This is a genomic window from Bacillus sp. FSL K6-1005 (assembly GCF_038000225.1).
GTDB lineage: Bacteria > Bacillota > Bacilli > Bacillales > Bacillaceae > Bacillus > Bacillus mojavensis.
In genome coordinates, this window is record NZ_JBBOBP010000001.1 from 1,326,446 (window position 1) to 1,381,942 (window position 55,497).

At 42.6% G+C, this 55,497-nt stretch carries 71 protein-coding genes, 1 pseudogene and 1 riboswitch (2 of these 73 only partly in view); of the genes and pseudogenes, 55 read left to right on the top strand and 17 right to left on the bottom strand.

Features of this window, described 5'->3' with window-relative positions; translation table 11 throughout:
* From eda to NST16_RS07005, 12 genes are all read left to right on the top strand, one after another.
* Positions 1-61 carry the final stretch of a bifunctional 4-hydroxy-2-oxoglutarate aldolase/2-dehydro-3-deoxy-phosphogluconate aldolase gene (gene eda / locus NST16_RS06950; RefSeq protein WP_340885132.1) on the top strand. The gene continues 530 nt to the left of window position 1, outside the view, so 61 of the gene's 591 nt are visible here — the last part of the coding sequence; its start codon lies beyond the left edge, outside the window; it ends in the stop codon at positions 59-61.
* A 49-nt stretch (positions 62-110) separates the two neighbouring features.
* Positions 111-1,103, top strand: a complete 993-nt coding sequence (gene kdgT / locus NST16_RS06955; protein WP_010334680.1) for a 2-keto-3-deoxygluconate transporter — start codon at positions 111-113, stop codon at positions 1,101-1,103.
* Positions 1,104-1,215: 112 nt separating this feature from the next.
* On the top strand, positions 1,216-2,721 hold the full coding sequence (gene ypwA / locus NST16_RS06960) for a carboxypeptidase (RefSeq protein WP_340885135.1): 1,506 nt from the start codon (positions 1,216-1,218) through the stop codon (positions 2,719-2,721).
* Positions 2,722-2,865: 144 nt separating this feature from the next.
* Positions 2,866-2,965, top strand: a riboswitch (purine riboswitch).
* A 92-nt stretch (positions 2,966-3,057) separates the two neighbouring features.
* On the top strand, positions 3,058-3,642 hold the full coding sequence (xpt, locus tag NST16_RS06965; protein ID WP_010334678.1) for a xanthine phosphoribosyltransferase: 585 nt from the start codon (positions 3,058-3,060) through the stop codon (positions 3,640-3,642).
* Positions 3,639-4,955 (top strand): xanthine permease PbuX, encoded by a 1,317-nt coding sequence (pbuX, locus tag NST16_RS06970; protein WP_340885139.1) that lies wholly within the window; start codon positions 3,639-3,641, stop codon positions 4,953-4,955. Before xpt ends, pbuX begins: the two co-directional genes overlap by 4 nt.
* A 72-nt stretch (positions 4,956-5,027) precedes the next feature.
* The gene (locus tag NST16_RS06975; protein ID WP_340885142.1) at positions 5,028-6,125 is read left to right on the top strand and encodes a type III polyketide synthase; all 1,098 of its coding nucleotides are present in this window, start codon (positions 5,028-5,030) and stop codon (positions 6,123-6,125) included.
* Positions 6,126-6,128: 3 nt separating this feature from the next.
* The gene (locus NST16_RS06980; protein ID WP_010334675.1) at positions 6,129-6,635 is read left to right on the top strand and encodes an isoprenylcysteine carboxyl methyltransferase family protein; all 507 of its coding nucleotides are present in this window, start codon (positions 6,129-6,131) and stop codon (positions 6,633-6,635) included.
* A gap of 70 nt (positions 6,636-6,705) precedes the next feature.
* Positions 6,706-6,795, top strand: coding sequence for a Fur-regulated basic protein FbpC (gene fbpC, locus NST16_RS06985; protein ID WP_100069434.1), 90 nt, complete (start codon positions 6,706-6,708; stop codon positions 6,793-6,795).
* A 177-nt stretch (positions 6,796-6,972) separates the two neighbouring features.
* Positions 6,973-10,554 (top strand): dynamin family protein, encoded by a 3,582-nt coding sequence (locus NST16_RS06990; protein ID WP_340885146.1) that lies wholly within the window; start codon positions 6,973-6,975, stop codon positions 10,552-10,554.
* A gap of 64 nt (positions 10,555-10,618) precedes the next feature.
* Positions 10,619-10,876, top strand: a complete 258-nt coding sequence (locus NST16_RS06995; protein ID WP_010334673.1) for a YpbS family protein — start codon at positions 10,619-10,621, stop codon at positions 10,874-10,876.
* A gap of 74 nt (positions 10,877-10,950) precedes the next feature.
* The gene (locus NST16_RS07000) at positions 10,951-11,097 is read left to right on the top strand and encodes a hypothetical protein (protein WP_003230761.1); all 147 of its coding nucleotides are present in this window, start codon (positions 10,951-10,953) and stop codon (positions 11,095-11,097) included.
* A 102-nt stretch (positions 11,098-11,199) separates the two neighbouring features.
* Positions 11,200-12,087 (top strand): 5'-3' exonuclease, encoded by an 888-nt coding sequence (locus NST16_RS07005; protein ID WP_168748092.1) that lies wholly within the window; start codon positions 11,200-11,202, stop codon positions 12,085-12,087.
* Positions 12,088-12,095: 8 nt separating this feature from the next.
* Here NST16_RS07005 and sspL read toward each other — a convergent pair whose 3' ends face one another.
* Genes sspL through NST16_RS07020 form a run of 3 tightly spaced genes read right to left on the bottom strand, consistent with a single transcriptional unit; the run spans position 12,096 to position 13,353 of the window.
* Complete coding sequence (sspL, locus tag NST16_RS07010) at positions 12,096-12,224, bottom strand: small, acid-soluble spore protein L (RefSeq protein ID WP_010334670.1); 129 nt, start codon at positions 12,222-12,224, stop codon at positions 12,096-12,098.
* A gap of 41 nt (positions 12,225-12,265) precedes the next feature.
* Positions 12,266-12,664 carry a reverse transcriptase-like protein gene (locus NST16_RS07015; RefSeq protein WP_010334669.1) on the bottom strand — a complete coding sequence of 133 codons (399 nt, stop codon included), beginning with the start codon at positions 12,662-12,664 and terminating at the stop codon, positions 12,266-12,268.
* Positions 12,664-13,353, bottom strand: a complete 690-nt coding sequence (locus NST16_RS07020; RefSeq protein ID WP_268446017.1) for a queuosine precursor transporter — start codon at positions 13,351-13,353, stop codon at positions 12,664-12,666. The genes NST16_RS07015 and NST16_RS07020 overlap by 1 nt, the downstream gene beginning before the upstream one ends.
* An 82-nt stretch (positions 13,354-13,435) precedes the next feature.
* Here NST16_RS07020 and NST16_RS07025 point away from each other — a divergent pair, with 82 nt between their 5' ends.
* Positions 13,436-14,116 (top strand): ribonuclease H family protein, encoded by a 681-nt coding sequence (locus NST16_RS07025; protein ID WP_268450805.1) that lies wholly within the window; start codon positions 13,436-13,438, stop codon positions 14,114-14,116.
* Complete coding sequence (locus NST16_RS07030) at positions 14,109-14,291, top strand: zinc-finger domain-containing protein (RefSeq protein ID WP_024121802.1); 183 nt, start codon at positions 14,109-14,111, stop codon at positions 14,289-14,291. Before NST16_RS07025 ends, NST16_RS07030 begins: the two co-directional genes overlap by 8 nt.
* Before the next feature lie 26 nt (positions 14,292-14,317).
* Here NST16_RS07030 and NST16_RS07035 read toward each other — a convergent pair whose 3' ends face one another.
* The gene (locus NST16_RS07035; protein WP_010334664.1) at positions 14,318-14,587 is read right to left on the bottom strand and encodes a DUF2564 family protein; all 270 of its coding nucleotides are present in this window, start codon (positions 14,585-14,587) and stop codon (positions 14,318-14,320) included.
* 157 nt (positions 14,588-14,744) lie between these two features.
* Here NST16_RS07035 and degR point away from each other — a divergent pair, with 157 nt between their 5' ends.
* Positions 14,745-14,927, top strand: coding sequence for a transcriptional regulator DegR (gene degR, locus NST16_RS07040; protein ID WP_010334663.1), 183 nt, complete (start codon positions 14,745-14,747; stop codon positions 14,925-14,927).
* Positions 14,928-14,970: 43 nt separating this feature from the next.
* Here the strand turns inward: degR and cspD are convergent, their stop codons facing one another.
* The 4 genes from cspD to metA all read right to left on the bottom strand — a co-directional run bounded on the left by cspD (position 14,971) and on the right by metA (position 17,702).
* Entirely contained in the window at positions 14,971-15,171 is a 201-nt protein-coding gene (gene cspD, locus NST16_RS07045) for a cold-shock protein CspD (RefSeq protein WP_003153604.1), read from the bottom strand.
* Between the two features lie 15 nt (positions 15,172-15,186).
* Entirely contained in the window at positions 15,187-15,315 is a 129-nt protein-coding gene (locus NST16_RS07050) for a hypothetical protein (RefSeq protein ID WP_128568482.1), read from the bottom strand.
* Between the two features lie 102 nt (positions 15,316-15,417).
* The gene (locus tag NST16_RS07055) at positions 15,418-16,566 is read right to left on the bottom strand and encodes a diglucosyl diacylglycerol synthase (protein WP_268450807.1); all 1,149 of its coding nucleotides are present in this window, start codon (positions 16,564-16,566) and stop codon (positions 15,418-15,420) included.
* A 230-nt stretch (positions 16,567-16,796) separates the two neighbouring features.
* A complete protein-coding gene (metA, locus tag NST16_RS07060; RefSeq protein ID WP_010334661.1) occupies positions 16,797-17,702 on the bottom strand; it encodes a homoserine O-acetyltransferase MetA in 906 nt (301 codons plus the stop codon).
* Between the two features lie 382 nt (positions 17,703-18,084).
* Here metA and NST16_RS07065 point away from each other — a divergent pair, with 382 nt between their 5' ends.
* From NST16_RS07065 to NST16_RS07115, 11 genes are all read left to right on the top strand, one after another.
* Positions 18,085-18,567 carry a glutathione peroxidase gene (locus NST16_RS07065; RefSeq protein ID WP_010334659.1) on the top strand — a complete coding sequence of 161 codons (483 nt, stop codon included), beginning with the start codon at positions 18,085-18,087 and terminating at the stop codon, positions 18,565-18,567.
* 31 nt (positions 18,568-18,598) lie between these two features.
* Positions 18,599-19,204 carry an HD domain-containing protein gene (locus NST16_RS07070; RefSeq protein ID WP_268450828.1) on the top strand — a complete coding sequence of 202 codons (606 nt, stop codon included), beginning with the start codon at positions 18,599-18,601 and terminating at the stop codon, positions 19,202-19,204.
* 59 nt (positions 19,205-19,263) lie between these two features.
* A complete protein-coding gene (locus NST16_RS07075; RefSeq protein WP_268450810.1) occupies positions 19,264-20,394 on the top strand; it encodes a conserved virulence factor C family protein in 1,131 nt (376 codons plus the stop codon).
* A 291-nt stretch (positions 20,395-20,685) separates the two neighbouring features.
* Positions 20,686-22,362: a dihydroxy-acid dehydratase gene (ilvD, locus tag NST16_RS07080; protein ID WP_268450813.1), complete on the top strand. Its 1,677-nt coding sequence runs from the start codon at positions 20,686-20,688 to the stop codon at positions 22,360-22,362.
* Between the two features lie 105 nt (positions 22,363-22,467).
* Entirely contained in the window at positions 22,468-22,902 is a 435-nt protein-coding gene (brxA, locus tag NST16_RS07085; RefSeq protein WP_268446019.1) for a bacilliredoxin BrxA, read from the top strand.
* A gap of 39 nt (positions 22,903-22,941) precedes the next feature.
* The gene (locus NST16_RS07090; RefSeq protein WP_340885176.1) at positions 22,942-23,727 is read left to right on the top strand and encodes a class I SAM-dependent methyltransferase; all 786 of its coding nucleotides are present in this window, start codon (positions 22,942-22,944) and stop codon (positions 23,725-23,727) included.
* A 259-nt stretch (positions 23,728-23,986) separates the two neighbouring features.
* Positions 23,987-24,601, top strand: coding sequence for a YpjP family protein (locus tag NST16_RS07095; RefSeq protein ID WP_010334651.1), 615 nt, complete (start codon positions 23,987-23,989; stop codon positions 24,599-24,601).
* Positions 24,602-24,618: 17 nt separating this feature from the next.
* Positions 24,619-25,152 (top strand): phosphatidylglycerophosphatase A family protein, encoded by a 534-nt coding sequence (locus NST16_RS07100; RefSeq protein WP_003230797.1) that lies wholly within the window; start codon positions 24,619-24,621, stop codon positions 25,150-25,152.
* Positions 25,153-25,235: 83 nt separating this feature from the next.
* A complete protein-coding gene (locus NST16_RS07105; protein ID WP_010334650.1) occupies positions 25,236-26,030 on the top strand; it encodes a thymidylate synthase in 795 nt (264 codons plus the stop codon).
* Positions 26,027-26,536, top strand: a complete 510-nt coding sequence (gene dfrA / locus NST16_RS07110) for a dihydrofolate reductase DfrA (protein ID WP_010334649.1) — start codon at positions 26,027-26,029, stop codon at positions 26,534-26,536. Before NST16_RS07105 ends, dfrA begins: the two co-directional genes overlap by 4 nt.
* Positions 26,537-27,157: a 1-acyl-sn-glycerol-3-phosphate acyltransferase gene (locus NST16_RS07115; protein ID WP_340885182.1), complete on the top strand. Its 621-nt coding sequence runs from the start codon at positions 26,537-26,539 to the stop codon at positions 27,155-27,157.
* A gap of 32 nt (positions 27,158-27,189) precedes the next feature.
* Here the strand turns inward: NST16_RS07115 and trhA are convergent, their stop codons facing one another.
* Entirely contained in the window at positions 27,190-27,831 is a 642-nt protein-coding gene (gene trhA / locus NST16_RS07120; protein WP_010334646.1) for a PAQR family membrane homeostasis protein TrhA, read from the bottom strand.
* A gap of 23 nt (positions 27,832-27,854) precedes the next feature.
* Entirely contained in the window at positions 27,855-28,859 is a 1,005-nt protein-coding gene (locus NST16_RS07125) for a sigma 54-interacting transcriptional regulator (RefSeq protein ID WP_340885185.1), read from the bottom strand.
* Positions 28,860-29,082: 223 nt separating this feature from the next.
* Here NST16_RS07125 and ilvA point away from each other — a divergent pair, with 223 nt between their 5' ends.
* From ilvA to NST16_RS07160, 7 genes are all read left to right on the top strand, one after another.
* Positions 29,083-30,351, top strand: coding sequence for a threonine ammonia-lyase IlvA (ilvA, locus tag NST16_RS07130; protein ID WP_010334644.1), 1,269 nt, complete (start codon positions 29,083-29,085; stop codon positions 30,349-30,351).
* Positions 30,352-30,441: 90 nt separating this feature from the next.
* Complete coding sequence (locus NST16_RS07135) at positions 30,442-30,693, top strand: DUF2535 family protein (RefSeq protein ID WP_010334643.1); 252 nt, start codon at positions 30,442-30,444, stop codon at positions 30,691-30,693.
* A gap of 156 nt (positions 30,694-30,849) precedes the next feature.
* Positions 30,850-31,431, top strand: a complete 582-nt coding sequence (locus tag NST16_RS07140) for an SCO family protein (RefSeq protein ID WP_340885191.1) — start codon at positions 30,850-30,852, stop codon at positions 31,429-31,431.
* Positions 31,432-31,508: 77 nt separating this feature from the next.
* The gene (locus NST16_RS07145; protein WP_326217904.1) at positions 31,509-32,276 is read left to right on the top strand and encodes an SGNH/GDSL hydrolase family protein; all 768 of its coding nucleotides are present in this window, start codon (positions 31,509-31,511) and stop codon (positions 32,274-32,276) included.
* Positions 32,277-32,285: 9 nt separating this feature from the next.
* Positions 32,286-32,849, top strand: a complete 564-nt coding sequence (locus tag NST16_RS07150; RefSeq protein ID WP_340885198.1) for a YpmS family protein — start codon at positions 32,286-32,288, stop codon at positions 32,847-32,849.
* Between the two features lie 11 nt (positions 32,850-32,860).
* A complete protein-coding gene (gene ypmT, locus NST16_RS07155; protein WP_010334639.1) occupies positions 32,861-33,055 on the top strand; it encodes a protein YpmT in 195 nt (64 codons plus the stop codon).
* A gap of 71 nt (positions 33,056-33,126) precedes the next feature.
* On the top strand, positions 33,127-34,464 hold the full coding sequence (locus tag NST16_RS07160) for an MATE family efflux transporter (RefSeq protein WP_168748082.1): 1,338 nt from the start codon (positions 33,127-33,129) through the stop codon (positions 34,462-34,464).
* 49 nt (positions 34,465-34,513) lie between these two features.
* On the opposite strand, the gene NST16_RS07165 is transcribed toward NST16_RS07160, so the two are convergent.
* The gene (locus NST16_RS07165) at positions 34,514-34,939 is read right to left on the bottom strand and encodes a MarR family transcriptional regulator (protein WP_024121778.1); all 426 of its coding nucleotides are present in this window, start codon (positions 34,937-34,939) and stop codon (positions 34,514-34,516) included.
* Positions 34,940-35,072: 133 nt separating this feature from the next.
* Between NST16_RS07165 and msrA the strand changes: the two genes are divergently transcribed.
* The 3 genes from msrA to NST16_RS07185 all read left to right on the top strand — a co-directional run bounded on the left by msrA (position 35,073) and on the right by NST16_RS07185 (position 37,789).
* Positions 35,073-35,606, top strand: a complete 534-nt coding sequence (gene msrA, locus NST16_RS07170) for a peptide-methionine (S)-S-oxide reductase MsrA (RefSeq protein ID WP_010334636.1) — start codon at positions 35,073-35,075, stop codon at positions 35,604-35,606.
* Complete coding sequence (gene msrB / locus NST16_RS07175) at positions 35,607-36,041, top strand: peptide-methionine (R)-S-oxide reductase MsrB (RefSeq protein WP_029441326.1); 435 nt, start codon at positions 35,607-35,609, stop codon at positions 36,039-36,041.
* 599 nt (positions 36,042-36,640) lie between these two features.
* Positions 36,641-37,789: a phytase gene (locus tag NST16_RS07185; protein ID WP_326334035.1), complete on the top strand. Its 1,149-nt coding sequence runs from the start codon at positions 36,641-36,643 to the stop codon at positions 37,787-37,789.
* A 69-nt stretch (positions 37,790-37,858) separates the two neighbouring features.
* Here NST16_RS07185 and NST16_RS07190 read toward each other — a convergent pair whose 3' ends face one another.
* Both NST16_RS07190 and cgeA read right to left on the bottom strand, forming a co-directional pair.
* The gene (locus NST16_RS07190) at positions 37,859-38,812 is read right to left on the bottom strand and encodes a CgeB family protein (RefSeq protein WP_340885211.1); all 954 of its coding nucleotides are present in this window, start codon (positions 38,810-38,812) and stop codon (positions 37,859-37,861) included.
* Between the two features lie 6 nt (positions 38,813-38,818).
* Positions 38,819-39,220, bottom strand: coding sequence for a spore crust protein CgeA (gene cgeA / locus NST16_RS07195; RefSeq protein ID WP_268450826.1), 402 nt, complete (start codon positions 39,218-39,220; stop codon positions 38,819-38,821).
* A gap of 208 nt (positions 39,221-39,428) precedes the next feature.
* On the opposite strand from cgeA, the pseudogene cgeC reads away from it, so the two are divergent.
* The 13 genes and pseudogenes from cgeC to NST16_RS07260 form a co-directional block, all read left to right on the top strand.
* Positions 39,429-39,709: pseudogene (gene cgeC / locus NST16_RS07200) on the top strand (spore maturation protein CgeC); the annotation flags it as partial.
* A 72-nt stretch (positions 39,710-39,781) separates the two neighbouring features.
* The gene (locus NST16_RS07205; RefSeq protein ID WP_340888308.1) at positions 39,782-41,062 is read left to right on the top strand and encodes a glycosyltransferase family 2 protein; all 1,281 of its coding nucleotides are present in this window, start codon (positions 39,782-39,784) and stop codon (positions 41,060-41,062) included.
* Positions 41,063-41,090: 28 nt separating this feature from the next.
* Positions 41,091-41,870: a GNAT family N-acetyltransferase gene (locus NST16_RS07210; RefSeq protein WP_340885215.1), complete on the top strand. Its 780-nt coding sequence runs from the start codon at positions 41,091-41,093 to the stop codon at positions 41,868-41,870.
* Positions 41,871-41,949: 79 nt separating this feature from the next.
* Positions 41,950-42,066: a YjcZ family sporulation protein gene (locus NST16_RS07215; RefSeq protein WP_010334627.1), complete on the top strand. Its 117-nt coding sequence runs from the start codon at positions 41,950-41,952 to the stop codon at positions 42,064-42,066.
* A gap of 133 nt (positions 42,067-42,199) precedes the next feature.
* On the top strand, positions 42,200-43,522 hold the full coding sequence (locus NST16_RS07220) for an aspartate aminotransferase family protein (RefSeq protein ID WP_340885220.1): 1,323 nt from the start codon (positions 42,200-42,202) through the stop codon (positions 43,520-43,522).
* An 18-nt stretch (positions 43,523-43,540) separates the two neighbouring features.
* A complete protein-coding gene (locus NST16_RS07225; RefSeq protein ID WP_286058408.1) occupies positions 43,541-44,230 on the top strand; it encodes a CoA transferase subunit A in 690 nt (229 codons plus the stop codon).
* On the top strand, positions 44,215-44,868 hold the full coding sequence (locus NST16_RS07230) for a 3-oxoacid CoA-transferase subunit B (RefSeq protein ID WP_340885225.1): 654 nt from the start codon (positions 44,215-44,217) through the stop codon (positions 44,866-44,868). Before NST16_RS07225 ends, NST16_RS07230 begins: the two co-directional genes overlap by 16 nt.
* Before the next feature lie 9 nt (positions 44,869-44,877).
* Positions 44,878-46,188, top strand: coding sequence for a peptidase (locus NST16_RS07235; RefSeq protein ID WP_168748073.1), 1,311 nt, complete (start codon positions 44,878-44,880; stop codon positions 46,186-46,188).
* Entirely contained in the window at positions 46,166-46,993 is an 828-nt protein-coding gene (gene ablB / locus NST16_RS07240) for a putative beta-lysine N-acetyltransferase (RefSeq protein ID WP_340885228.1), read from the top strand. Before NST16_RS07235 ends, ablB begins: the two co-directional genes overlap by 23 nt.
* A gap of 32 nt (positions 46,994-47,025) precedes the next feature.
* Complete coding sequence (gene ablA / locus NST16_RS07245; RefSeq protein WP_229147201.1) at positions 47,026-48,441, top strand: lysine 2,3-aminomutase; 1,416 nt, start codon at positions 47,026-47,028, stop codon at positions 48,439-48,441.
* Complete coding sequence (locus NST16_RS07250) at positions 48,438-48,716, top strand: YokU family protein (RefSeq protein WP_268448818.1); 279 nt, start codon at positions 48,438-48,440, stop codon at positions 48,714-48,716. The genes ablA and NST16_RS07250 overlap by 4 nt, the downstream gene beginning before the upstream one ends.
* A gap of 86 nt (positions 48,717-48,802) precedes the next feature.
* Complete coding sequence (locus NST16_RS07255; protein ID WP_168748069.1) at positions 48,803-49,024, top strand: YozE family protein; 222 nt, start codon at positions 48,803-48,805, stop codon at positions 49,022-49,024.
* 141 nt (positions 49,025-49,165) lie between these two features.
* A complete protein-coding gene (locus tag NST16_RS07260) occupies positions 49,166-49,846 on the top strand; it encodes a hypothetical protein (protein WP_010334614.1) in 681 nt (226 codons plus the stop codon).
* On the opposite strand, the gene NST16_RS07265 is transcribed toward NST16_RS07260, so the two are convergent.
* Positions 49,843-49,986, bottom strand: coding sequence for a hypothetical protein (locus NST16_RS07265; RefSeq protein WP_340885238.1), 144 nt, complete (start codon positions 49,984-49,986; stop codon positions 49,843-49,845). The two genes, NST16_RS07260 and NST16_RS07265, sit on opposite strands and share 4 nt — an antisense overlap.
* 120 nt (positions 49,987-50,106) lie before the next feature.
* Between NST16_RS07265 and NST16_RS07270 the strand changes: the two genes are divergently transcribed.
* From NST16_RS07270 to yodL, 3 genes are all read left to right on the top strand, one after another.
* A complete protein-coding gene (locus tag NST16_RS07270; protein WP_010334612.1) occupies positions 50,107-50,283 on the top strand; it encodes a YozD family protein in 177 nt (58 codons plus the stop codon).
* Positions 50,284-50,359: 76 nt separating this feature from the next.
* Positions 50,360-50,971 carry a phosphatase PAP2 family protein gene (locus NST16_RS07275; RefSeq protein WP_229147206.1) on the top strand — a complete coding sequence of 204 codons (612 nt, stop codon included), beginning with the start codon at positions 50,360-50,362 and terminating at the stop codon, positions 50,969-50,971.
* Positions 50,972-51,030: 59 nt separating this feature from the next.
* Positions 51,031-51,345: a shape determination protein YodL gene (gene yodL / locus NST16_RS07280; RefSeq protein ID WP_010334611.1), complete on the top strand. Its 315-nt coding sequence runs from the start codon at positions 51,031-51,033 to the stop codon at positions 51,343-51,345.
* Between the two features lie 37 nt (positions 51,346-51,382).
* Here yodL and NST16_RS07285 read toward each other — a convergent pair whose 3' ends face one another.
* A complete protein-coding gene (locus NST16_RS07285; RefSeq protein ID WP_003241588.1) occupies positions 51,383-51,508 on the bottom strand; it encodes a hypothetical protein in 126 nt (41 codons plus the stop codon).
* Between the two features lie 202 nt (positions 51,509-51,710).
* Between NST16_RS07285 and deoD the strand changes: the two genes are divergently transcribed.
* Together deoD and NST16_RS07295 are read left to right on the top strand one after the other, a co-directional pair.
* Positions 51,711-52,412, top strand: a complete 702-nt coding sequence (deoD, locus tag NST16_RS07290; RefSeq protein WP_010334610.1) for a purine-nucleoside phosphorylase — start codon at positions 51,711-51,713, stop codon at positions 52,410-52,412.
* A gap of 83 nt (positions 52,413-52,495) precedes the next feature.
* Complete coding sequence (locus tag NST16_RS07295; protein WP_168749449.1) at positions 52,496-53,317, top strand: M15 family metallopeptidase; 822 nt, start codon at positions 52,496-52,498, stop codon at positions 53,315-53,317.
* 41 nt (positions 53,318-53,358) lie between these two features.
* On the opposite strand, the gene NST16_RS07300 is transcribed toward NST16_RS07295, so the two are convergent.
* Both NST16_RS07300 and NST16_RS07305 read right to left on the bottom strand, forming a co-directional pair.
* Positions 53,359-53,619 (bottom strand): hypothetical protein, encoded by a 261-nt coding sequence (locus NST16_RS07300; protein ID WP_010334608.1) that lies wholly within the window; start codon positions 53,617-53,619, stop codon positions 53,359-53,361.
* Positions 53,620-53,705: 86 nt separating this feature from the next.
* Positions 53,706-54,407 (bottom strand): class I SAM-dependent methyltransferase, encoded by a 702-nt coding sequence (locus NST16_RS07305; protein WP_340885248.1) that lies wholly within the window; start codon positions 54,405-54,407, stop codon positions 53,706-53,708.
* Between the two features lie 153 nt (positions 54,408-54,560).
* Between NST16_RS07305 and ctpA the strand changes: the two genes are divergently transcribed.
* Positions 54,561-55,497 carry the 5' portion of a carboxy-terminal processing protease CtpA gene (ctpA, locus tag NST16_RS07310; protein ID WP_340885252.1) on the top strand. Its footprint extends 464 nt past the window's final position, so only the first 937 of its 1,401 coding nucleotides appear in the window; the start codon lies at positions 54,561-54,563; its stop codon lies beyond the right edge, outside the window.

Genomic DNA, 55,497 nt, shown 5'->3' on the forward strand with positions numbered 1-55,497 from the left:
AGTCGGAAGCCAGCTGGAAAGCTGTTCAAAAGAGGATTTACAGGCTGTTTTCCAAGTGTAGCCACATAAGGGGTATTGTTTTTCCATAACCGGAGGATGGGAGAATATAAATGAAAATCAAAGCGACAATTGAACGGGTACCTGGCGGAATGATGATTATTCCGCTGTTTCTGGGAGCAGCGCTCAATACGTTTGCGCCTGGAACAGCAGAGTTCTTTGGAGGGTTTACCGGCGCGCTTATTACAGGAACCCTTCCTATACTAGGCGTTTTTATCTTTTGCGTTGGAGCGACGATTGATTTCCGTTCCTCAGGCTATATTGCAAGAAAAGGGATTACCTTATTATTGGGAAAGATTGGGTTTGCGGCACTGCTTGGTGTGATTGCGGCTCAATTTATACCCGATGAAGGCATACAATCCGGGTTTTTTGCAGGTCTTTCTGTTCTAGCCATTGTTGCAGTGATGAATGAAACCAACGGCGGCCTCTATTTGGCGCTCATGAATCATATGGGCAGAAAAGAAGATGCCGGCGCATTCGCATTTATCAGTACAGAATCTGGGCCTTTTATGACCATGGTTACGTTCGGTGTCACGGGACTGGCTGCTTTTCCTTGGGAAACGCTGGCAGCAACAGTCATTCCGTTTTTGCTCGGCTGCATTCTTGGAAATCTTGATCATGATCTCAGAGATTTATTCAGCAAGGTTGTGCCGGCAATCATTCCGTTTTTTGCATTTTCACTTGGCAACACTTTAAATTTTGGAATGCTGATTCAGTCAGGGCTATTAGGCATTTTGATCGGTGTATCTGTTGTCATCTTATCCGGCGGTTCCTTGTTTTTGCTTGATCGTTTCATTGCCCGGGGAGACGGTGTCGCGGGAGTGGCAGCTTCATCAACAGCGGGAGCGGCTGTCGCTGTGCCATACGCATTAGCGGAAGCGAATTCTGCGTTTGCCCCTGTAGCTGAATCTGCAACTGCAATCATTGCGACAAGCGTCATTGTCACCTCTTTGTTAACACCTCTGGCTACAGTTTGGGTGGATAAAAAAATCAATGCGAAAAAACGAAAAACACCGCCGCCCAAAAATCAAATGACAATAAATTGAGTGATGAAGGCTGCCGTCAACTAGACCGGCAGCCTTTTATACAAACAATTTGACTTTCAAACACCCTTCCAGTAGCCTGTAATGGAACGGCTAGAATAGGGAGGGAATGGATATGGAGATACATACATACGAAAAGGAATTTTTTGATCTTTTAAAGAGAATCTCACATTATAGTGAAGCGGTTGCCTTAATGCATTGGGACTCCAGAACAGGCGCCCCGAAAAATGGCTCAGAGGACCGTGCTGAAAGCATCGGTCAGCTTTCAACAGATATATTCAATATTCAGACATCAGATCGAATGAAGGAGCTTATTGATGTGCTTTATGAACGGTTTGATGATTTGTCTGAAGATACGAAAAAGGCTGTAGAGCTGGCGAAAAAAGAGTATGAAGAAAACAAAAAAATCCCTGAAGCAGAATATAGGGAATATGTTATTCTTTGTTCTAAGGCTGAGACGGCGTGGGAGGAAGCGAAAGGAAAATCTGATTTCAGTTTGTTTGCCCCTTATTTGGAGGAACTGATCGAATACAATAAACGATTTATTGAATATTGGGGTTATGAAGAGCATCCTTATAATGCATTGCTTGATTTGTTTGAACCGGGTGTGACGGTCAAGGTGCTTGATCAGCTGTTTTCTGAACTGAAAGAAGCGATCATACCTCTTATTAAACAAGTGTCAGCCTCAGGGAATAAACCGGATACAAGCTTTATCAATGAAGTGTTCCCTAAGGAAAGACAAAAAGAACTCAGCCTTTATTTCCTTCAAGAGCTCGGCTACGATTTTGACGGCGGAAGGCTCGATGAAACCGTTCATCCATTTGCGACGACAATGAACCGCGGGGATGTTCGGGTGACGACGAGATACGATGAAAAAGATTTCCGGACGGCTATTTTTGGCACAATTCATGAATGCGGTCACGCGATCTACGAGCAAAATATTGACGAAGCGCTGAGCGGGACGAATTTATCAGATGGTGCTTCAATGGGAATTCATGAATCTCAATCACTATTTTACGAGAATTTTATTGGACGCAACAAGCATTTCTGGACACCATACTATAAGAAAATACAAGAAGCGTCTCCTGAACAGTTCCGGAACATATCGCTTGATGATTTTGTTAGGGCTGTCAACGAATCAAAACCTTCATTTATCAGAGTTGAAGCGGATGAATTGACGTATCCTTTGCATATTATTATTCGTTATGAAATAGAAAAAGCGATTTTCAGCAATGAAGTATCTGTGGAAGAACTGCCTACCCTTTGGAATCAAAAATATCAGGATTATTTAGGTATTACTCCTTCTGAGGATGCAGAGGGAATCCTGCAGGATGTTCACTGGGCGGGTGGAGATTTTGGCTACTTCCCATCGTATGCACTTGGTTATATGTATGCAGCGCAGCTGAAACATAAAATGCTCGATGATCTGCCTGAATTTGATACTCTCCTGGAAAGAGGGGAGTTTCATCCGATTAAACAATGGCTGACGGAAAAAGTGCACATTCATGGAAAACGGAAAAAGCCATTAGACATTATTAAAGAAGCAACAGGTGAAGAGCTGAATGTACGGTACCTGATTGATTATTTGCAAAATAAATACTCAAATCTGTATTTATCTTAATGAAAAAGCCTGGCGTCTCAAATGTCAGGCTAATTTATTATCGAAATATTCGTAAAAAACGAATGATCTTTTCGAAAAAAGAATTAAAGTTCGGAAATTTTTATTTTTCATCTATGCAAGAGGTTGGAATCTTGATATAATTTGTAACAATATGATAGGAACACTCATATAATCGCGTGGATATGGCACGCAAGTTTCTACCGGGCACCGTAAATGTCCGACTATGAGTGAGCAATGAGACCGGACGTATACGGTTTTTTGTTATTTCAGCATTGCTTGCTCTTTGTTTTGAGCGGGTAATGCTTTTTTTTATTATCTGAACGGAGGTATGACAGGATGGAAGCACTGAAACGAAAAATAGAAGAAGAGGGCGTCGTTTTATCAGATCAGGTATTGAAAGTGGATGCTTTTTTAAATCATCAAATTGATCCGCTGCTCATGAAGAAAATCGGTGACGAGTTTGCCGCCAGATTTGAGAAAGACGGAGTAACAAAAATTGTTACAATTGAATCATCCGGAATTGCTCCAGCCGTAATGGCTGGTTTACAAATGGGTGTGCCAGTCGTATTCGCGAGAAAACATAAGTCTTTAACGCTCACTGACAATTTGCTGACATCGTCTGTATATTCCTTTACGAAGCAAACAGAAAGCCAAATCGCAGTATCGGGAAATCATCTGTCAGATCAGGATCACGTGTTGATTATCGATGACTTTTTAGCAAATGGACAAGCAGCACTTGGACTGGCATCGATCGTAAAGCAAGCTGGAGCTTCTGTCGCGGGACTTGGCATTGTCATTGAAAAATCTTTTCAGCCGGGAAGAGAAGAGCTTGTGAAGCTTGGCTATCGGGTGGAATCTTTGGCGAGAATTGAATCTTTAGCAGAAGGAAAAGTATCTTTTGTACAGGAGGTTCGTTCATGAAAAACGGATTCGGCAAAACGCTGTCACTAGGGATCCAGCATGTGCTCGCCATGTACGCAGGCGCCATTGTCGTTCCCCTGATTGTGGGGAAGGCGATGGGGCTGACGGCGGAGCAGCTGACTTACTTGGTGTCGATTGATATTTTTATGTGCGGTGTAGCTACACTTCTTCAAGTTTGGAGCAATCGGTTTTTCGGCATCGGACTTCCAGTTGTGCTTGGCTGCACATTTACCGCTGTGTCACCAATGATTGCGATAGGCTCCGAATACGGGGTTTCCGCTGTTTATGGAAGTATTATCGCCTCAGGTATTCTTGTGATTCTCATTTCGTTTTTCTTTGGAAAGCTCGTCTCGTTTTTCCCGCCTGTTGTTACAGGTTCTGTCGTTACCATCATTGGTATTACACTTATGCCGGTGGCCATGAATAATATAGCCGGCGGGGAAGGCAGTCCGGACTTCGGTGATCTTTCTAATCTTGCTCTCGCTTTGATCGTTTTAAGCATCATCGTGCTTCTATACCGTTTTACAACAGGATTTATCAAGTCCATCTCCATTTTGATCGGGATTTTGATTGGGACATTTATCGCGTATTTTATGGGGGAAGTTCAATTTGATAATGTCTCAGACGCAGCCTTTGTTCAAATGATTCAGCCGTTTTATTTCGGCGCACCGTCTTTTCATGCGGCCCCTATCATTACAATGTCCATCGTCGCCATCGTCAGCCTTGTAGAGTCAACAGGCGTTTACTTTGCTTTAGGCGATCTGACCAACCGCCGTCTGTCAGAAAAGGACTTATCCAGAGGATATCGTGCAGAAGGACTGGCTGTTTTGCTGGGCGGCATATTTAACGCATTTCCTTACACTGCATTTTCTCAAAATGTCGGACTTGTCCAGCTGACAGGAATCAAGAAAAATGCAGTGATTGTGGTGACAGGCGTGCTTCTAATGGCTTTTGGCCTGTTTCCCAAAATCGCTGCTTTTACGACAATCATTCCATCTGCCGTGTTAGGCGGAGCGATGGTGGCCATGTTTGGAATGGTCATTGCTTATGGCATCAAAATGCTCAGCCGAATTGATTTTGCAAAGCAGGAAAACCTGCTGATCGTTGCCTGCTCAGTTGGGCTAGGTCTCGGTGTGACAGTTGTGCCGGACATTTTTAAACAGCTTCCAAGTGCCTTAACGCTTCTTACAACAAACGGCATTGTTGCCGGCAGCTTTACGGCTGTTGTCTTGAATATGATATATAATATGTTTTCGAAAGCTGAAAAAACAGAACAGAAAGCTGATGTCAATCAGCAAAAAACAGCAGTGTAAACTCCGCTACGGCGGAGTTTTTTGCATATAAAAAAGAAAGTTGCGGCACAATGTATGCTAAGAGGTGATCATATGGCATTTGTTTTGTCGATCGGAACAAGTCTTCCTGAGAATGATGTGGATCAAGAAAAGGCGGCGGAGTTTGCCAGATATATGTTTCAGCATTCCTTTAAAGATATAGAACGGCTGTTAACCTCCTTTAAAAACGGGCAAATTGAATCGAGACAATTTGTGAGACCCATTGAATGGTATAAAGAAGGGCACAACTTTGAAGAAAAAAATCAAATTTATATAGAGGAAACACTCAAGCATAGCGTCAGGGCTGTTCAAACGTGTCTCGCAAATGCAGCCTATCTTCAAGAACCCATTCCTTATGAAAAAGTGGATGCTGTTTTTTTCGTCTCCAGCACGGGCCTCTCCACACCAAGCATCGAGGCGCGGCTGATGAATGAACTCCCGTTTTCTCCTTATACGAAGCGAATTCCGCTTTGGGGACTCGGCTGTGCAGGAGGGGCGAGCGGACTTGCGCGCGCTGCTGAGTACTGTAAAGCATATCCGGAGGCTTTTGTTCTTGTCATTGCCGCTGAGCTGTGCAGTCTGACATTTCAGCCAGAAGATAAAACGAAAAGCAATTTGATCGGCACATCACTTTTTGGCGACGGAATTGCAGCGGCATTATTATGCGGGGAGAAGGCAGACCGCCGGCTGACAAAGCTGCAGCTTTTGCCGAATATATCGGATTCGCAATCTGTATTGATGAAACAATCTGAAGATGTTATGGGCTGGGACTTTACCGACCATGGTTTCAAAGTCATTTTTTCAAGAGATATTCCGACTTTGGTTGAAAAATGGCTGAAAACAAATGTCCAGGATTTTTTGAATGGACATCAGCTTTTATTCAGCGATATTACGGTCTTTCTGGCTCATCCTGGCGGAAAAAAAGTCATTGATGCATACATTAACTGTCTTGAACTGTCACCTGAGCAGCTTGCGTCTTCGCAAACCATCCTGAAAAAACACGGAAATATGTCATCGGCCACCATTCTGTATGTGATCGACCACCATCTGCAGAACGGAAGTAAAAACGAAGCAGAACGGGGGCTGATCGGTGCATTGGGGCCGGGATTTTCGTCAGAATTGCTGCTGTTCAGCTGGGAAAAGGGGGCATAACTCATGTTTTGGATGTTGATTACTGTGCTCACTGCTCAAAGGGCAGCGGAAATGGCTGTGGCGAGACGAAACGAACAAAAGGTGAAAAAACAAGGAGCGATAGAATGCGGAGAGGGGCATTATCCGTATATCATCACCATGCACATTCTTTTTTTTCTGTCTTTAATTACGGAAGTATTGCTGCTGCACAAACAGCCTTCAAGCTGGTGGTCAGGCATAGCAGCGGCTATATTGGCAGTACAAGCGATTCGATATTGGGCGCTTTGTTCATTGGGAGCATACTGGAACACAAAAATTCTTGTCGTTCCGGGTGCTGAACTTGTCAAAAAAGGGCCTTACAAATGGCTGAAGCACCCAAACTATACGGTTGTCGTATTAGAAATCATCCTGATTCCGCTCTTGTATCAAGCGTACTTTACCATGTGTCTGTTTTCACTTTTAAATGCCGTTATGCTGTCTGTCAGAATACGTGCAGAGGAGCAAGCATTACGCGAATATACAGCAAAATAGAGATTGAATATCATTCTCATCCATGTTAGAATGAAGATGAAAAAGATTCTCAATCAGGATGGTGAAGCAAATGACAATGCTGTTTTTGCTTGGGGCGGTTTGTACATATAGTGTATTAATTGGTTTTGTATTGAAAGGAATCTCTAATAAATCTGTTTGAACAATCTGGAACTTGTAAAAAGTTGCAGATTTTCTTTTATAGAAGCTGCCGTCTTCGGCAGCTTTTTTCTGTTCTCTTAAAGAAATTTGGGTCATTCTTGTGTAAAATGGAAGTGAGATGTATTCAGATCTTTCAAAAAAGATTCATAATTGAAACGGCACAAAGGGGTTCAGACTTATGACAGAACGCAGCAGGCAAGAACTTTTGTACAAAACTGGGGTACTTTATGAACAAATGGTTGAGAACCAGGATGAAAAAAGAGCGGCAAAATTGGCTTCAGTTGTTGAGAAGGCCGCAGATGATGAAATTTATATCGCGTTTACAGGGCATTATTCAGCAGGGAAATCATCACTGTTAAATTTCTTGTTAATGGAAAATATTCTGCCGACAAGTCCTATTCCGACCAGCGCTAATCTTGTTGTGATCAGAAATGGAGAAAAGCGTGTTCGTCTTCATACAACAGACGGAGCGTGTGCGGAGCTGGAGGGTGCCTATCTTAAAGACAAGGTGCAGCAATATTGCAAGGATGGGGAGCAGATTGAAACTGTAGAAATTTTTGACCGGTATACTGAAGTCGAACCAGGAGTTGCATATATTGATACCCCCGGGATTGACTCAACAGATGAGGCTCATTTTTTATCGGCGGCATCTATTCTTCACCAAGCAGATGCGCTGTTCTACGTGGTTCACTATAACCATGTCCATTCAGAGGAAAATGTACTGTTTCTGAGGTCAATCAAAGACAGCATTCGGAATATATATTTTATCGTTAATCAAATTGACAGACATGATGAGACCGAGACACGCTTTGAAGATTACAAGGCGCAAGTGGAGGCGATGCTTTGTCAAGAAGGAATTCCAGAGGATGCACTCTTTTTCACGTCGGTGACGGAACCGAATCACCCATTCAATCAAATCGGTATCCTGCGAAAAAAGTTAAAAAGAATCGAACAGCAGTCAAAAAGAAATTTGCATTCCATTACCGAACAAAAAGTACAGAATTTATTGAGAGAGCACACAGAGATGCTCATGAAAGAGGATACGGAAAATCCAAGTTCTGGAGAACAGCTTGAAAAGCAAGCACGACTGGTCGATTCCCTGCAGTTTCAATCAGCCGAAGCAGCAAATAAACCGATTGAGGCAGAAAGCACGATGCAGAAGGAAGTCAATCGAATTTTAAAAAACGCTAACTTGACGCCTTTTGAAATGCGTGAATTGGCAGCAGCTTACTTAGAATCACGTGAACCCTCTTTTAAGACTGGGTTTTTCTTTTCAAAAGCAAAGACTGCACAGGAAAGAGAAAAAAGGAGAAATGAGTTTTTCTCTGATATAAAAAAAAGAACGGAAGCGGAAGCGGATTGGCATATCATAGATATCTTACATAAGCTCGCCAAGGGATTTGGTATTCAATCAGCTGAAAGTAGAAAGCTGATCCAGGCTTATCGCACGCCGCTTCATGTTGATATCATTGAACGCGCAGTCAAACAAGGCGCAGCCTATTCTTCTGAATATGTCTTGCAATATACAAAAGATTTGGCAGAGCTGATCCGTAAAGAGGCGAAAGTTGAAGCATCAGACATCATCAAGACACTTACCGATACGGTAAAACAGAGCGCATCCATAGAACAGGAAACGATCAATAGCCGTCTCACACAGGAATCGGAAAAGCTGGCTTGTCTTCAAAAACAGGCCAGTCACGAACAATATGCCCGTGAGAAAGCCGGCCGCATGTGGGCGATCTGGGAAGAGGCGTCTGCAAGCCCAATAAACATAGATCCGGACTGGTTTAGAAAGAAGAAAAAAAAGGTTAAAGCTCCAGAACAGAAACAAAGCCAAGCACAGTATATGCAGCAGCTGACCCAAAAAATAGAAATAAAAAGCGGGAAAGAGCTGCCGCTTCAAGATCAGATAAAACGCTTTTACACACTGTCGGATCTATTGGGCGAATATCGTATGCTGTCAAAACAAATCTCAGCTTTTCGTGAAAGGATTAAAAGGCTGGAAGGCCGAAAATTCACACTTGCTCTATTTGGAGGATTCAGTTCGGGAAAATCCTCATTTGCCAATGCGCTGGTTGGTGAAAGGGTGCTGCCGTCATCACCGACACCGACAACAGCAACGATTAACAAAATAACGAAACCGGTAAACGGCAAATCCCACAAAACAGCGGATGTCATTTTTAAGACGGAGGATGACATTACGGCTGAAATCATGCAGCTCACAGGAATGCAAGAGGAACCACAAGGACGGTCATTTGCGGAAAAATGGAAAAAGGCAATCAAAAAAGAGCGTCTGCAAGAAGAACAAATCAATATGATCAGTCATTTCCTGCTTGCCTATGAAAAATATCAGCAATACATTCAAGCCCAAAAGATATTAACGATTCCGCTCTCCGAGTTAAAACCGTATGTAGCCGAGGAGACAACGGCTTGTGCTGTTAAGGAAGTGACCGTTTATTTTAAATGCCCGCTGACTGAAAAAGGAATTACGATCGTTGATACACCTGGGGCTAGCAGTCTGAATAAACGGCATACAGAACTTGCATTTCAATATATCAAGGATGCCGATGCGTTTTTTTACATGACCTATTACCAGCATTCGTTCTCGAAAGGAGACCGCTCATTTTTACGTAAGCTGGGACTCGTGAAAGAATCGCTCAGCATGGATAAAATGTTTTTTGTCATTAATGCCGCTGATCTAGCGAAAGATAAAGCAGAACTCGAAACAGTCACGGATTATGTCGGATCAGAGCTTTTAAAAGAAGGAATTCATGATCAGCAGCTCTTTTATGTGTCAAGTAAAGAAGAGCTCTTAGGAAAATCGAAAACGAATCATAATCAGTTCTCAAAAGTAAGAGAACAGTTAGACCAGTTTATTGAGGTCGATGTAAAGAAAGCAGCTGCGGCACAGCTTAGCTCAGAAGCAGACAAACTATGTGAAACGGTCGTACAGCTTCATCAATCTCAGCATCAGTCCAAAGAAGAAAAGGAAGCGCAAAAAAAGCGTCTTCTATTATCGTTTGAGCGGGCAGCTGCTGCTATCAAGGAACGCCGCAATTCAGAAACCATTATTGAGAAAGTAAAAAAGGATACAAGGGAGCAGCTATATCACATTACACAGCGTTTGTCCTTTTTTGCGAATGATTTGTTAAAATCATCATTTCATCCAGGTCTTCAAAATGGAGACTGGAAAAAGAATATCGGTGCGGCGATGAAAACCGTATTACATGAATATCAATTTGAGTATATTCAGGAGATCAAAACGCTCGATATTCGAATGAGCGGTTTCATCGAACGGCATATCACTGAAGAGTGGCTGGAAAGCTGTCAAAACACATTGAAGGAAGACGGTTATTTCTCCATTTATGCGGATGATCAGCTTTCTAACAGCATACAGCTGAAAGAAGTTGAACCTGAAATCGATGAACGTGCATTTGAACAGGAACAAAAACAAATCAAATCTCCGAAGCAGTTTTTTGAACAGAAAGGAAAAGCAGGCTTCATTGAAGCGGTGCGGACGAAGCTTATGAAAATAACGGAGCTCTGGATCAAAAATGAAGAAGAAAGCCTTATATCTCATTATGCTGAATATGTCAGACGCCTGCAGTATGAAATGGCGGAAAAAGCATTGGCGCAAATAGAGGGCCAAAGAGATACGTATGTAGAAGGATACGCAGAAGGGGAACGTATGAAAGAGGTTGAAGAAGCATATCAAGCATGTATAACTTGGCAGAGATCAGGTGATACAATCAAAATGTAAAAATTCAGTTGGCTTGCATTTCAAGTCATGATAGACTAAATAGAAAAAGCGAGATGAACGATTGATGTCTGAGGTACATAAAGCAATTTCTGCACATTCTGCAAAACAGCACGAGCATATTAAAACATTTATGCAGCTTGAACACCTTCGTGAAATGGCGATTGAAGAAGCTGTTGCGAAATGCAAAAACGATGAGCCATTTTCCACAGATGCCATTAATGAAGTGACAGAAAAGATGAATCAGCTGGCCAAGAAAGGCATCGTACCGACTAGACGTCTGGTATCAAAAGAAATGGTCAAAGAATACGTCAGCCGCACATAAGCTGGATGATCCTGCCTCGAGTGCAGATCCCCCGTTACGCGCATACTATATGTATCCGACGTAAGGGGGGATTTATGTTGGGCAGAACAAAGCTGGGTAACAGAAATGCACAGGCCAATAACAATGCCAAAAAGAAAAACGGGTTTCAAACCCATTTCGACTCTTACGCAGGACGTGAAGCTGAAAAGCTGATTGCCAGCAATAAAAGACATAACGATTGATTGAACCATCCAAAACAGTATCTCTATACAAGAGATGCTGTTTTTTTATTTTCGCGTCACTTATGGTAAAATAGATCGACTGATAGAAAAAGGAGTTATCATATGAAAAATAAATTATTGCTTGTTGACGGCATGGCTCTTTTATTCAGGGCATTTTTCGCCACAGCCGTGCATCGCAACTTTATGATAAATGACAGCGGGGTTCCGACAAACGGCGTCAACGGATTTTTGAAGCATTTAATCACAGCCGTGGAAACATTTCAGCCTACACATGTTGTATGCTGCTGGGATATGGGCAGCAAAACGTACCGGAATGATCTGTTCCAGAATTATAAGGCAAACCGAAGCCAGCCGCCGGTTGAACTGATCCCCCAATTTGATCTGGCAAAGGAAGCGGCCGCTGAACTTGGCATCATGAATGTTGGCCTTGCCGGATATGAAGCGGATGATTGCATTGGAACACTTGCAGCTATGTTTTCTGAAGAAGCCGATATTACGATCGTAACAGGCGACAGGGATTTACTTCAGCTGTTAACGGACAAAGTAAGCGTTGCGCTGCTACAAAAAGGAATCGGCAATTATAAAGTGTATACAAAAGATGTATTTTACGAAGAAACAGGTGTCCTGCCCAAGGCTTTAATTGACATCAAAGGGCTGATGGGCGATTCCAGTGATAATTATCCCGGAGTAAAAGGCATTGGAGAAAAAACCGCGTATAAACTGATTCGTGAATACGAAACAATCGACCGCTTGCTGGAGAATCTGTCGCTTCTTCCAAAGGGACAGCAGGGGAAAATTCAGCAAGGTATAAGCGACCTGGAAATATCGAGAAAGCTTGCTGAAATTAACTGCTCGGTTCCGTTAGTCTGTACGCTGACAGAAGCTGTTTTTACATTGCAAATGGAGCAGGCGGCTGTCATGCTTCGCCGCCATCAAATCAAAGGAATTGAGCGTATGCTTGAAAAACTGAACGCTAGAGAGATCGTGTAAGATCACCTCTAGCGTTTTGTATTGCTTTTTTTAGCTCTTTCCTCAAGCTCTGTTTTGGGGTCATTATGTGTATTTCCTTCTAAATCGCCTTGCGGGGAAACACCGCCGGTCAGCCGGCCCTTATCTTTCTTTTTCATATTTGTTCACCTCATCAATAGGATGAACCATACTGCTTAATTTAATTCCTGTCATTCATCCGAATCGCTTCTTTTGCCAGCTGATCGGCTTTTTGGTTTTGCTTTCCCGGAATCCATTTGATGAAAAAAAGAGGGAAGGCTGATTTTAATCGGATGATTTCTTCCAAAAACGGCTGAAACGCTTTGTTTTTCACGATTTCTATATCGGCTGCGCGTTCCACGATATCTGAATCAGTTCGAAAGGAGACCGATTGATACCCGCGCGTTGCACACAGTTTCATGCCTTCAATTAACGCCAGAAATTCTGCTTCCTGATTGGTATGCATTCCGATTGGAATCGAGAAAGATTCTGCTTTTCCTTCATGTTTGATAAAAATGCCGATGCCAGAAGGCCCTGGATTACCGGCGCTCGCTCCGTCAACATATATTTCTGTAGGCATCATGTACTCCTTTCGTCACTCGGAATTATTTTTTTCGCCGCATAAGCATATGGCAGCGAAATCAGAGAAACCGCAAACTTAATCAAATATGTAGAAATAAAAATATGAAGCCAAACATCTGCCGGATATGTGCCAAAAAAAGCGACTCCGGTAAAAATGAATGTATCAAACAGCTGGCTGACTGCTGTACTGCCGCCGTTTCTCAGCCATAGAAGCCGATCGGAAGGAAATATCCTTCTAATTGCCGAATATACATAAACATCCAGTGTTTGGCTGAAGATAAAGGCAAGCAGACTTCCCAAAGCAACTCTCGGGAGAAAACCGAAAATCGTTTCCAGCGCTGTTTGTGAAATATCGCTCGAAGCGGGTTCGAAAAGCAAAACGCCCTGCATAACAAATGTCAGTGTCAGGAGAGTCGAAAACCCGAGCCATACAGCTTTTCTCGCTTCAGCTGGCCCGTATTTTTCATTCAGCACATCTGTAGCAAAAAAGATTGTGCCGTACATCACATTCCCGAGCGTTGCTGTTAAGCCAAACAGTTCAACCGTTTTGACGACTTGAAGGTTGGCACAGACTGTTGCAAAGCCGATCCACACAAATAAACCCATTTTGCCAAATCCTTTATAAAATAAAAGAACAATGATAAAATGAATGATCGCAAAAAAGATCCAAAAAGAGTTATTAAACAAAATGAAGAAGCTTCCTTTCCGGGTTAAGAATGGTTTGATTATAGCACAAGCCCGGCAACTAATGAATGGTAAGGTGATTATATTGAATCTCAGACCGCACATGAAAATAGAAGCAAAAGGGACAGGGCCTGTCTCGTTTTTGGGCGAAAACTGGCTGACTGTTCAGGAAGCGCGTATGCTTGCGAGGGAACTCGGCCGTTTTCCTTATATGAAGGAACTTGAATTCGAAGATGAGAAGGGCGGCACCTGGACGCTGAAGGAATTAGAAAAGCTGACTGAGGAGCTTGCGCATGAACCCGATGACATTACCGTTTATTTTGACGGCAGTTTCGATAAGGAAAGCCAGCTGGCCGGGCTCGGAATCGTCATTTATTATACATTGGGAGGGACGCGCCACCGTTTAAGAAAAAATAAAAGCTTCCGTCTGAAAACCAATAACGAAGCTGAATATGCCGCTCTTTATGAAGCAATAAGAGAAGTAAGAGAGCTCGGAGCTAGCAGAAATTCAATCACGATCAGAGGGGACTCTCTTGTTGTGCTGAACCAGCTTGACGGCAGCTGGCCTTGCTATGATCCCTCCCATAATGAATGGCTGGATAAAATAGAAGCGCTTCTTGAGTCACTAAAGCTGAGTCCGACATACGAAACGATACAGCGAAAAGAAAATCAGGAAGCTGATGGCCTCGCAAAAAAAATCCTATCTCATCAATTCGTAGAAAGCCACATGAAATTAGACTGTAACGGAGATGACAATATTGGATAAGAAAGCTATATATAAGGAACTGACAGAACTGCAAGATGAATATTGCAAGGACTGTTTTATTAAGAAGCAGTTTCGCAAGGAATTTGGCAAAACATATGCACATTCATTTTGTATCAATAAATGTACAGTGGGTGAAAAGCTTAAGTCATATGGAGATGTCTTAACTAAGCACTAAAAAATAAAACCGCAGAAGCTGCGGTTTTATTTTTGGAATTCATCCAGCTGATGCTGACAGGCATCTAACAGCTGCTGTTGCTGCTGTACAAATTCAGGATCATCAAGAGCTGCCAGTTCTTGAGACAGTGAAAGCTCTCTGGCGTCCTCGATGGCTTGGTATGCGGAATTGAGTACTGTGGAGCTTCGGCCTCTTGTAGCGGCGCCCGTCGTTTTCTGCGCTGTTTCCACCGCTAGCTCCAGCTGCCGTTTATCGGTAAATCCAGTCTGATCCTCATCATGAAATTCTGAGTTCACAAAAAAACACCTCCGCAACTATTTTGCAGAGTTTTTTTATAATTTATGTGCCAAAATAGAAAATAAAATAAAAAATAAGCCGATATAACTATTGAACCTGAATGAGTAGGTCTGTTTTACTATTTGAGGTATCTTGGTAGAGAAGGGGAACACAGCTATGGATGATAAAGACTTAAAATCAATCCTTCACAAAACATTTATAGAAATATACAATGATTTAGAAGAACTTGCGGATATTGCGAAAAAAGGAAAGCCATCAATGGAAAAGCATATTGAAGAGATTGAGCAGAGGTGCAAACAAAATATTTTAGCGATCGAAATTCAAATGAAAATCAAATAGGAGAGGCATTTGCCTCTCCTCTATTTGTCAACTTGTATTGAGTTTAGAGTTTTACAACATTAGAAGCTTGAGGTCCACGATTACCTTCGACAATTTCAAATGAAACTTCTTGTCCTTCTTCTAATGATTTGTATCCTTCTCCTTCGATTGCTGTGAAGTGAACAAATACATCGTCTCCGCCTTCTACTTCAATGAAGCCGAATCCTTTTTCGTTGTTGAACCATTTTACTTTACCGTTTTGCATATTGCTTAATTCCTCCTAGTACTGTAGCACCCATGTGCTAAAAAAAATTTTGTCATCATTTAACTTCGTTGCGTTGTTAAATGATGGTTCAACTATACACCATCTGGCAGCACGCGTCAAGTTGCGAAACTGCTTATTTTTCAAAAAAAGGGCACATTTCTCAAAAAAATGTAACCGCTTTTACGAAAATGTGGATGTGAATAAAAAGAGCACACGATTTTTCGTGTGCTCCTGAAAGAACATCAGTTAAGAAAGCGCCTTGGCTTTTTGTTTGGTCGTCATCATTTCTGATTCCTTCAAAATATCCTTCAAAATCACTTCAGAGGAGTGTGCCAAATGAAGACTCTTAATGTTCTTCTTCATTCGCTGTAAGGTATCCTCATCTGAAAGAAGGGAGGTGACAGCCTCGAGAATTTCTTCATGTCGGTTCACGACAATGGCAGCCCCGCGGTCCTCAAAGAAAATTGCATTTTCTTTTTCTTGTCCAGGTACTGGTTTGTACAGAATAACAGGCACGCCGATAGCAGTTGCTTCTGTCAACGTAATGCCGCCTGGTTTTGTAATCATGCAATCTGTGACCCGAAAGAGCTCGTCAATTCGCTCAACATAGCCGAGAACCTTTAATTTATCGCCGTTTTCTGCTTCAAGTACGCTCAGGGATTCTTTTAAATCCGTATTTTTTCCGCATACGACAACCACTTGCACCTGATCATCCATGACAAGGTTTTCGCATAGCTCTTTTACGTTCTTTAATACACCGTGTGCGCCAGCCATGATGAGCAGCACTTTTTTGTCAGGCGAAAGATCGTATTTTTTATAAATCGGCTCAACCGGCAGAGATTCTTCAAATTGAGGCCTGATCGGGATACCCGTAATCTTTACGTTGCTGGGATGTGTGCCGATCTCAATCAGTTTTTCCTTCACATAATCTGTCGCTACATAATATTTATCCACATTTTCGTGAACCCAAATTTTATGAAGGCAAAAATCAGTCATGACGTTGAAGGTAGGTATAACCCTTCCAGTTCTCCGTCTGTATTCGGGTACGACGATCATCGGAAATGTATTAATAATGATATCGGGCTGATGTTCTTCCACAAGTTCGCCCAATCGTTTATTTCCCATTTTGAAGTAAATATTGAATTTGCGTTTATTATAGATTTTGTCAACTCCGTAATAAAACAAACGATAAAACTGTTTTCCGATTGAGAAGCTTTTTAAATAAAGGTACTGAGTTACCTCTGAAACAATCGGATTTGACTCTTGGTACAAATTAGAAACTGTTACATGCTGAAAGCCGAGACGTACACATTGTTCATAAAGCGTTTTGGCTACCTGTACATGTCCATTTCCGTAATTTGCAGTCAAAATTAATACTCTTTTATTGGTATTCAAGTAAATTCACCTCAATGTAATCAACAACAAGCAAGCTTCATGCATCGTAAGGAGTTATTGTCTATACATAAACATAACACAAATACATAATTGAATTATTAATGCAGTGAAAAAATTAAGCTAATTTTAAAAGATTCGGATTCCAGTATTTTAAATTTTTGTTATACGCATACTGAATCAGATGTATTTTATCATATTTTTTGCTCAGCGTATCACTTAAAAAAGAAAAATTAGTCCCATTCATAAGGAGTTTCTTGGTAAACATAATAATTAAGCCAGTTCATAAACAATAATGTCGCATGTGCTTTCCAGCGATTGACAGGCTCTTTGCTGTCTTCTGCGAAATAATGTTTCGGCGCCTCGACAGTCGAAAGGTTTCGTTCCAGATCTCTTTCATACTCTTGAAGAAGCGTATTTGTATCATATTCAGGGTGTCCTGTTAAAAAGACTTGTTTTTCGTCTTTTGACACAATTAAGCAAACCCCTGCTTCCTTTGATGCAGTAAGAATGTTTAACTCGGGCACTGCTTGCAGTTGTTCCATATTTATATCTGTATGCCGGGAATGCGGCACGTAGTATAGCTCGTCAAAACCTCTTACCAATCTTTCGTGCTTGGAAAGAACAGTATGTTCAAACACACCAAAGATTTTTTTCGGCATTTCAATTTTTTCCACGCCGTAATGATAGTACAAACCTGCCTGAGCACCCCAGCAAATATGCAAGGTTGACGTGACATTCGTTTTGCTCCATTCCATAATCTCCTTGAGCTCTTCCCAATAAGAAACATCTTCAAACGCCAAATGCTCAATCGGCGCACCGGTGATGATCATGCCGTCAAATTTCTTATGACGGATATTGGAGAATGTCGTGTAAAACTCATCAAGGTGTTCCCTTGCTGTATTTTTCGGTGTATGTGTGCTTGGAATTAAAAATGTAAAATGGACCTGTAAAGGCGAATTCCCAAGCAGTCTGAGTAGCTGAGTTTCCGTTTGAATTTTTTTCGGCATTAAATTTAAAATAATGATTTTCTGCGGCCGGATATCCTGATGGAATGCTCTGCTTTCATCCATTACAAAGATATGTTCACTCTCAAGCACCTGTTTTGCCGGCAGGTGTGTAGGTATATTAATAGGCAACGTGCCACCTCCATCATTTCCCCGTTAATTTTCTTCATTATAGGAATTTTCTCGCCAATTTTCAATCTATCTAAAAGGGTTTGGAGGGGAACAGCAGAAAACACTATATAATAAACGCAAACATATGACTTTTGGTTTCACTGTAATGAGTTTTTTCAGGTGTCAAGTGATACATACAATAATAGCTCCCTCTTATTGGAATATATTTCTATTCATAAACAAATGATCCTAAGAGGGAAGGACATCCGTTGAGCACGATGTCTGTACAAATGAACAGCTGGCCAATTGATAAAACTATATGTAAATAAGCTTCCGTTTTGTTTTGAAACAGGAAAAAAGGTAAAATAATCACAGCACTCAGGTTCAGTAGGAGGGAATTTCAATGTCTATATATAATATGAGGGTACGGACCATTACAGGTAAAGATATGACACTTCAGCCATTTGCCGGAAAGGTGTTGATCATTGTAAATACAGCCAGTAAATGCGGCTTTACACCTCAATTTAAGCAGCTTCAGGAGCTGTATGATACATATCAGCCGGAGGGCCTGGAGATTTTAGGGTTCCCCTGCAATCAATTTATGAATCAGGAGCCTGACGATGAGGAAGGCATACAGGAATTTTGCAAAACAAATTACGGTGTTACGTTTCCCATGTTTTCAAAAGTGGAGGTGAACGGAAAAAACGCCCACCCGCTTTTTGTGTATTTGACAGAACATGCGAAAGGCATGCTCGGAACAAAGGCAATCAAATGGAATTTCACTAAATTTGTAGTGGACAGAAACGGAGAAATAGCCGGCCGCTATTCGCCAAACACAAATCCGAAAGAGCTGGAAGACGTTATTGCGAAGTTATTAGGACATTAAAGAGGGTGTTTTGGTGCAGGATCGAAAACGGATGCAGACAGAGCAAATCAGGACATGGGTCAAATCTGTTCTGAACGGGGAAAGCTCGGGTCATGACTGGCTTCATGTATCAAGAGTTGCACAGCTTGCTTTATATATTGGGAAAAAGGAAAATGCGGATTTGTTCATCGTTGAAGCGGCAGCCTTGGTTCATGATTTGATTGATGTGAAGCTGCCTGACGCAGCCAGGCTTTCAGTCAGCGAGGTGTATGAACGGCTTGTTTCTTTAGGAGCCGGAAAAGAAGAGGCTGAAAGAATTATTCACATTATTACAAGAATGTCCTTTCGGGACAGGGAAAAGTTCGGAAAAGAACCGCTTTCACTTGAGGGGAAAATTGTACAGGATGCTGACAGGCTGGATGCGATCGGGGCAGTAGGAATAGCAAGAGCGTTTATGTTTGCTGGCGCAAAGGGACATCGCCTTTATGGAAATGATAAGAGTGCCTATGCCCACTTTTTCGGTAAGCTGCTGCTCCTCAAAGATATGATGAATACAGATACCGCAAGAGTAATCGCTGACGAGAGGCATAAATTTATGTTTCATTTCGTCAGTCAATTAGAAAAAGAAATTCCCGGAATTGATATTGAAACATCGTAATAGAAGGCGCGGGGCGACTATGTTAGAATAAGTCACAGATAGGCTATAGGAGGACAATCATGAAGATAAAATCAATTGAACCGACGCCAAGCCCGAACACAATGAAGGTCATCTTAACGGAAGAGCTTCCGGCGGGCAAAAGCAATAATTATAAACCGGATCAGGCAGAAGGCGCCCCGCCTGTTGTCGTGGAAATCCTAAATATTGAAGGAGTTAAAGGGGTATATCATGTTGCCGACTTTCTTGCGGTTGAACGGAACGCCAGATATGACTGGAAAGACATTTTACCACAAGTCCGGACGGCATTTGGAATGGAAAGCGCTGAGAGTGCAGAAAACCGATCGGAACAAGAGTCATTTGGAGAAGTGAAAGTTTTTGTACAGATGTTCAGCGGAATTCCTATGCAAGTCAAATTGACAGATGGCGAGCGTGAAGAACGCTTCGGGCTTCCTGACCGTTTTCAGCAGGCGATCTTAAAACTCAGAGCTGAAGCGTCAAATGTTGTATTTGAACGAGTCTGGAAAGAACAAGGCGTCAGATTCGGCGATTTTACTGAAATCGGCCATGACGTGACAGAAGAGCTTCAGGCCGCATACAGTGATGAAAGGCTGAAACGGCTGACGGATGCAGCGGCTCAAGGGAAAGGCGAAACGAAACAAACGGTACAGCGCACAGCCTATAAAGTCACGCTCGACATGCTGGATGATGAGGATTGGAAACAGCGTTACGCTCACTTGGAGCAGATGGATCCAAAAGAAGAGGACATCCCCGTTTTGCAAAAAGCATTGGATGATCCAAAGGTATCCATTAGAAGGCAGGCTGTTGTGTATTTAGGAATGGTTGAATCACCTGATGTTCTTCCTCTATTGTATAAGGCGCTTGAGGATAAGTCTGTATCGGTGAGAAGGACGGCTGGAGACTGCCTGTCTGATATCGGCGACCCCCAAGCCATCCCTGCGATGATAAAATCGTTAAGCGACTCAAGCAAGCTAGTCCGGTGGCGCGCCGCTATGTTCCTTTACGAAGTCGGTGATGAAAGCGCAATTGAAGCTTTGCGGGCTGCTGAAGATGATCCCGAATTTGAAGTGAGCCTTCAAGTGAAAATGGCGCTGGAACGAATTGAACATGGTGAAGAGGCAAAAGGTTCAGTCTGGAAGCAAATGACAGAAAGCAGAAGGAAAGGCGAATAAAAAAGAAGGAAAGGTGCAGATCATGCACCTTTTTAATTTGAATTCACTTTTTATAAAAATTATTTCGAATATTGTTGAAAAATAGTCGAAAACTATATATAGTAAGTAACAATATTAAATAGTTGGAGGGTTCACATCGACAGAAAGCTATATAAATATAAAAACATGAATCAACAACCGAGGATAGGGCGGCCTGACATCATGCAATTTAGCAAAAACAGCCCACAAATAAACTGAAAATTGTTAAAATAATATTCAATCTAACAATTGAGACTATTTAGGAGGATCACCATGGCAGAATTACGCAGTAACATGATCACACAAGGAATCGATAGAGCACCGCACCGCAGTTTGCTTCGCGCAGCAGGTGTAAAAGAAGAGGATTTTGGCAAACCGTTTATTGCGGTTTGTAACTCATATATTGATATCGTTCCCGGTCATGTTCACTTGCAGGAGTTTGGGAAAATCGTAAAAGAAGCAATCAGAGAAGCCGGAGGCGTACCGTTTGAATTTAATACAATTGGTGTAGATGACGGAATTGCGATGGGGCATATCGGAATGCGATATTCGCTCCCAAGCCGCGAGATCATCGCTGACTCAGTGGAAACTGTCGTATCAGCGCACTGGTTTGACGGAATGGTCTGTATTCCGAACTGTGATAAAATCACGCCGGGAATGCTTATGGCGGCTGTGCGCATCAACATTCCGACCATTTTTGTCAGCGGGGGACCAATGGCTGCAGGAAGAACAAGCGACGGGCGCAAAATTTCTCTATCTTCAGTATTTGAGGGAGTCGGTGCTTATCAAGCCGGAAAAATCGGCGAAAGCGAACTTCAGGAATTAGAACAGTTCGGCTGCCCGACATGCGGATCTTGCTCCGGAATGTTTACAGCAAACTCAATGAACTGTCTGTCAGAAGCACTTGGATTGGCTTTGCCTGGTAATGGAACCATTCTCGCGACATCGCCGGAACGAAAAGAGTTTGTCAGAAAATCAGCTAAGCAATTAATGGAAACCATTCGCAAAGACATCAAACCGAGAGATATCGTCACGGTAAAAGCGATTGACAATGCGTTTGCGCTTGACATGGCGCTCGGCGGTTCAACAAATACTGTACTTCATACGCTTGCCCTGGCAAATGAAGCTGGCGTTGAATACTCTTTGGAACGCATCAATGAAGTTGCGGAGCGCGTGCCGCATTTGTCCAAGCTGGCACCTGCATCTGATGTATTTATTGAAGATCTTCATGAAGCGGGCGGTGTGTCTGCAGCATTGAATGAGCTTTCCAAAAAAGAAGGAGCACTTCATTTAGACGCGCTGACAGTTACAGGTCAAACACTCGGAGAAACCGTTGCCGGTCATGAAGTGAAGGATTATAACGTCATTCATCCATTAGATCAGCCATTCACTGAAAAGGGAGGCCTTGCCGTATTATTCGGAAATCTGGCTCCGGACGGCGCTATCATCAAAACTGGCGGCGTACAGAACGGTATTACGAGACATGAAGGGCCAGCTGTCGTATTCGACTCTCAGGATGAGGCGCTAGACGGCATTATCAACCGGAAAGTAAAAGAAGGCGATGTCGTCATCATTCGTTACGAAGGGCCAAAGGGCGGGCCGGGTATGCCTGAAATGCTTGCACCTACATCACAGATTGTCGGAATGGGGCTTGGTCCGAAAGTAGCGTTGATTACAGACGGACGTTTTTCCGGGGCATCCCGAGGCCTTTCAATCGGACACGTATCACCAGAGGCAGCAGAAGGCGGACCGCTTGCCTTTGTTGAGAACGGCGATCATATCATCGTTGATATCGAAAAACGCATTCTGGACGTTGAAGTGCCGGAAGAAGAATGGGAAAAACGGAAAGCGAATTGGAAAGGCTTTGAGCCAAAAGTGAAAACCGGCTATTTGGCCCGTTATTCTAAACTTGTGACAAGTGCCAATACGGGCGGTATCATGAAAATCTAGACATCGGGATCACATTCTCTTGTTTTAAGATGTGAACATTTGAAATCCGGCTCTCTCTATAGTATCCTTTACTTCAGATGAAGGATATTTAGAGGGGGCTTTTTTATGTCAATGGCTTATGAAGAATATATGCGCCAGCTTGTCGTTCCGATGCGCCGCGAGCTGACTGGGGCCGGTTTTGAAGAATTAACAACAGCAGAAGAAGTAGAAAATTTCATGGGGAAAGCAGAGGGCACAACTCTCGTAGTCGTTAACTCTGTTTGCGGCTGTGCGGCAGGTCTTGCGCGTCCTGCGGCAACGCAGGCAGTCCTGCAGAACGACAAAACACCTGACAATACGGTGACAGTATTTGCGGGCCAGGATAAAGAAGCCACTGCAAAAATGCGTGAGTATTTAACAGGCCAGGAGCCTTCTTCACCGTCAATGGCTCTTTTGAAAGGCAAAGAAGTCGTGCATTTTATTCCGCGCCATGAGATTGAAGGGCACGAAATGGAAGAAATCATGAAAAACTTGACTGATGCCTTTGATGCACACTGCTAAATGCCCGTTTACCGGGCATTTTCTTTTGGAGTATAAATCATGATTACAACAAGCTATAGACCGTCAGACCACACGATAAAGATCGCAAAAATGCTTTCGGAAGAGCTGGATATACAATATTGCAGCCGAAATAAACAAACGGTTGAAAATATGCTGAAGGCAGCTGAGCGTGATTTGCTCGTGGTTGGAAAAGAGCGGTTCGAACTTTATACAAAACAAGGCGGTAAATTCTTTTTCCATCCGAATACAGCGATGTTCAGAGCTAAACGGTTGATTCGCGGCGAGCAAGAGCCAATGCTTCGGGCAGCTGGCTTAACGGCCGGAGATTCTTTTTTGGATTGCACGCTCGGGTTGGCTTCCGACGCCATTATCGCAAGTATGGCGGTTGGCGAAACCGGTTCGGTGATCGGGCTGGAAAAAAACAAGCTTGTGTCCGTTCTGGTGAATGCGGGGCTCCGTTCGTGGGAAACCGGTATAGAACAGCTTCAATCTGCCATGAAAAGAATACAAGTGAATCATGCGGATTGCTTTGACTATCTAAAGCAGCTGCCTGACAAATCAGTAGATGTCATTTATTTTGATCCGATGTTTCATGAGCCTGTAGAGTCATCTGATGGCATCGCGTCATTACGAGAGCTGGCTGAGGATTCTGCATTGGCGGATGGCTGTATCAAAGAAGCGGTGCGGGCAGCCAGAAAAAGCGTGGTCCTCAAAGACCATTGGAAAAGCCCGCGCTTTGAACAATTTGGTTTTAACGTGTTGAAAAGAAAAACAGCGCTTTTTCACTACGGTGTTATTCAAATCGAGAGAGAAACAAGCCCGTGAAGAACCTCACGGGCTTGTTTCTAATCGGTGACTTCCATGACGACAAAATATAATAATGTTAAAAGTGAAACCGTTGCAAACAAAGCGTCAATCATGCGGAAGGCCTCCTTTCATATTATATTGTAAGCGTTTTTACACGCGCAGCAAAGCAACAAATCTCCTAAATTGAGTAAGAGCTTCATATAGTGCATGACTTGTAAGTTCGACCTATGATAAAATAAGAGAAACATGACAATAAAAGAGAGAGGAATAAGCAGTCATGAACTTGTGGATGAGAAAGACCCTTGTGGTTTTATTTACCATCGTAACGTTTGGGCTCGTATCTCCTCCGGCTGCACTCATGGCAGACAAGCCTTCAGGACAGCCGAGCAGTCTTGAGCAGAATGATTACACCGCTTTTTATGATGAGCATGATTTGTACGATGATTATGAATCGGAAGACAGGCGAGACCCCGAATTACTTTTTCAATCGTACAAGGAACAGCTCCTTGACAGCGCTGAAAATCAGTCTTTTTTGAAATTTGGCAGCAAAATTGCTCCGGTCATTGAAGATGACTATCGGAAAGAGATTCTGCCGAAAATCGAAAATGTCATATGTGATTTCTTAGCGACATTGCAAGACGATGAAGCGTATCAAGATGTTGTGATTTCAAGCAAGCCTTCAGCGGGGAAAACGGAGAAAATCTTTCACGTTTACAATCGGTCAACCGGAGAAGACCTTCTCAGGTTCCATGTGCGCAGAGACCACCCCCCACATGACGGCTACTGGTTTAATTTTCATTATCATACAGCAGAAGATGGATTTCAATCACACCATGAGCTTGGGAGCATTTATTGGGACCGCAACACACCTCCCAACTGGATGAGTGCCTAAAGGAGATGCCATTAGATATGAAAAAGTACACAATGAATGAAATGGTCGATATAACAAAGGATATGCTGAACAAACGGGGCGTTATGATAGAAGACATTGCGCGTATCGTTCAAAAACTTCAGGAAAAATACAATCCAAATCTCCCGCTTAGTGTATGTATGGAGAATGTAGAAAAAGTACTGAACAAGCGTGAAATTATCCATGCTGTATTAACAGGGCTGGCGCTTGATCAGCTTGCAGAGCAGAAACTTCTTCCTGAACCGCTGCAGCATCTTGTTGAAACAGATGAACCGCTCTACGGCATAGATGAAATTATCCCTCTTTCAATCGTTAATGTGTATGGCTCGATCGGCTTGACCAACTTTGGTTATTTGGATAAAGAGAAGATCGGAATTATTAAGGAGCTCGATGAAAGCCCTGACGGCATCCATACGTTTTTGGATGATATTGTCGCAGCACTTGCAGCCGCAGCAGCGAGCAGAATTGCCCACACACATCAGGATCTGCAAGATGAAGAAAAAGAACAGGACGAAAAGCCTGTTGTCAGCTAATCTATAAAAAAATCATTTCTGGGTTCAGAAATGATTTTTTATTGTGTTACACTACTATAAGACTACTTTTAAAGGATGATTAAATGAAACAGTATAAAGAATTATGCCGGCATGTTTTAGATCATGGTGAGAAAAAGGGAGACCGTACAGGAACCGGAACAATCAGCACCTTCGGCTATCAAATGAGATTTAATTTGCAGGAAGGCTTCCCGATGCTGACCACAAAAAAACTTCACTTTAAATCAATTGCGCATGAGCTGCTTTGGTTTTTAAAGGGGGATACCAATGTACGCTATCTGCAGGAAAACGGAGTGCGTATTTGGAATGAGTGGGCCGATGAAAACGGCGAACTCGGACCTGTATATGGTTCACAATGGCGCTCATGGCGGGGAGCTGACGGAGAAACCATTGATCAAATTTCACGTCTTGTTGAAGATATTAAAACAAATCCGAACTCCAGACGTTTAATCGTCAGTGCCTGGAATGTTGGTGAAATTGATAAAATGGCCTTGCCTCCGTGCCACTGCCTGTTCCAATTTTATGTGTCTGACGGCAAGCTGTCCTGCCAGCTTTATCAGCGCTCAGCCGATGTTTTCCTCGGTGTGCCGTTTAATATAGCTTCTTATGCGTTGCTTACAATGATGATCGCTCATGTAACAGGGCTTGAGCCGGGCGAGTTTATTCATACATTCGGAGATGTTCATATTTATCAAAATCACATTGAACAGGTTAACTTGCAGCTGACCAGAGATGTCCGCCCGCTGCCGAAGCTTCGTTTTGCCAGAGAGGTTGATTCAATTTTCGGCTTTACGTTTGATGACTTTATCATTGAAGATTACAATCCGCATCCGCATATTAAAGGAGCGGTCAGCGTATGATTTCATTCATCTTCGCGATGGATGCCAATCGGCTTATCGGGAAGGACAATGATTTGCCGTGGCATTTGCCGAATGACCTTGCATACTTTAAAAAAGTAACCTCAGGACATTCAATCATCATGGGGCGAAAAACATATGAATCAATTGGACGACCGCTTCCAAATCGGAAAAATATTGTTGTGACATCTGCACACGATGCAGAATTTCCAGGGTGTACCGTTGTCAGTTCAATAGAGGACGTACTTCAGATTGCTTCAGATACTGAGGAATGCTTCGTGATCGGAGGCGCACAGCTTTATACGGCACTGTTTCCTTATGCGGACAGGCTGTATATGACAAAAATTCATCACCAGTTTGATGGAGACCGCTACTTTCCTGAATTTGATGAGAGCAAATGGAAGCTTGTTTCTTCTGAGCAAGGGACGAAGGACGAAAAAAATCCGTATGACTATGAATTTTTAGTGTATGAAAAAAAGAATGCATCATCTGAAGCGGGAGGATTTTAATTGATTCGCTACAGCTGCCTAGTGATTTACATTGTGTATATGCTGTTAAAAAATATAAAACAATTGTTTAATCAAAGAATGCTGGATCCGCGTCTGTCATACAAAAAACAGATGACACTCGTTTACGAGCAGCCAAAGGCGTTTTTGGAAGGCTGTATCGGTATTTCAGGATCTGTCATCACCATCCAGCAGCCAGAGCCGATACCGAGCGGTCCTGTTTTGTATGTGCATTCTCGTTTGCGATTAGCTGAACTTGCTTTAATTGCCGGGTATATTGAGAAGCCTGCCGGTTTTATCGCAAACCCCAAAGTGTTTCGCTTACCGATTATCGGACAATGGCTTGAACGGATGAATGTCATACAAGAGAGCAGTTCAGAAAAGGTATATGAAGATACTTTGACCCAATTAGAAAAAGGCCAAAGCATGATTCTTTCTTTAGATGGGTGCATCGATCCATTGGAACTTGCCGCCCGCTGCAGCCTTCCGGTTGTAATAGTGGAAACGACAGGAACAGATGAAGTGCTGAAGGGGTCGCTTTTTAAACGCTTAAAACCAGCAGATATAGAATTGTCATTTTCTAAAGCTTATATTCCGGCAAGTGAGAAGCAATTACGGGCCTAAAAAAGCGCAGTCACTGAGACTGCGCTTTTTCATTAGGATAAAAACGGCACTTTCACACAATAGAACAGCACGCAGAAAAACATCGCTGCGCTTCCGCCTAAAACAAAGCTGTGCCAAATGGCGTGATGGAAGGGAATCTTTCTCCAAATATAAAAGATCGTTCCGGCGGAATACAGCAGACCGCCAAGTAAAAGAAGGCTGAATCCAGCTCCTGTCAGTGAGGCATATAAAGGTTTAACCGCGATGATCATCAGCCATCCCATTAATAAATACATCAAGGTAGATAAAATGATAAACCGTTTTACAAAGAAAATTTTAAACACGATTCCGCAAAGGGCAAGCGACCAAACGATGATCAGCAGGGTGAAGCCGAGTGTGCCCTTTAACGGTCCAAGCAGAAAAGGGGTGTAGGTTCCGGCAATCAACACGTAAATAGCGCTATGGTCAATAATCTCCAAAATATCTTTCGTCTTTTTGTGCTGAATGCTGTGAAGCAGGGTGGAGCTCAAATAAAGCAGCAGCATGGATACACCAAATATGGTAAAGCTGACGATATCCCATGCGGATCCGTAATTAGCCGCAAATATGATCAGGAACACTAATGCTGGTATGGATAAGAACACACCGATGCCGTGGGTGATGGCGTTGGCAATCTCTTCTTTTATTGTATACACGCACATTCTCCTCGCTTTCGCTGCTACATCATTTGTTGTTGCAGCGTTTCTAAAAAATTCAGCCCTTCTAACGTAATTTTTGTGCCCGCACGTCCGCGGCTTTTTGTCACATACTCTTTTTTCTCCAAATAATCCAGACGGCTTCTGACCTGCTGCGGCGTTAGTGAGGTTTGGCTGTTTTTGCTGCGTTCAGAAATGATCCGTCTGCTTGCCGGTTCGCCTTTTTCATTTAACACTTTTATGGTTTCCAATATAAACAGAAATTCTGCTTTTTCCATTAAAGTCAGAAGCTTCGCTTTTTTCTTCGTCGTTTTTTCATTTAGTCCGTCCCGTATATAGGGCGGAACGTCATACGGATGAATGGTTCCTCCGCTGGATACTGCCGCCATATAATCTGTTGCGTTTTTTAATTCTCTTACATTCCCTTCAAATGGATGCTGTTTAAGCAGCGGAAAGACTGAAGGCTCAATTAATAAAGGCTGCCCGGATTCTGAAAGGAAATACTGGGTCAAAAGGGGGATATCGCTTTTTCGCTCGGTCAGCACCGGCAATGTGAGCGTTAAAATATTCAGCCTGTAAAATAAGTCTTGCCTGAATGTATTTTTGGCAACCTCTGTTATCGGGATGACAGAAGCACAGATGATTCTCGGTTTTTCCCCATCAGAGTCAAGTGCTTCTAAAAGCTTAGCTTGTACAGAAACCGGCATATTCCATATGTCATTAAGAAGAAGTGTGCCTCGGGCGGCTTTTTGAAACGCACCGGAGATTCCGTCAGAGCCAAAAAGCTCGTATGCAAGGCTTTCTTCTGAATGGATGCTGCAATAAATACTGATCAATGGTTCGCCATTTCTTGAAGAGCCTTGGTGTATGGCTTGTGCAAAATGATCCTTGCCTGTTCCGACTTTTCCTGTGATCAGGACAGGAAGCTCTGATAAGGCAAACTGCATGGCGACTCGTTTTGTTTCGAGAAAGAGTTGATGCTCTCCAATTAGATTATGAAAAGTGCAAGGTTGAGGTGCGGTAATCATTTATTGGCTCCTTTTGGTTCTAATTGGTTCTATTATAACATGCCTTTCAGCTAAAAACATCTTTTATCCTTTAGAACTTTGTTCTTATGCCTGCTGGATGCGGCGAACTTAGAATGCGATTGATTTTTTTATTTACTAAATAAAAATAATTGTCTTATTATTTGAATATTCGTGTTATAATGGCATATTAAATAGGGATTTAAAACAAGAAAGGAATCTGTACATGAAACCGTTGCTTAAAGAAAACTCTCTCATCCAAGTGAAAGACATTTTAAAGGCTCATCAAAACGTGAAGGACGTTGTGACTCACACACCGCTGCAAAGGAATGACAGACTTTCTGAGAGATACGAATGCAATATTTATTTGAAGCGAGAAGACTTGCAGGTAGTCAGATCTTTTAAACTCAGAGGGGCTTATAACAAAATGAAGCAGCTCTCTGACGAGCAGACTAAAAACGGGGTCGTGTGCGCAAGTGCCGGAAACCACGCACAAGGTGTAGCGTTTTCGTGTAAACACCTGGGCATTCATGGGAAAATTTTCATGCCTTCCACAACACCAAGACAAAAAGTGTCACAAGTGGAACTGTTCGGAAAAGGATTTATCGATATTATTTTGACAGGTGATACTTTTGATGATGCGTATAAAAATGCAGTTGAATGCTGTGAGCAGGAACACCGAACCTTTATTCATCCGTTTGATGATCCGGATGTAATGGCCGGCCAGGGAACTCTGGCAGTCGAAATTTTAAATGACATTGATACAGAACCGCATTTTCTATTTGCAAGTGTCGGGGGAGGCGGGCTTCTTGCAGGGGTCGGCACGTATATGAAAAACGTGTCTCCTGAGACAAAAGTGATCGCGGTTGAACCGGCGGGCGCTGCGTCTTATTTTGAATCTAACAAAGCTGGACATGTCGTCACGTTAGATAAAATTGATAAATTTGTGGACGGAGCGGCAGTAAAAAAAATCGGCGATGAAACCTTTCAAGCGCTAGAAACCGTAGTTGATGACATCCTTCTCGTGCCTGAAGGGAAGGTATGCACAGCCATTCTTGAATTATATAATCAATGTGCGATTGTCGCTGAACCGGCGGGTGCTCTTTCTGTTGCGGCACTGGATTTATATAAGGAAGAAATTAAAGGGAAAAACGTAGTATGTGTTGTCAGCGGCGGCAATAACGATATTGGAAGAATGCAGGAAATGAAGGAGCGGTCTATGATTTTTGAAGGACTTCAGCATTATTTTATCGTCAATTTTCCGCAAAGAGCTGGTGCACTCCGTGAATTTCTTGACGAAGTTCTTGGGCCGAATGATGACATTACACGATTTGAGTATACGAAGAAAAACAATAAGAGCAACGGACCGGCTCTTGTCGGCATTGAGCTTCAAAACAAAGCTGACTATGGACCGCTGATTGAACGGATGAATAAAAAAGCGTTTCATTATTTAGAGGTAAATAAGGATCAAGATTTATTCCATCTGCTGATTTGATTTTTTCGGCACAACCGCGCAAAATGACAGACAGCCCGGCCGGCATTGTATATAATAGAAGAAAACAATCAAAAAATGAGGATTGATAGCTTGTTACTCAAAAGCCTAGAGTTCAAACGAAGCGACGGGATTCAGGTGAAAGTGACAGAAATACCTGTGTTAAAGGAAGATGAACATTATTTCTTTATGTTGAATCAGCATTTGCAGATTTACTTAAAAGAGGTGTTTTCATCAAATAGCAGGGCAAAAGTGTATTCTTTCCGACAATATATGAAGCGCCGGATGAAATGGACTGATTATCAGGCTGTTTTTCATCAAGAGGTGTTAAAACACAACGCGTGATACGCCGTTTATTCCTGTGTGTCCCCTTTGCTATGCCGCGCGCAGGCGTACGAAGGGGCATGCAGGAATTTTTTTGCTGGTATAGAATGAAACAAGGGATGTAGGAAGGTGAGCACGTCATTTAGTAAGCGCTTTAAGCTGGAAAGGGTGAAAGGCATGAAGATGATCAAAGGGTTGGCGGCAGGACTGATTTTTTTGCTTTTGTGTGCCTGCGGAGGACATCAGATTAAGGATCCGCTTAATTACCAGGTGGAGCCTTTTACTTTTAAAAACCAAGATGGCAAAAATGTTTCTTTAGACAGTTTAAAAGGAGAGGTTTGGCTCGCAGACTTTATTTTTACCAATTGTGAGACCGTATGTCCCCCGATGACAGCTCATATGACAGATCTTCAAAAGAAATTAAAGGCTGAGAATATAAATGTGCGCATTGTATCCTTCAGTGTTGATCCAGAGAATGATAACCCGGAGCAGCTGAAAAAATTTGCGGCAAATTATCCTTTATCTTTTGATAACTGGGATTTTCTAACGGGATACAGTCAAAGTGACATCGAGACGTTTGCGTTTGAGAGCTTTAAAGCGATCGTGAAGAAACCTGAAGGCCAGGATCAGGTCATTCATCAATCTTCTTTTTATTTAGTAGGCCCTGACGGTAAAGTGCTGAAAGATTACAATGGAGTAGAAAATACACCATACGATGACATCATCGCTGATGTGAAAACAGCCAGCAAACTCAAGTAATCTCGAAGACAAGGCATTTTCAAATCTCCTAAAACATGATACACTTTCCACTAGTAGAATGGGGAGGAGCAACAAGATTGAAACTGCGCATTTTTGCACTCATGGCCAGTTTGATTTTGCTTCTTACTGCGTGTACTAGCTTACGTACAGCATCTGAGGGAAAACAAAAAGCCCATGAACTGAAAACGAAAGAGCACATTGTCATTGCCGCTGTCGGAGATTCGCTTACAGAAGGTGTCGGAGATCCCGAGGGCAAGGGATATGTTGGCAAGGTGGCGGACTCTATCCGGTCAAATGAGCAAGTCAAAAAGGTAGACGTTAAAAATTATGCCGTCAAAGGGAATCGTACGGAAGATTTGTTAGAGAAACTAAAAGATAAAAACGTTCAAAAAGGCATAAAAGATGCAGATTATGTCTTTTTAACAATTGGCGGTAATGATCTGATGAAGGTCCTTCGCCAAAACTTCCTGCAATTAACCGTCGAACCGTTCCATGAAGAGGAAAAGCCGTACGAAAAGCGTTTTAAAAAAATCATTTCAGAGATCCGGGCGCTGAATAATCACGCAGAACTGATTTATGTCAGCATGTATAATCCGTTTACGTTTACTCTATCTGAATTACAGGAAATTAACGGGGTAGTCACAGATTGGAACAACATTGCTAAAAAAGAGCTGAAAAAAGATAAACATGCAAAAATCATTAATATAGAAGACTTGTTCAATCAAAAAAGTGACAGTAAACGAATTTCTGAGGAAGATGATTTTCATCCTAATGGAACGGGTTATTCCTTAATAGCCAAACGGGTCTATCAAGCAATTGAAAAAGAAGGATTACCGAAAGAGTAGGGTGAAATCATGAATAACTGGAAACGACTGTTTTTTATATTGCTTGCAATCAATATTGTATTAGCAGTAGGGTTTGTGACGCTGCTCATGCTGCCGGGCAAGCAAGCTCAGGTAGAGGATACCTCTAAAAGCGAGTACGGATTTCAAGTGACCAGCACAAAAGAATCTTTAGCTGCTTTTGTCAACTCATATTTAAACGAGAAAGCGTCAAACAAGCTTGATTACAAAGTGGATATTGGTGACGATGTCCATGTAGCGGGGAAAATCAAAGCATTTTCCACGTCAATTGACGCGTTTATCGCATTTGAGCCGACCGTGAAAAAGGATGGCGATGTCGAGCTGAATGTAACGAAATTTTCCTTAGGGAAATTGAGTATTCCTATTAGCTTTGTGTTAAATTATATGGACAGCTTCTATGAACTTCCATCCTTTGTGCATGTTCATCCCGGCGATAAAAGCATTGAGGTCCGTCTGTCTGAAATGCCATTAACGAACGGTATGTATGTTAAAGCAAATAAAATTAATTTAGAACAAGATGAAATTGAATTTTCCTATTACCATCCTAAACAATAGAGGTGACTGAAATGAAGCGGATTTACCAGTATTTCAGTTTGTTATCATTTACGTTTTCCCTTTACTTCGGCTGGCTTGCTTATCATCATCTGGCCGCTGAAGATATGGATCAAATGTACTTGAACATTTCGTACTGCGCATTGTTTCTGAGTGTGATGGTGTTTACATTTGGCATGAAAGACCGAAAAAAAGCCGATAAATCGTGAAAAAAAGAGACATGCTGCATCGTCTCTTTTTTCATGCGGCTGGACGAAAATATAGAGAAGAAGGAGAAGAAATGAAAGCATACGATTTTACGAAGGGAAACGTACTGAGGCAGCTCATCCTATTTTCGATGCCTATTATGCTGGGAAATGCTCTGCAGGTTTCTTTTCAATTCATAGACAGTTTATGGGTCGGCAATTTGCTGGGGGCAAAAGCGCTTGGCGCGGCCGCGGTATCAAGCACGATTGTATTAACCGTGCTGTCTTTTATTTTGGGACTTAATAATGCGACCTTAACCATTTTGTCTCAGCAAAAAGGAAAAGATGATGAGAAAGGAATGGCGTCGTACATCAATGCCTTTGTCGTTTTATTGACAGGCTTAAGCATCGGGTTCGGCGCAGCCGGTTTTTTCTTGTCGGAACCATTGCTGCGTCTTCTGCAAACGCCGGAATCCATGATTCCGCTTGCCGAGATCTATTTACAGATTCAATTTATCGGCATACTGTTTTTGTTTGGTTATAACTTTATCAGTACGGTTCTTCGGGCGCTTGGTGACAGCAAAACACCGCTAAGGTTCATCGCTTTTGCCGTTGTGCTGAATGCTGTGCTGGCACCGCTCTTTATTTCTGTTTTCCGCATGGGGATTGCGGGAGCAGCTTATTCAACTGTTTTGTCACAGGGGATTGCGTTTCTATATGGTTTGTTTTATGTCATCAAACATCAGCTAGTTCCGTTTTCTATGCCAAGAGCTCCTAAGTGGGAAGAGACTGCATTGATTCTGAAACTCGGTATTCCCGCCGGTTTGCAGATGATGGTAATTACAGGCGGAATGATGGCGATCATGAGTGTCGTCAACTCATATGGAGAACATGTGGTCTCTGGATTTGGCGCGGTGCAGCGGCTGGACAGCATCATCACACTTCCGGCTATGGCGGCCGGTACTGCGGTCAACAGCATGGCTGGGCAGAATATCGGACTCGGAAACTATAAAAGAGTGGAATCGATTGCGAAGCTTGGGGTGATATCTGTTATTTCATTCATGCTCGTCATTGCTATTATCATTTGGATATTTGGAAAATACTTAATGAGGTTATTTATTAGTGAGCCTGACGCGGTAGCGTTTGGTGAACAATATTTGCGGTGGATTGCGTTTTTCTATCCGTTTATCGGTATTAATTTTGTGCTGAACGGAATTGTCAGAGCTGCTGGGGCCATGTTGCAGGTCTTGATTTTAAATTTAATTTCTTTCTGGGTTTTGAGATATCCTTTCACGGCTCTGTTTTCAGCTTGGCTTGGACAGAAAGGGATCGGTCTCGGAATCGGTATGAGTTTCTTATTCAGCAGCTGTGTGGCGTTTTTGTACTACAGATACGGCCGCTGGAAAACGATGAAATTGTTTACTGATAGATAAGAAAGGCGCTTCGAAAAGCACATACCCTGATAGAGGGTATGTGCTTTTTTTACCGTTTTTTATCAAGTTTGCTGAAAAGCTCGATTAATGTGGCAAGTTCAGTATCAGTATAACAATCAAAGCGTTTAAAGAAATATTCAGTTTTTTTCTCATTGAAATGCTGAACGATTTTTTCACCTGCTTCAGTGATGTGGATGCGGATGATCCGCCGATCTTCCTTCGATCTGATTCTCGTGATCCATTCCTTTTCTACAAGCGCGTCAGTCACTGCTGTAATGTGGCTTGCTGATACTTCCAAAATGGGCGCAAATTCAGTCACTTTTTTAGGTCCCTGTTCACTTAAAATGCGCAAAATGGTAAATTCATTCCGCGACAGCTCTTTATCTAGAATGTCATTGATTTCATTGCGTATTTGTTTAAAAACTTTACGGAGTAAAGTTTCCATATCATACATCATTTGTGTTCTTACTTTCAAATTTGTGAACCCCCATTACATAATTGCTAATACTCAAAACCTATAGAATTTTATTGAAAAGCAGAATCATTTTCATTCTATTTTTACATGCTATAATATAATAATACCACGTATTAACAAAGGAGGCACCAGTATGTCTGAAAAAAAAGAACTCGCCACATTTGCAGGCGGCTGTTTTTGGTGTATGGTCAAACCTTTTGACGAACAGCCGGGAATCGAAAAAGTGGTGTCCGGGTATACAGGCGGCCATACTGAAAACCCTACCTATGAAGAAGTATGCAGCGAAACAACAGGGCATCGTGAAGCCGTACAAATCACGTTTGAGCCTGATGTATTCCCTTATGAAAAGCTATTAGAGCTGTTCTGGCAGCAAATTGATCCGACAGATGCAGGCGGCCAGTTCGCTGATCGCGGCAGCTCTTACCGTGCAGCGATTTTTTATCATACTGAAAAACAAAAGGAGCTTGCTGAAGCATCAAAACAGCGGCTGTCGGAAAGCGGCATTTTTAAAGATCCTATCGTGACAGACATTTTAAAGGCTGAACCATTCTATGAAGCGGAAGATTACCATCAGCATTTTTATAAAAAGAATCCAGGGCATTATCAGCGTTACCGGACAGGCTCCGGAAGAGCTGGATTTATCAGTGAGCATTGGGGGGCGAAATAAATGACGCTAAATAAAGAAGAAAGAATAAAATCATTAAACCGTATGCAATACGAGGTCACACAAAATAACGGAACGGAGCCGCCGTTTCAAAATGAGTATTGGGATCATAAGGAAGAAGGGCTTTATGTTGACATAGTGTCAGGAAAGCCTTTGTTTACGTCCAAGGATAAATTTGATTCCCATTGCGGCTGGCCAAGCTTTACAAAGCCGATTGAGGAAGAAGAAGTGGAAGAAAAACAGGATACGAGCCACGGAATGATTCGAACAGAAGTCAGAAGCCGAACAGCCGATTCCCATCTGGGACATGTATTTAATGACGGGCCTGGGCCAAGCGGACTTCGTTACTGCATCAATTCTGCGGCGCTGCGGTTTATTCCTAAGGATAAGCTCAAAGAAGAGGGATATGAAAACTATCAGCACCTATTTGACAAATAAAATGCAAGCAAAAACAAGCCTGTCTAATCGATAGACAGGCTTGTTTTATGCCTTTTTTCTATATGCAGATCTTTAATAATTTGGGCAGCTCTGTCTTTTGTAATAACATCTCCCAGTACAATTGAAAGCCGCCGATCCTCCGCATACTTTTGGCTCCTTACCATACTGTTTACAGTCGTCTTTGCTGAATACAAGGTATAAGCAGCAAAAGATGTTTGACAATTTGACTTCCGATTGATCCCGCTTCGCCAGTGACTAAAAGTTCTGGTTTATCCTCATACTTTCTTATCTCTACCATGCAACATAGGTTCAACTTTTTAATCGAGTTAATGGAAGCAATCAATAAGACAAAATGCAGGGAATTTTTAAGAGAAAATGAAGAGAAGGGTTTAATCTAAACTAAATAAATAGTGTACTAAATATTCTTACGCTCTTTTTTCCTGCCTTATAAACAGGTCCCATTTCATCTTCTCACGCCGATATAAAAAAGCGTTCTTTTGAGTCAGAAACACTACGTAAAAAAGGTTCAATTGTCTCACTATTCACCAACTTCATATATTTTACAATAAGAAAGAAGGTTTAAATAAGGGGGATGAAAAATGAAGTATCCAAAAACCATTCTGTTTAGTGCTGCTGCATGTTTATTGCTTAGCCTATCTGCAAATTCGGTATCGGCTCTTCATGGTGATGAAGTGAATCATTTCAAAGTGACGGCAAAGGGAGAGACTGAGCCAGTTGCTTCCGGAGATGACGCTGCAGATGATCCGTCTATTTGGGTTGATGCAAAGCATCCGGAAAAAAGCAAATTGATAACGACAAACAAGAAGTCCGGGTTAGTCGTGTATGATTTGGATGGCAAACAGATCAATTCTTACGAGTTTGGCAAGCTGAATAATGTCGATCTGCGCTATGATTTTCCCCTCAACGGCAAACAGATTGACATTGTCGCTGCTTCAAACCGGACAGAAGGAAAAAATTCGATTGAAGTTTACGCCATTGATGGGGAAAAAGGTGAATTGAAAAGCATCACAGATCCGAAACATCCCATTTCCACTGATATGTCTGAGGTTTACGGTTTCAGCCTGTATCACAGCCAAAAAACAGGGGCATTTTATGCGTTGGTGTCGGGAAAACAAGGAGAGTTCGAGCAATATGAAATGGCCGACAATGGAAAGGGATATGTAACAGGGAAAAAAGTGCGGCAATTCAAATTAAATTCTCAAACTGAAGGTCTCGTCGCAGATGATGAGTACGGAAATCTCTATATAGCGGAGGAAGACACAGCAATTTGGAAATTTAATGCTGAACCATCTGGAGGATCCCAGGGCAAAGTCATTGATCGTGCTGATGGAAAGCATTTGACAGCTGATATTGAGGGACTGACCATCTATTATGCGCCGGACGGAAAAGGTTATCTCATCGCCTCAAGTCAAGGCAATAACAGCTATGCGATGTATGAAAGGCAGAGAGGCAATCGGTATATTGCCAATTTTGAAATTAAGGATGGCGAGAAAATAGACGGGACGAGTGATACTGACGGTATTGATGTTCTTGGTTTCGGGCTGGGGCCAAAATATCCGTATGGCATTTTTGTAGCGCAGGACGGAGAAAATATAGAAAATGGACAAGCTGTCAATCAGAATTTCAAAATTGTATCATGGGAACAGATTTCTCAGCATCTTGGCGGAAAACCTGACTTGAATAAACAGGTGAATCCAAGACAGCTGAAGGACAGATCTGATGATTAAAGAAGCAGCCTATATTCGGCTACTTTTTTATGTTCACGAAAAAATCGTTCATATGAAATGAACGATTTTTCAAGAAAGCGCCAGATGAATGGCTTTCAGTTTTTCGGGAAGCTCATCAAATGTATGAGCAGGAACCGTCTCTTTATAATTTAGCGCCGCAGCTTTGTCTCGTTCCTCAGGATGATTGATATAGAAAGCGGCTTTTTCCTTAAAGTCGTTTATGCTGTGATAAGAAATAAAGGATGAAAAAGGATGTGCCGCGGGGAGATCCACTAGTTGAAATGCTCCGCATGCAGCGATATCAAAGGTGCGGTTATTAAAGCTTGCATTTTTAATGCGGCTTTTATTTTTGTTGAACGTAAAATGATACGGCCGATGTGGATTGATCACGATGTCTGCCCCGTTATAATAATGAACCGCCTGTTCAGGCGGAACCCATGTGCTGACTACATCTATATGCGGCTGTTTGAGTACTTTTTTAGGCAGGTATTTTCTCCATTCCTTTCCGATGACCCGAACGGTGTACGGGAGATTTGCCGCTTCTTTCACAAGCTGAACCCGATTAGGGTAAGGATAGCCGATGATAAGCAATTGTGAATGAAAGGAATGTTCGGTGTCCATTTTTTTAAACAGCCGATGATTAACAGGAATCGGAACATAATAGATATGCTGATAACCAAGCTCCTGATAACAGAGAGCAGCATTTTGATCAATTGTTAAAACCGCGTCAGCGTATTTTATCACCTGAAGACTGATATCAATATAAAATGGGTCTTCTGTCAGCCAAACATATACGGGGATACCCTTACCCTTTAACCAGGTCAGCCAGTCGTGAGGAACGTGATCTCCAACCATCATGAGTGCGAAGTCCGGCTGAAACGTTTCAATGCTTGACAGCGCTTCTGTGTCTGGTGTATCTGCAGACATGAATTTTGTCTGAGCGTGCAGAAAGCAATCTTCAGCCCAGCGGTCAAAATAACTGTATATTCCTCCATATCCCGACTGGATATATAAAACTTTCATCAGAGGTTATGAAAAGAATGTAACGCTTTCTACTTTATCTACATCAATCAATGTTGTCGCTTGACCTGGCGGAGTTACAGAGCTTTCCTGTGTGACAAATACGATGCCGTGAACTTGATCAAAAGCAACAAAGACAACCGGACCGATCATGTCACCGGAATCTGTCACAATGCTGATGGTAGTGCCAGGTGTAATTCTGGCAAAAATCCATCTTGCAGGCAGGGAAGGATCTAAAACAGATTCGGCAGTAACCGTTTCGCTTTCGTCCACTTTATTATCAATAGCGGCTTCAAGTAATTCTTTAAGGTTATTATTCACGTTTTCTCCTCCTTCTGTTGCATTTGTAAATAAAGGGCTTAAAAGGCTTTTAATAATATCCTTTTTTAACTGCGCATTTTCACTGCTCAACACACACACCTCCTATAAATTATTGAACTCACGTTTAATCATATTCTTTTGATTGGCAATTGGTATGAGTCGAATGCCGTAGCTGAGCTATTTTTCATATATTTAAGGAAAATGCTGATTTTTTTCTATGGATGGACAATGCCTATACCGCAATTGACAGCATGTTCATATTGTGAAATAGAGCATAAGGATAAATGAGAGGGATTGTTTGGAGTTAGAAAACAAAGCGAACCGAGAAGAAAATGACGACGAATCGCATTTGATTCTGCTTATACGTCAAACAGCTTCAGACGGAAATCCATCTGATCTCAGACGCCAGCTCGTATTTGCTAAAGAGCTTGGTGTGCCGGTTTCAAGAGTTAATCTGATCAATGGAGATACGCTTCAAAATGTTATCGTTAAAGAAGTCATGGGTATTTGGTTATTTTTCAGAACCATCAAACGAGATCAAATGTTGCCCTCTCAAGTATTGTAAGCTGGGGTTCTTTCTTTTTAAATGATGACAGAGGCTCTGCTTGCTGCGGAGCCGTTTTCATGTGTGACAATAGGAGGCTTGGAGAGATGGGGGACAAAGTTTCCATTATTTTAACGAGTTATAACAAACCTAATTATCTGCAAAAGGCGATTGAAAGTGTCATCAATCAAACTCATAGCAATTGGGAGCTTTTTGTCATGGATGACCATTCAAATGAGGAAACGACTGCGGTGATTCACAAGTACCTTCATGACCACCGCATTCACTATAAAAACAGCTTCGTCCATCCTCAAAATCGATTAAAAACAACCCGTTATGCCACACTAATTAATGACGCACTACCGTATGCAACCGGCGACTATATTTCTTATCTCACCGATGATACCGTTTATCATCCAAATCGGCTGAGCCGTATGGTGCAGACATTTTTGTGTCATCCTGAAGCACAGGCAGTCTATTCCAAACAAAAAGTTGTTCATGTAAACGAAAGAGGAGAGGAAATGTCCCATTTTTACAGAAATGCCAATACGGTGCTTGATCAGGCCGCTTTTCAAGTCGACCATTGCTCTGTTATGCATCGCCGATTGCTGCTTGATCGAATCAAAGATAAATATGGCAGCTATTGGGACGATGATATGAAGCATTGGAATCACGGCGACTCAATTTTTTGGCTAAGAGTAAACACATTTGCCCCGTTCCTGCCGATAAATGAAGTATTAGATACAACGTATAAGACCCCGAATTCCTTTCAAAACGCTTATCAGTTTCTGCCCGCCGATTTGATTGACGGCACGTTTGTAAAAGGATCTGATCAACATGTGTATTTTCTTGATCAAGGTGTACGGCATCCTGTGGGAGAGAGATGGCGTTCAGTGTATCTAGATCGGACTGTTATTATCCCAGATCCGTATTTATTTCAATATCATATGGGAAAATGTTTAAACATTCCGAATTATGTTTTGGTAAAAGAAGCTGACCGGCCTGCAGTATTTTACATTGACGCCGGAAAAAAAAGACGGATAGAAAGTCAGCATGCTTTTCAATTTTATCAATTTAAAAGAAAAGATATTTTGACGATTGAAAAAGAAGTGCTCGAGAGTCTGCCGGAAGGGCCGCCTATCACGCGGGAGAGATCTGGGGTGATCGCCAATCCGCCTGGACGAAGGCTGTTTTTTATAGAACGAGAGCGGTTTCTATTTCTACATGGTGTTTTTCATCCAATCAGCGAGCAAGTGGTGAGGAAATTCTTTTTACGGCAGAAACCAATACCTGCTTCTTTCCGGAATATTCAACAATTTCCAATTGGAAAGCCGTTTTATCCGGTGTACGATGAGATTATAAAGAATTTAAATATTGCAATCGAGTAAATGTATAGGTCATAAAAAGGAGATATTCATGACAGGATATTTTTCAAAAACGGAGCATCAATATCTATCGTTAACGTCTGAATCGAAGTTGTTTGATCATTACAGTGTATATAAAGATCCCAATCTGCCGCAAATTTTTTCTCATAATTTTGTACAGCTTCATGATACGTTTCCATTGGAGCGTATACCGGACTTTTTGCCGTTCATACCGAAGCTACTTGATGCGAATTATATCCATTTAAAAGCGTCTCCTCAGCATGTTTTTCCGCTCGTTTTGAAGCAGTCGCTTGTGAAAAGCGGTTTTGTGGTTGAAGATGAGCTGTTATACAGCATGAAGCTTGAAGACTGGAAGGGACAGACGGGACACCCTTTCACGGCATGGGGGACGGCAAAGAGTCTTAGTGACGGTTCTTCTATCATGAAAATTTATGACTCGCTTTATATAGGAGAGGCAATTGCAGAACAAAAATTAGTGAGAAAATATCCTTTTTACAAAGAGGGTACGATATTGCTTGTTGTTTGTTACAGCGATTCATCACAGAACATTCCGATTGGCTGCGGGGAACTTTTTATTGATTCGCAAGAGAAAACGGCTAAAATTGAAGAGGTGGCGATTTTGGATCAGTTTCAAAGAAGGGGCTACGGCAGTATTCTTGTGGGTGAGATGCTGTCCATTGCCAAATCTTTAGGAATGGACGAGGCTTATTTAGTGGCCTCAAATTCTGACGGCGTCACTCATTTTTATGAAAAGCTCAAGTTTCAAAAATATGAGCGGGTGCACACTGTTTTTCATTATTTCCTTACATAGATGGGCATTTGCACAGACCGTTTGGGACTTGGCCCGCATACAATGCCGTATATCGTGATAAGAAAGGATGAAAAACAATATGCATGGATATCAGGGGTACGGTTACGGAGGATTTGGCTGCGGGACAAATACATTTGTATTGATTGTTGTCTTGTTCATTTTATTAATTATTGTCGGAGCCGCTTTTATTTGCTAGAAGATGACATATCATAAGGGCCTTTCGGAATTCGGAAGGGCTCTTTTTTTTGTGCGAAAAAGTTTTATAGGGAACGTCATGCCGCTATTTAAACACTCATACAATATAGAAAAGGTGTTTTTGAGGTGGAAGCATGAGCAGTTATTTAATTAAGCCAGAGCTTAGTGCGGAATATCCGGTTGTCAGTCATGCAAAGGGCACATATGTGTATGATCAGAACGGAAAAAAATATCTTGACGGCTCATCTGGTGCGGTGACATGCAATATCGGCCACGGGGTAGATGAAGTAACTGAGCAGCTGAAAGAACAGCTTGATAAGGTATCTTTTGCTTATCGCTCGCAGTTTACGAGTGAGCCGGCCGAGCAATTAGCTGCTTTACTGTCCGAGCAGCTGCCGGGAGAATTGAATTGGTCTTTTTTTGTCAATAGCGGATCAGAAGCCATAGAAACGGCAATGAAAATCGCCATTCAATATTGGCAGGAAAAAAAGCAGACACAGAAATCCATCTTTCTCTCAAGATGGAGCAGTTACCACGGAATAACTTTGGGAGCGCTTTCATTATCGGGATTTTATGAACGAAGGTACCGGTTCACACATTTGCTTGAGCGTTATCCCGCTCTCTCAGCCCCGAATATATATCGGCTGAATCAAGAGGAAAAAAAAGATTTTGTTCAAACGGCCGCGGAGGAGCTGGAAACCGCTATAAAAAGAATCGGAAGTCAGTTTATTGCGGGCTTTGTGGCAGAACCTATTATTGGAGCCGCGGGAGCAGCGATTACTCCTCCTTCTGGATATTATGAGAGATTGAAAGAGGTGTGCCGCTCACACGGTGTGCTGTTTATTGCGGATGAAGTGATGACAGGACTCGGGAGAACTGGAAGGATGCTTGCGACAGATCATTGGCATACCGTTCCTGATATCGCTGTGCTTGGAAAGGGACTCGGTGCCGGGTACGCGCCTATTGCAGCTGCAGTTGTGTCTGATACGATCCTCCGAACGATAAAACAAGGATCGGGTGTTATTATGAGCGGTCACACCTACAGTGCTCATCCCTATTCAGCCAAAGCCGCTCTTGAGGTTTTGCGTTATGTTATCAGACACGGCTTGATCAAACAGTCTGAAGAAAAGGGATTCAAGCTGAAAAAGAAACTTGAAGCGATGATGCATCGGAGCGGCATCATTGGGGATGTCCGCGGCAAAGGACTGCTTTTAGGCGTTGAATTTGTGGCTGATAAAAAGACAAAGCGAGTGTTTCCGCAAGAACGGTCGATGACCCAGCGTATCATCAGCGAAGCAAAAAAACGCGGGCTCATTATCTATCCTGCCAAGGCTGGAATCGACAGCGGGGAAGGAGATGCCGTAATCATCGCTCCTCCATTCACAATATCAGACGAAGAGATGGAAGAGCTTATATCAACTTTTTCGGAAACAGTTGCAGAAGTTGAAAAAAACTGAAAAGGGATTGAAATCAATATGTCACCATTTCAAAAAACAATCAGCATTGAATCGGCAATTGCAGATGTGTGTGATGGGTCGGTCCTTATGTTTGGCGGCTTCGGTGGAGTCGGCTCTCCGCCTTCTTTGATTGAAGCGATATTGGACAGCGGTGTAAAAGAATTAACTGTCATTTGCAATGATGCCGGATTCCCGGGAATTGGGATTGGACCGCTTATTCTCAATAAGAGAGTCAAGACGCTGATTGCATCGCATATCGGTTCAAATCCTGTAGCCGGAAAACAGATGACAGACGGCACATTAGAGGTTCGATTTTCGCCTCAGGGCACGCTCGCAGAACGGATTCGCGCCGGTGGATCCGGTCTTGGCGGCATTTTGACCGATATCGGCATTGATAATCAAATGGTTTGTGAGAAAAAAGAGATTGTGTCTGTAGCGGGGAAGCAATACTTGGTTGAAGAAGCGCTGACGGCTGATTTTGCCTTCATCAATGCCTGCATTGCAGATGAATTCGGCAACTTAACGTATGACAAAACAGCGCGCAACATGAATCCGCTTATGGCAATGGCCGCCAAAAGAACCTTTGCCGAGGCTGAGACGATTGTGCCGATGGGAAATATGGCAGAAGAAATGATTGTAACGCCCGGGGTTTTTGTTGAGGGGGTTGTGAGAAGTGAAGGGGTGAGGTGGAAATGGGCTTGGGAGTAACAGAAAGAGAGCAGATCGCCAGACGGGCTGCTTCTGAAATCAAGCCAGGCATGATCGTGAATCTTGGTATCGGCATCCCTTCCTTGGTGCCGAACTTTTTGCCGACTGATATGCAGGTTATGCTGCAGGCGGAAAACGGTGTACTCGGAATTGGCGAAAGTCCCGAAAAAGGGAATGAGGATGAAAATTTATGCAACGCTGCGGGATTCCCTGTCCGTGCTGTAAAGGGAGCATCTTACTTTGATACAACAATGTCCTTTGCCATGATCAGAAGAGGCATGATTGACATTACGATATTAGGCGCCCTGCAGGTAAGCCAGTCGGGAGACCTTGCGAATTGGCTTGTGCCCGGAAAAAAGGTGCCGGGCATGGGCGGTGCGATGGAGCTCGCCCAGAAAGCGAAAAAAGTGGTTGTCGTCATGAGCCATACTGACCAAAAAGGGAGGCCCAAATTAACAGAAGCCTGCACCCTTCCGTTAACAGCAGCAGGCTGTGTAGATATGATCATTACTGAAAAAGCAGTTCTTACAGTTGGCCGGAATCATTTTATTTTAAAAGAACTGATGAATGGCTCAACAATTGACGAGGTGATCGGGTTGACCGACGCTGAAATAATAGTGGATATGCCTTTTTCTTAATAAGGGGGAGTGATGATGCAGGACATTGAAAGAAAAGTAATTGAATGGCTAGATCAGAATTCAGCCAAAGCCATTCGTCTTTTGAAAAGGCTGGTTGGAGAAAAAAGCACACTCGGCAAGGAATTTAATGCACAGGCAGTGGTCCTTGAAAAGCTCCGGCAATTTCATATGGACATTGATGTGTGGGAGCCGAGCCTAAAGCAATTAAAACAGCATCCCTATTTTATATCAGACCGGACGGACTTTCATGAGAGCCCGAACATTGTTGCTAAAAAAGCGGGAGAGGGCGGGGGACGATCTCTGATATTAAACGGGCATATCGATGTTGTGCCAGAAGGAAATTTGAAGGAGTGGAAGTATGAACCGTTTCAAGCTGCTGAAGTAAATGGTAAAATTTACGGCCGCGGCTCCACTGATATGAAGGGAGGCAATACGGCCCTTCTATTTGCATTAGAAGCTCTGCACGCCTGCGATGTCAAACTGAAAGGCGATGTATTGTTTCAGAGTGTTATAGATGAAGAGTGCGGTGGCGCCGGAACACTTTCTGCCATTATGAGAGGCTATCGTGCGGATGGGGCGTTAATTCCGGAACCGACCAATATGAAGCTTTTTATTAAACAGCAGGGCTCGATGTGGTTTCGGATCACGGTTAAAGGATTAGCGGCACACGGAGGCACACGCTATGAAGGTGTCAGCGCCATTGAAAAAAGCATGCATGTCATTACAGCCATTCAAGAGCTTGAAAAAGTCCGGAACGCAAAAATCTCTGACCCGCTGTATGATCATATTCCAATCCCGGTTCCAATCAATATTGGCACCATCTCAGGCGGAACATGGCCGTCCTCGGTAGCAGACCGCGTCGTCATAGAAGGAAGATGCGGAATTGCTCCTCATGAAAAACCTGAAGCCGTAAAAATTGAATTGGAAAACTGGCTGAAAGATTTACAATACCATGATGAATGGTTTAAACGCCATCCAATTCAAGTGGAATGGTTCGGGGCTCAATGGCTGCCGAATGATTTGCCTGATGATCATCCTTTACTATCAGTCTTGCAATCAGCCTATCAAAAAATGAAACAAACAGAGCCGATCATCGAAGCGTCGCCTTGGGGAACAGACGGCGGCCTTTTGTATCATGCGGGAGATACTCCTGTTATCGTTTTTGGACCGGGAGAGACGAAAACGGCACATCAGGCAAACGAGTATATCGAGGTTGAAGCCATGTTAGAATCAGCTAAAATTATAGCTCTTTTTGTGATGGATTGGTGCGGGCTTCATACAGACGGGGAGGATGCTGATGATCAAAACGGTAAAGAATAGCGGTGTCACGGCTGTCATAGACAATGACCGTTTTAATAAACGAATTAGAGTCATTCGTTATGAAGGCGCTATTCACGAAGCCTTGACTGATATTATGACAGCGGCCGAAGAGGAGGGTGCCGAAAAAATCATCGTGTACACCAAGCAGCATGACGAGGCGGAGCTGGCTAAACAATTGTTTACGCCAGAGGGCTTTCTCGAAGGCTACTATCTCGGCCATCGCGCTTCCGTCATGGTCCGTTATCTCACAGAAAAACGAAGACAAACAGATACCTATTTAGCCGAGCAGGAAATGATAGAGCTATTATATAAAACAAAGCCTCAGCCACAAATCGAAATCAGGTCTCCTTTTACAATGAGAAAAGCAGAAACAAACGATATGTATCAGTTATCTATGCTGTATAAAAAAGTATTCCGCACGTATCCGGCTCCTGTGTTTGATCCCGCCTATATTGAAAAGACAATGAATGAGCATACACTTTATTATGTCATGCTTGAAGATGACCGTCTGATCGGCGCGGCAAGCGCAGATATCAATCCTGAGCTGGGTCATGCCGAAATGACAGACTGCGCCGTGCTTCCGGATTATCGGGGCCGTTCGCTGACTAGTATTTTAATAGATGTATTAGAAAAAGAAATGATAAAGCAAGATATATTTCAAGTATTTTCACTCGCCCGCGCTGCGTCTTTCGGAATGAATGCTGTCCTTTATCATTCCGGGTATCAGTATGGAGGAAGGCTAATCAATAATTGTTATATAGGAGAAGGGCTTGAAAATATGAATATCTGGTGCAAACTCCTGTAAGTCAAAAAGAAATGTACGAGGAGGAATTTCATTTGACAAACAAATGGTATAAACCGAAACGGCATTGGAAGGAGATAGAGCTATGGAAGGATGTTCCGGAAGAAAAATGGAATGATTGGCTGTGGCAGCTGACCCATACTGTAAGAACCTTAGATGACTTGAAAAAAGTGATTAACCTGACCGAAGAAGAAGAAGAAGGCGTCAGAATTTCTACCAAAACGATCCCCTTGAATATCACACCCTACTATGCTTCCTTAATGGATCCCGACAACCCGAGATGCCCGATACGAATGCAGTCTGTGCCGCTCTCTGAAGAGATGCACAAAACAAAATACGACCAGGAAGACCCGCTTCATGAGGATGAAGACTCTCCTGTACCCGGTCTGACACACCGTTATCCCGACCGAGTCCTGTTCCTTGTCACGAACCAATGCTCCATGTATTGCCGCTACTGCACAAGGAGGCGTTTTTCCGGTCAAATCGGAATGGGTGTCCCTAAAAAGCAGCTTGATGCCGCGATCGCTTACATTCGGGAGACACCTGAGATCCGGGACTGCCTGATTTCAGGCGGGGACGGGTTGCTGATCAATGATCAAATTTTAGAATACATTTTAAAAGAGCTGCGCAGTATTCCGCATCTGGAAATTATCAGAATCGGTACAAGAGCGCCTGTCGTTTTTCCTCAGCGAATCACCGATCAACTTTGCGATATCTTAAAGAAATATCATCCGGTCTGGCTGAACACCCATTTCAACACAAGCATCGAAATGACGGAGGAATCCGTTGAGGCTTGCGAAAAGCTGGTGAACGCAGGGGTGCCGGTCGGAAATCAGGCCGTCGTGTTAGCAGGCATTAATGATTCGGTAACCATTATGAAAAAGCTTATGCATGACTTGGTGAAAATCAGAGTCCGTCCCTATTATATATATCAATGTGATCTGTCAGAAGGCATCGGACATTTCAGAGCTCCAGTTTCAAAAGGGCTGGAAATTATTGAAGGGCTGCGAGGTCATACTTCAGGTTACGCGGTTCCTACCTTTGTCGTTGACGCACCAGGCGGCGGGGGGAAGATCGCCCTGCAGCCAAACTATGTTTTGTCGCAAAGCCCTGACAAAATCATTTTGAGAAATTTTGAAGGAGTCATTACCTCTTATCCGGAACCTGAAAATTATATCCCTAACCAGGCTGACGCCTATTTTGAGTCTGTTTTTCCTGAAACCGCTGACAAAAAAGAACCAATTGGACTGAGTGCCATTTTTGCTGACAAAGAGATTTCTTTTACACCGGATAACGTGGTCAGAATCAAAAGGAGAGAAGCATATACAGCGAATCCGGGGCATGAAACATTAAAGGACCGGCGGGAGAAAAGAGACCAGTTAAAGAAAAAGAAATTTTTAGCCCAGCAGAAAAAAGAAAAAGAGGTAGAAAGCGGAGGAGATTCTTCATGAAGTCATGCGAATGGTGCGGCGAGCCTGAGGCGCTGCCTGGCACGAATACAGTTTATTGGGAGCTTCCTGACGGTACAAGAGCCATAGAGCTGACAAACACCCCCGCGATGATTTGTTCTTCCTGCGGAATGGCCTACCAAGAGGATTCGACGATAAAGGATATTGAGGATCAGCTGTTTTTAATCAACACAAAAAAACTCCCTGAGAGTCTGACGTATCAACAGCTCATGGAAACCGAAAGGATATTAAAACGCAACTATTTTGATTTCTCCTGAATGATGTTTCGTTATTCTTTTGTTGTAATTTTACACTTGCACTGTATAATAGAACAACAAAAGACAGACACCAGGAGGGGAAACCCATGAAATCCTTTTATCACTATTTATTGAAATACAGACATCCTAAGCCGCAGGACAGCATCAGCGAGTTTGCCAATCAGGCGTATGAGGATCACAGCTTCCCAAAAACATCAACCGATTATCACGAAATCAGTTCCTATTTGGAGCTGAATGTTGATTATCTGGACACGATGGCGACGTTTGATGAAGCTTGGGAAAAATACGAGGCCGAGGTGCACGTTTGAATCCGCAGAGCCACTGCGGATTTTTTTCTGCACATACATATACCATAATTGGATATTTCCTATGGTTTTCATGCCCATGCGAATTGGTGAAACCCAGCATACGATAGCGTATCAGAAATGTTGCGGCGAGGGGGAGACACCATGAAGCAAAATAAACCGAAATTCCAAGTAGGGGATATCGTAGTCGTCATTATGTATGGGACAGTCGGCACAATCACAAAAGTACACCAAATCGATAAGCACTACCTTTATGAAGTAAACCACAATGAAGTCTTATATTTTGAATCATCCATTCAATTATATAAAGATTATGAAGGCGTCATTGTCGATATGGAAAAACTTGATATTGAATATGAATTCCTCATTGGAGATGTCGTTTATGTAAAAGATTATGGAAAAGAACTCTTTCGCATTATCGGCCACAGAACCGAAATTTGGAGGTATTTGGAAGATGGCTGGGAAGATATTATTTATGAGCTAACTCGTTTAAAGGATGGAGAGTGGCTTGAAACGGAGGAAGAGGATCTCACGCTGGTTCTCAGAAAGTATGAAATGGACCAGTTTGTGCATCAGCTTTTGTTTGTCCACTATGTCGGAGAAACTGCCCATGAGATCGGCGAAGATATTGTACCGTCTGCTCTTCTTCAGTTTGAAGGCGAAGATGAAGATCAAGATACCCTGCGCATCCTGGCTGTATCAATTGTTGATGAGCTTTTGGATATTTACAACGACTACAAAATTCTGTACGAAATGTTTAAAGATGAAGAGTATAAAGATATGATGATGTTTGTGCTGGAAAGTTTAAAAGAACATTTCAGTTAGTTTGTGAACAAGCGGATGATGACATATAAAAAATAAGGCAGACAGCCCCACATCATGACATGTGTCATACCTCTGAGCGTTTTTTCCATCACCTTATCGAATCTTTCTCCGTCCAGTGCTTCAATCATTTTAGCGATCATAAGTCAGCCTCCTATGGCTTGTTTTTTTATTCAATGTATATGAATAAAAGAATTGTTTAGAACACCGGGTATAATTCATCCCGTTTTTTCATAAAACATAAAAAAGGAGGCGGTACGGTTATGAAAGAAATAGATCTTGTGATTGACACGGAAGAAATCGCTGAATTTTTTTACAGAGAGCTTGCAAGACGGGGCTACATACCGAGTGAAGATGAGCTGTTTGAAATCGCCGATATTACCTTTGATTATCTGATAGAAAAATGTATGATAGATGAAGAGCTGGATGAAGATTGTTAAGGCTTGAAACCGGAGCGGCCAGCTCCGGTTTTTTATTCGGCTGATAGGAATGTTAAGAACTAAAGGAGGGAAAATCTTGTACAAGCCAGTCAGTCTGTTTCTTCTCTTTCTTTTTTTAGCCGCGGTTATTCATACAAATGCTGTTCAATCAGCAGATGAAATGATCAGTAAGGCAGCCGCAGCTATCCGTCAGCCTTGGCTGAATGATGTGATGATTTGGATGACTCATCTTGGGGCTACTTCCTTTTTACTGCCTCTTATCGTAGTCATTGGGGCAGGGCTGTTTTTTTACAAAAGAACCTGGGCCGGTCTTTTGATGCTTTTCATATTCGGTGCCGATCGTCTATTAAACAAAATATTAAAAGAGTGGATCGAACGGGCAAGGCCCGATTTTGAACCGCTCGTTCATGAGTCGTCCTTCAGCTTTCCGAGCGGCCACTCCATGAACGCTGCTTGTGTTTATCCTGTAATCGCCTACTTTTTAGTGAAACACCTCCCGTTTTTGTCAAAGCATAAAAAAGCGGTATACATAATCGCCGGTACTGTGGTTATTTTGGTTGGTGCCAGCAGAGTCTACCTCGGCGTGCATTTTTTAACTGACGTTTTAGGAGGCTTCAGTCTCGGCCTGCTGCTGTTTTTCCTCATGAAAGGTTTTGACGAAAAGTTTCATTCGTTTCGACAAAAGTAGAGAGAGGAAAAAGAGGGCGAAACGCCAATATGTTATAGAAATAAAAGGGAGGGATCTTGATGATGTTATCCGTGTTTAAAAAGAAGTCTTGTTCTTACGATGTGACAATATTTCAAACACCCCGGTTTGGTGAAAAAAAAGGCTACAGAGCCGTCTATCGAACTGAACTGAACGGGAGCAATCATCAAGACGTGCTAAAAAGAGCATTCTCTCTGTTTAATGTATTCGATACGGTTCCAAGTGATTATGATGCGAGATTTATGGCCACAGGGGATGTGATTTTGATTGATGAAGGCAGAAAAGGGAAAACATATTATAAACTGCTTCCCGCCGGATGGAGGAAAATCAATCGTCTGATTGTGCAAACAACATAACAAAAGAAAACTGCGGACATCCGCAGTTTTCTGTTTTTTAAGGTTTTCGTTTGGCCGCGGAATACTCTTTTTCGTGCGCCTCTTCAGCCGCGATAACGTCTTTAGCAGGTATGTGGTTGTTCTTTTTTTGTCCGGTAATTCGGTTGCGCTGTTTTTTACCCATGTTTCATCCCTCCTTTTGCCGTTAGGTTCTCATATCAGCAGCGCAATTATCCCGATTTTCTCTAAGGCGCTTAAAAATACCCCGGATCATTTTCTTTTTTCGGAACATTCCTTTATAATCAATGCTGAAGTTTGTCTCATCATGACATCCGTTGTAAAATGAACGGACTGCTTGTTAATTTTGGTTTATAGGAGGATATGAGATGAGTGTACATATCGGTGCGGAAAAAGGACAAATTGCAGATACGGTGCTTTTGCCGGGAGACCCTCTCAGAGCAAAATTTATCGCTGAAACGTATCTTGAAAATGTGGAATGCTATAATGAAGTCAGAGGCATGTATGGATTTACAGGTACATATAAAGGCAAAAAAATCTCTGTGCAGGGCACGGGCATGGGTGTTCCGTCCATTTCAATTTACGTCAATGAATTAATCCAAAGCTATGATGTGCAAAATTTAATAAGAGTAGGCTCTTGCGGCGCCATCCGTAAAGATGTCAAAGTGCGCGACGTCATTTTGGCCATGACTTCTTCTACTGATTCACAAATGAACAGAGTCGCTTTTGGAAGTATCGATTTCGCGCCTAATGCAGATTTCGAGCTTTTGAAAAATGCCTATGACGCAGCTAAGGATAAAGGCGTACCGGTGACGGTAGGCAGTGTATTTACTGCTGACCAGTTCTACAATGACGATTCTCAAATTGAAAAGCTTGCCAACTACGGTGTGCTCGGTGTAGAGATGGAAACAACCGCTCTATATACATTGGCAGCGAAGCATGGAAGAAAAGCGCTGTCGATCCTGACCGTGAGCGATCACGTATTAACAGGAGAAGAAACAACGGCGGAAGAGCGTCAAACCACTTTTCATGATATGATAGAAGTAGCTTTACATTCTGTATCACAATAAAATAAATCAAGAGGCGTGCTGGGTGCCGGCAGCCTCTTCTTTATGGATACGGAAACGATTGATAAAAGGAAGGTAATGTGATGATGAAAAAGCCCGGTAAATGGTTTTCACTGGCTGCCGCTTTGAGTGTGACGGCAATTGTCGGAGCCGGCTGCAGCATGTCAAACGGAGATGCTGAAAAGGATACGAAAACCACCGCAGAATCAAAACAGACAGAAGAAAAAACAGCTGACAGCAAAAAAACAAATATGCAGGACAGTGAGTTCTTATTGGAAAGCAAGTTTTTCAATAACATTAAAAAAGTGGACGGTTTGGAAACCATTCAAAATCCAAAAAATATCCTCGCCCTTGTCAATAAGCAATACGCACTGCCAGGAGACTATGAACCTAGCGATCTAGTTATCCCTGATGTCGAGTTTTCTTTTGAAGAAAAAATTCAAAAGCGATACATCAGAAAAGAAGCAGCAGACGCATTAAAAACGATGTTTGACGCCGCGAAAAAGGATGGCTATGAGCTGGCAGCCGTGTCAGGATACCGCTCGTATGACAGACAGCAGGCTATCTTTAAAAATGAAGTTAGCCTAAAAGGGGAAAAGAAAGCAAGAGAAGCAGTCGCATATCCTGGTGAAAGCGAGCATCAAACAGGGCTTGCAATGGATATTTCCAGCCGAAGCAATGGTTTTGAGCTAAATGAAGCGTTCGGCAGCACCGAAGACGGAAAATGGGTGCAGAACAATGCATATAAATACGGTTTTATCATTCGCTACCCTAAAAACAAAGAAGACATCACAAAGTACGAATACGAACCATGGCACTTGCGTTATGTAGGCAAAAAGGCTGCAAAGGTCATCCATGATCATGACTTAACATTAGAAGAATACTTTGAAAAAGTGAAGAAGATATAAAATAAAAAACCCGCTTATCATTGGATAAGCGGGTTTTTCCATTAAAAAAAGAATAAACCGGCGAGCGCCACACCTGCAATCAGCCCAAGGCCAATGCCGTACGCGGCTCCATATCCATATCCGTAGCCGCCCCAATATCCATAGCCAAATCCGCCTCTGGGGCCACCTGAAGTAACTGGAGCAATAAAGACTTTACTGTTGGTGACCCGTGTAATTCTGCCCACGTGGACTCTGCCGTTTCTTTCTGTAATTCTAGCAACTTTTCCTTGGTGCTGGCGGCAAATATGATAGTATTTTTCCAATACAATTCCCTCCTAATCCGTCTTTCTATCAGCTTATGAAAGATAGACAAAAAAGGTTGGACGAAAAGAGGGGGGGAAGCGCCGTTTTACTTGTATGCGATAAAGATACAATGACCCATATACTCGCTGTATGCCTGCATGAGGTCATAGTGGGACTGAAGCGTATCGTAGTAGATAGGATCAATTGCATGCGATACATCCATTTCTGTAGTCGGTTCAAATTCCATATCTTCCGGCAAAAGGGTGATCGTTTCTGTTTTCTGAAATCCATGGGAACGAATCGATTCCATCCACTCCAATTCGTCATAAAGCTTTGTAAAACCGTAAAAGTCCATCATTTGCTTCTTTTCGCGCGGAGGCATCGGTTTTTTGAGCGCCGCTTCAATACCGATCAGCATTCCGCCCGGCTTCAATACTCTATTAATTTCTTGAAGGGAGGATGTCACTTGGGAAAAACTGAGGACAGATTCGGACAGGACGCAGGAAAAGGATGCTGAAGAAAACGGAAGACGTTCCAGCTCTCCTAGATATGCAGGGATGGCCAGCCCTTCATTTGCAAATCTTTTTTTGGCCTTCTCAAGCATGACAGGGTCTCTATCAACGACTGTGACAGGATAAAGCAAATGTCCTAAATAAGCCGCAGTTTGCCCCGTTCCGCATCCGGCATCAAGAATCGGCTGGTCAGGCGGAGGCGCGGCTTTTTGCAATACGGCTTTTGAAAAAGCAAGCCCGCCTGGATGTGCACCAGAGACACCGAATAAGGACAGCATTTCTAAATATCGGCTCAAAATGGTATCCTCCTTTTTCGTTATTATATGTCGTGAAAAGGCATAGGTTTATGAAACGCTAAAGAAGGGCACTATCTCTATATTTTCTGCTCCGAGTTGACGAATAGGAAATCGTCCATGATAATAATGTAAGAAGAAAAAGGTGGTGTTTAATTGAAACGGCAATTGAAACTGTTTTTTGTTGTGCTGATCACTGCGGTTGTCGCTTCGGCGCTGACTTTATTTATTACGGGCAATTCAAGCATTCTGGGCCAGAAATCAACAAGCACAGGAGACAGTAAGTTCGATAAATTAAATAAAGCGTATGAGCAAATCAAAAGTGATTATTACAAGAAAACAAATGATGACAAATTAGTAGATGGAGCAATTAAAGGAATGATTGAGTCTCTGGACGATCCTTACTCTACATATATGGATCAAGAGGAAGGAAAATCATTCGAAGAAAGCATTTCTGCATCCTTTGAAGGAATAGGAGCGCAAGTAGAGGAAAAAGACGGTGAAATCCTTATTGTTGCGCCAATCAAAGGATCACCTGCTGAAAAAGCCGGAGTCAAACCGAAGGATCAAATCCTGAAAGTAAACGGTAAAAGCGTAAAAGGCATGAATGTAAATGAAGCTGTCGCTTTAATCCGCGGCAAAAAGGGCACAAAAGTGAAACTTGACCTGAACAGAGCGGGAGTGGGAGAGATTGATCTTTCCATTCAGCGCGATACGATTCCTGTTGAGACCGTCTATTCTGAGATGAAAGACAACAGCATCGGTGAGATCCAAATCACTTCTTTCTCTGAAACAACTGCTAAAGAGCTGACAAATGCGATTGACAGTTTAGAGAAAAAAGGTGCCAAAGGCTATATTTTAGACTTGAGGGGCAACCCGGGCGGATTAATGGACCAGGCGATTACAATGAGCAATCTGTTTATTGATAAAGGGAAAAATATTATGCAGGTTGAGTACAAAAACGGCTCAAAAGAAGTCATGAAAGCAGAAAAAGAACGAAAAGTCACCAAGCCGACTGTCGTTTTAGTAAATGACGGAACAGCGAGCGCTGCAGAAATCATGGCCGCTGCCCTTCATGAATCATCAGGCATTC

Excerpts from the sequence above, each read along its gene's own strand:
- NST16_RS06975 (WP_340885142.1), top strand. The coding sequence starts at position 5,028 with ATGGCATTTGTTTTGTCGATCGGAACAAGTCTTCCTGAGAATGATGTG.
- NST16_RS07185 (WP_326334035.1), top strand. The coding sequence starts at position 36,641 with ATGAAGTATCCAAAAACCATTCTGTTTAGTGCTGCTGCATGTTTATTG.
- ilvA (WP_010334644.1), top strand. The coding sequence starts at position 29,083 with ATGAAACCGTTGCTTAAAGAAAACTCTCTCATCCAAGTGAAAGACATT.
- NST16_RS07095 (WP_010334651.1), top strand. The coding sequence starts at position 23,987 with ATGAACTTGTGGATGAGAAAGACCCTTGTGGTTTTATTTACCATCGTA.
- brxA (WP_268446019.1), top strand. The coding sequence starts at position 22,468 with ATGTCAATGGCTTATGAAGAATATATGCGCCAGCTTGTCGTTCCGATG.
- NST16_RS07105 (WP_010334650.1), top strand. The coding sequence starts at position 25,236 with ATGAAACAGTATAAAGAATTATGCCGGCATGTTTTAGATCATGGTGAG.
- ypwA (WP_340885135.1), top strand. The coding sequence starts at position 1,216 with ATGGAGATACATACATACGAAAAGGAATTTTTTGATCTTTTAAAGAGA.
- NST16_RS07150 (WP_340885198.1), top strand. The coding sequence starts at position 32,286 with ATGAATAACTGGAAACGACTGTTTTTTATATTGCTTGCAATCAATATT.
- NST16_RS06995 (WP_010334673.1), top strand. The coding sequence starts at position 10,619 with ATGTCTGAGGTACATAAAGCAATTTCTGCACATTCTGCAAAACAGCAC.
- msrA (WP_010334636.1), top strand. The coding sequence starts at position 35,073 with ATGTCTGAAAAAAAAGAACTCGCCACATTTGCAGGCGGCTGTTTTTGG.
- NST16_RS07220 (WP_340885220.1), top strand. The coding sequence starts at position 42,200 with ATGAGCAGTTATTTAATTAAGCCAGAGCTTAGTGCGGAATATCCGGTT.
- NST16_RS07090 (WP_340885176.1), top strand. The coding sequence starts at position 22,942 with ATGATTACAACAAGCTATAGACCGTCAGACCACACGATAAAGATCGCA.
- NST16_RS07215 (WP_010334627.1), top strand. The coding sequence starts at position 41,950 with ATGCATGGATATCAGGGGTACGGTTACGGAGGATTTGGCTGCGGGACA.
- msrB (WP_029441326.1), top strand. The coding sequence starts at position 35,607 with ATGACGCTAAATAAAGAAGAAAGAATAAAATCATTAAACCGTATGCAA.
- NST16_RS07285 (WP_003241588.1), bottom strand. The coding sequence starts at position 51,508 with ATGGGTAAAAAACAGCGCAACCGAATTACCGGACAAAAAAAGAACAAC.
- NST16_RS06980 (WP_010334675.1), top strand. The coding sequence starts at position 6,129 with ATGTTTTGGATGTTGATTACTGTGCTCACTGCTCAAAGGGCAGCGGAA.
- kdgT (WP_010334680.1), top strand. The coding sequence starts at position 111 with ATGAAAATCAAAGCGACAATTGAACGGGTACCTGGCGGAATGATGATT.
- NST16_RS07295 (WP_168749449.1), top strand. The coding sequence starts at position 52,496 with ATGAAAAAGCCCGGTAAATGGTTTTCACTGGCTGCCGCTTTGAGTGTG.
- NST16_RS07000 (WP_003230761.1), top strand. The coding sequence starts at position 10,951 with ATGTTGGGCAGAACAAAGCTGGGTAACAGAAATGCACAGGCCAATAAC.
- pbuX (WP_340885139.1), top strand. The coding sequence starts at position 3,639 with ATGAAAAACGGATTCGGCAAAACGCTGTCACTAGGGATCCAGCATGTG.
- NST16_RS07140 (WP_340885191.1), top strand. The coding sequence starts at position 30,850 with ATGAAGATGATCAAAGGGTTGGCGGCAGGACTGATTTTTTTGCTTTTG.
- dfrA (WP_010334649.1), top strand. The coding sequence starts at position 26,027 with ATGATTTCATTCATCTTCGCGATGGATGCCAATCGGCTTATCGGGAAG.
- NST16_RS07015 (WP_010334669.1), bottom strand. The coding sequence starts at position 12,664 with ATGCCTACAGAAATATATGTTGACGGAGCGAGCGCCGGTAATCCAGGG.
- NST16_RS07255 (WP_168748069.1), top strand. The coding sequence starts at position 48,803 with ATGAAATCCTTTTATCACTATTTATTGAAATACAGACATCCTAAGCCG.
- NST16_RS07075 (WP_268450810.1), top strand. The coding sequence starts at position 19,264 with ATGAAGATAAAATCAATTGAACCGACGCCAAGCCCGAACACAATGAAG.
- sspL (WP_010334670.1), bottom strand. The coding sequence starts at position 12,224 with ATGAAAAAGAAAGATAAGGGCCGGCTGACCGGCGGTGTTTCCCCGCAA.
- NST16_RS06990 (WP_340885146.1), top strand. The coding sequence starts at position 6,973 with ATGACAGAACGCAGCAGGCAAGAACTTTTGTACAAAACTGGGGTACTT.
- NST16_RS07260 (WP_010334614.1), top strand. The coding sequence starts at position 49,166 with ATGAAGCAAAATAAACCGAAATTCCAAGTAGGGGATATCGTAGTCGTC.
- yodL (WP_010334611.1), top strand. The coding sequence starts at position 51,031 with ATGATGTTATCCGTGTTTAAAAAGAAGTCTTGTTCTTACGATGTGACA.
- NST16_RS07205 (WP_340888308.1), top strand. The coding sequence starts at position 39,782 with ATGGGGGACAAAGTTTCCATTATTTTAACGAGTTATAACAAACCTAAT.
- NST16_RS07125 (WP_340885185.1), bottom strand. The coding sequence starts at position 28,859 with ATGATTACCGCACCTCAACCTTGCACTTTTCATAATCTAATTGGAGAG.
- NST16_RS07210 (WP_340885215.1), top strand. The coding sequence starts at position 41,091 with ATGACAGGATATTTTTCAAAAACGGAGCATCAATATCTATCGTTAACG.
- NST16_RS07160 (WP_168748082.1), top strand. The coding sequence starts at position 33,127 with ATGAAAGCATACGATTTTACGAAGGGAAACGTACTGAGGCAGCTCATC.
- NST16_RS07230 (WP_340885225.1), top strand. The coding sequence starts at position 44,215 with ATGGGCTTGGGAGTAACAGAAAGAGAGCAGATCGCCAGACGGGCTGCT.
- deoD (WP_010334610.1), top strand. The coding sequence starts at position 51,711 with ATGAGTGTACATATCGGTGCGGAAAAAGGACAAATTGCAGATACGGTG.
- cspD (WP_003153604.1), bottom strand. The coding sequence starts at position 15,171 with ATGCAAAACGGTAAAGTAAAATGGTTCAACAACGAAAAAGGATTCGGC.
- ablB (WP_340885228.1), top strand. The coding sequence starts at position 46,166 with ATGATCAAAACGGTAAAGAATAGCGGTGTCACGGCTGTCATAGACAAT.
- NST16_RS07070 (WP_268450828.1), top strand. The coding sequence starts at position 18,599 with ATGCAGACAGAGCAAATCAGGACATGGGTCAAATCTGTTCTGAACGGG.
- NST16_RS07225 (WP_286058408.1), top strand. The coding sequence starts at position 43,541 with ATGTCACCATTTCAAAAAACAATCAGCATTGAATCGGCAATTGCAGAT.
- NST16_RS07270 (WP_010334612.1), top strand. The coding sequence starts at position 50,107 with ATGAAAGAAATAGATCTTGTGATTGACACGGAAGAAATCGCTGAATTT.
- NST16_RS07065 (WP_010334659.1), top strand. The coding sequence starts at position 18,085 with ATGTCTATATATAATATGAGGGTACGGACCATTACAGGTAAAGATATG.
- fbpC (WP_100069434.1), top strand. The coding sequence starts at position 6,706 with ATGACAATGCTGTTTTTGCTTGGGGCGGTTTGTACATATAGTGTATTA.
- NST16_RS07250 (WP_268448818.1), top strand. The coding sequence starts at position 48,438 with ATGAAGTCATGCGAATGGTGCGGCGAGCCTGAGGCGCTGCCTGGCACG.
- ilvD (WP_268450813.1), top strand. The coding sequence starts at position 20,686 with ATGGCAGAATTACGCAGTAACATGATCACACAAGGAATCGATAGAGCA.
- NST16_RS07005 (WP_168748092.1), top strand. The coding sequence starts at position 11,200 with ATGAAAAATAAATTATTGCTTGTTGACGGCATGGCTCTTTTATTCAGG.
- NST16_RS07100 (WP_003230797.1), top strand. The coding sequence starts at position 24,619 with ATGAAAAAGTACACAATGAATGAAATGGTCGATATAACAAAGGATATG.
- xpt (WP_010334678.1), top strand. The coding sequence starts at position 3,058 with ATGGAAGCACTGAAACGAAAAATAGAAGAAGAGGGCGTCGTTTTATCA.
- NST16_RS07265 (WP_340885238.1), bottom strand. The coding sequence starts at position 49,986 with ATGATCGCTAAAATGATTGAAGCACTGGACGGAGAAAGATTCGATAAG.
- ypmT (WP_010334639.1), top strand. The coding sequence starts at position 32,861 with ATGAAGCGGATTTACCAGTATTTCAGTTTGTTATCATTTACGTTTTCC.
- degR (WP_010334663.1), top strand. The coding sequence starts at position 14,745 with ATGGATGATAAAGACTTAAAATCAATCCTTCACAAAACATTTATAGAA.
- NST16_RS07190 (WP_340885211.1), bottom strand. The coding sequence starts at position 38,812 with ATGAAAGTTTTATATATCCAGTCGGGATATGGAGGAATATACAGTTAT.